The 57671-nt window shown below is 35.1% G+C and carries 54 protein-coding genes and 2 tRNA genes (2 of these 56 only partly in view); 28 read left to right on the top strand and 28 right to left on the bottom strand.

All coding sequences use genetic code 11. The features are described from left to right. Positions 1-187, top strand: the end of a protein-coding gene (locus FCN74_RS09445) for a TlpA family protein disulfide reductase (protein ID WP_138932339.1). The gene continues 401 nt to the left of window position 1, outside the view; 187 of the gene's 588 nt are visible here — the last part of the coding sequence; its start codon lies off the left edge, out of view; the stop codon is at positions 185-187. A gap of 10 nt (positions 188-197) precedes the next feature. Here FCN74_RS09445 and FCN74_RS09440 read toward each other — a convergent pair whose 3' ends face one another. Continuing rightward, positions 198-1604, bottom strand: coding sequence for a DUF4369 domain-containing protein (locus FCN74_RS09440; RefSeq protein WP_138932338.1), 1407 nt, complete (start codon positions 1602-1604; stop codon positions 198-200). Positions 1605-1734: 130 nt separating this feature from the next. Between FCN74_RS09440 and FCN74_RS09435 the strand changes: the two genes are divergently transcribed. The 6 genes from FCN74_RS09435 to FCN74_RS09410 all read left to right on the top strand — a co-directional run bounded on the left by FCN74_RS09435 (position 1735) and on the right by FCN74_RS09410 (position 9687). Next, positions 1735-3366, top strand: coding sequence for an ABC-F family ATP-binding cassette domain-containing protein (locus FCN74_RS09435; protein WP_138932337.1), 1632 nt, complete (start codon positions 1735-1737; stop codon positions 3364-3366). A gap of 107 nt (positions 3367-3473) precedes the next feature. Then, positions 3474-4379 (top strand): hypothetical protein, encoded by a 906-nt coding sequence (locus FCN74_RS09430; RefSeq protein ID WP_138932336.1) that lies wholly within the window; start codon positions 3474-3476, stop codon positions 4377-4379. A 558-nt stretch (positions 4380-4937) separates the two neighbouring features. Further along, positions 4938-5927: a ligase-associated DNA damage response exonuclease gene (locus tag FCN74_RS09425; RefSeq protein WP_138932335.1), complete on the top strand. Its 990-nt coding sequence runs from the start codon at positions 4938-4940 to the stop codon at positions 5925-5927. 171 nt (positions 5928-6098) lie between these two features. After that, entirely contained in the window at positions 6099-6413 is a 315-nt protein-coding gene (locus tag FCN74_RS09420; protein WP_138932334.1) for a GIY-YIG nuclease family protein, read from the top strand. A gap of 73 nt (positions 6414-6486) precedes the next feature. Beyond that, positions 6487-8082 (top strand): ATP-dependent DNA ligase, encoded by a 1596-nt coding sequence (locus FCN74_RS09415; protein ID WP_138932333.1) that lies wholly within the window; start codon positions 6487-6489, stop codon positions 8080-8082. A gap of 327 nt (positions 8083-8409) precedes the next feature. Beyond that, positions 8410-9687 (top strand): acetyl-CoA hydrolase/transferase family protein, encoded by a 1278-nt coding sequence (locus FCN74_RS09410; RefSeq protein ID WP_138932332.1) that lies wholly within the window; start codon positions 8410-8412, stop codon positions 9685-9687. Positions 9688-9773: 86 nt separating this feature from the next. Here FCN74_RS09410 and FCN74_RS09405 read toward each other — a convergent pair whose 3' ends face one another. Beyond that, positions 9774-11066, bottom strand: coding sequence for an aminopeptidase P family protein (locus FCN74_RS09405; RefSeq protein ID WP_138932331.1), 1293 nt, complete (start codon positions 11064-11066; stop codon positions 9774-9776). On the opposite strand from FCN74_RS09405, the gene FCN74_RS12090 reads away from it, so the two are divergent. The 4 genes from FCN74_RS12090 (at position 11065) to FCN74_RS09390 (ending at position 13567) form a co-directional block, all read left to right on the top strand. Then, positions 11065-11256 (top strand): hypothetical protein, encoded by a 192-nt coding sequence (locus FCN74_RS12090; protein ID WP_171047157.1) that lies wholly within the window; start codon positions 11065-11067, stop codon positions 11254-11256. The genes FCN74_RS09405 and FCN74_RS12090 overlap by 2 nt on opposite strands. A 75-nt stretch (positions 11257-11331) precedes the next feature. Beyond that, complete coding sequence (mce, locus tag FCN74_RS09400; RefSeq protein ID WP_138932330.1) at positions 11332-11733, top strand: methylmalonyl-CoA epimerase; 402 nt, start codon at positions 11332-11334, stop codon at positions 11731-11733. A gap of 139 nt (positions 11734-11872) precedes the next feature. Further along, positions 11873-11946: transfer RNA gene (locus FCN74_RS09395), tRNA-Ile, on the top strand. A gap of 316 nt (positions 11947-12262) precedes the next feature. Beyond that, the gene (locus tag FCN74_RS09390) at positions 12263-13567 is read left to right on the top strand and encodes a glycoside hydrolase family 2 TIM barrel-domain containing protein (protein ID WP_138932329.1); all 1305 of its coding nucleotides are present in this window, start codon (positions 12263-12265) and stop codon (positions 13565-13567) included. 151 nt (positions 13568-13718) lie between these two features. Here FCN74_RS09390 and FCN74_RS09385 read toward each other — a convergent pair whose 3' ends face one another. Together FCN74_RS09385 and FCN74_RS09380 are read right to left on the bottom strand one after the other, a co-directional pair. Beyond that, positions 13719-14504: a prohibitin family protein gene (locus tag FCN74_RS09385; protein WP_138932328.1), complete on the bottom strand. Its 786-nt coding sequence runs from the start codon at positions 14502-14504 to the stop codon at positions 13719-13721. 191 nt (positions 14505-14695) lie between these two features. Further along, on the bottom strand, positions 14696-14887 hold the full coding sequence (locus FCN74_RS09380) for a cold-shock protein (protein ID WP_125085537.1): 192 nt from the start codon (positions 14885-14887) through the stop codon (positions 14696-14698). A 179-nt stretch (positions 14888-15066) separates the two neighbouring features. Here FCN74_RS09380 and FCN74_RS09375 point away from each other — a divergent pair, with 179 nt between their 5' ends. Continuing rightward, positions 15067-15888: a M48 family metallopeptidase gene (locus tag FCN74_RS09375; protein WP_171047156.1), complete on the top strand. Its 822-nt coding sequence runs from the start codon at positions 15067-15069 to the stop codon at positions 15886-15888. A gap of 20 nt (positions 15889-15908) precedes the next feature. Next, entirely contained in the window at positions 15909-17231 is a 1323-nt protein-coding gene (locus tag FCN74_RS09370) for an MFS transporter (RefSeq protein ID WP_138932327.1), read from the top strand. 78 nt (positions 17232-17309) lie between these two features. Here FCN74_RS09370 and FCN74_RS09365 read toward each other — a convergent pair whose 3' ends face one another. The 6 genes from FCN74_RS09365 to FCN74_RS09340 form a co-directional block, all read right to left on the bottom strand. Then, on the bottom strand, positions 17310-17537 hold the full coding sequence (locus FCN74_RS09365; RefSeq protein ID WP_138932326.1) for a DUF6095 family protein: 228 nt from the start codon (positions 17535-17537) through the stop codon (positions 17310-17312). Further along, on the bottom strand, positions 17515-18342 hold the full coding sequence (gene murQ, locus FCN74_RS09360; RefSeq protein ID WP_138932325.1) for an N-acetylmuramic acid 6-phosphate etherase: 828 nt from the start codon (positions 18340-18342) through the stop codon (positions 17515-17517). The genes FCN74_RS09365 and murQ overlap by 23 nt, the downstream gene beginning before the upstream one ends. Continuing rightward, entirely contained in the window at positions 18342-19154 is an 813-nt protein-coding gene (locus tag FCN74_RS09355; RefSeq protein ID WP_138932324.1) for a DUF4249 domain-containing protein, read from the bottom strand. Before FCN74_RS09355 ends, murQ begins: the two co-directional genes overlap by 1 nt. Before the next feature lie 12 nt (positions 19155-19166). Further along, entirely contained in the window at positions 19167-21533 is a 2367-nt protein-coding gene (locus FCN74_RS09350; RefSeq protein ID WP_138932323.1) for a TonB-dependent receptor, read from the bottom strand. Between the two features lie 92 nt (positions 21534-21625). Further along, a complete protein-coding gene (locus FCN74_RS09345) occupies positions 21626-22342 on the bottom strand; it encodes an SAM-dependent methyltransferase (protein WP_138932322.1) in 717 nt (238 codons plus the stop codon). Between the two features lie 2 nt (positions 22343-22344). Then, positions 22345-23367: an SDR family oxidoreductase gene (locus FCN74_RS09340; protein WP_171047155.1), complete on the bottom strand. Its 1023-nt coding sequence runs from the start codon at positions 23365-23367 to the stop codon at positions 22345-22347. 88 nt (positions 23368-23455) lie between these two features. On the opposite strand from FCN74_RS09340, the gene tyrS reads away from it, so the two are divergent. Next, a complete protein-coding gene (tyrS, locus tag FCN74_RS09335; protein WP_138932320.1) occupies positions 23456-24733 on the top strand; it encodes a tyrosine--tRNA ligase in 1278 nt (425 codons plus the stop codon). 342 nt (positions 24734-25075) lie between these two features. On the opposite strand, the gene FCN74_RS09330 is transcribed toward tyrS, so the two are convergent. The 3 genes from FCN74_RS09330 to thiL all read right to left on the bottom strand — a co-directional run bounded on the left by FCN74_RS09330 (position 25076) and on the right by thiL (position 29688). Further along, on the bottom strand, positions 25076-26065 hold the full coding sequence (locus FCN74_RS09330) for a LuxE/PaaK family acyltransferase (RefSeq protein ID WP_138932319.1): 990 nt from the start codon (positions 26063-26065) through the stop codon (positions 25076-25078). Positions 26066-26123: 58 nt separating this feature from the next. Beyond that, positions 26124-28538 (bottom strand): lamin tail domain-containing protein, encoded by a 2415-nt coding sequence (locus tag FCN74_RS09325; protein ID WP_138932318.1) that lies wholly within the window; start codon positions 28536-28538, stop codon positions 26124-26126. Positions 28539-28638: 100 nt separating this feature from the next. Continuing rightward, positions 28639-29688, bottom strand: coding sequence for a thiamine-phosphate kinase (thiL, locus tag FCN74_RS09320; protein WP_138932419.1), 1050 nt, complete (start codon positions 29686-29688; stop codon positions 28639-28641). A gap of 42 nt (positions 29689-29730) precedes the next feature. Between thiL and FCN74_RS09315 the strand changes: the two genes are divergently transcribed. From FCN74_RS09315 to FCN74_RS09300, 4 genes are read left to right on the top strand one after another with little or no spacing between them, the layout of a single operon-like run. Beyond that, entirely contained in the window at positions 29731-31140 is a 1410-nt protein-coding gene (locus tag FCN74_RS09315) for a choice-of-anchor B family protein (RefSeq protein WP_138932317.1), read from the top strand. After that, on the top strand, positions 31137-32498 hold the full coding sequence (locus FCN74_RS09310) for a hypothetical protein (RefSeq protein WP_138932316.1): 1362 nt from the start codon (positions 31137-31139) through the stop codon (positions 32496-32498). Before FCN74_RS09315 ends, FCN74_RS09310 begins: the two co-directional genes overlap by 4 nt. Positions 32499-32502: 4 nt before the next feature. Then, positions 32503-33282 carry an MbnP family protein gene (locus FCN74_RS09305; protein WP_138932315.1) on the top strand — a complete coding sequence of 260 codons (780 nt, stop codon included), beginning with the start codon at positions 32503-32505 and terminating at the stop codon, positions 33280-33282. Between the two features lie 3 nt (positions 33283-33285). Further along, positions 33286-34356: a cytochrome-c peroxidase gene (locus FCN74_RS09300; RefSeq protein WP_138932314.1), complete on the top strand. Its 1071-nt coding sequence runs from the start codon at positions 33286-33288 to the stop codon at positions 34354-34356. Here FCN74_RS09300 and FCN74_RS09295 read toward each other — a convergent pair. The 5 genes from FCN74_RS09295 to FCN74_RS09275 all read right to left on the bottom strand — a co-directional run bounded on the left by FCN74_RS09295 (position 34353) and on the right by FCN74_RS09275 (position 38949). Continuing rightward, positions 34353-35660, bottom strand: coding sequence for an HTTM domain-containing protein (locus FCN74_RS09295; protein ID WP_138932313.1), 1308 nt, complete (start codon positions 35658-35660; stop codon positions 34353-34355). The genes FCN74_RS09300 and FCN74_RS09295 overlap by 4 nt on opposite strands. Next, positions 35657-36592, bottom strand: coding sequence for a bifunctional riboflavin kinase/FAD synthetase (locus tag FCN74_RS09290; protein WP_138932312.1), 936 nt, complete (start codon positions 36590-36592; stop codon positions 35657-35659). Before FCN74_RS09290 ends, FCN74_RS09295 begins: the two co-directional genes overlap by 4 nt. A gap of 6 nt (positions 36593-36598) precedes the next feature. Continuing rightward, a complete protein-coding gene (gene pth, locus FCN74_RS09285; RefSeq protein ID WP_138932311.1) occupies positions 36599-37165 on the bottom strand; it encodes an aminoacyl-tRNA hydrolase in 567 nt (188 codons plus the stop codon). A 147-nt stretch (positions 37166-37312) separates the two neighbouring features. Beyond that, entirely contained in the window at positions 37313-37987 is a 675-nt protein-coding gene (locus FCN74_RS09280) for a 50S ribosomal protein L25/general stress protein Ctc (RefSeq protein WP_138932310.1), read from the bottom strand. 20 nt (positions 37988-38007) lie between these two features. Next, on the bottom strand, positions 38008-38949 hold the full coding sequence (locus tag FCN74_RS09275) for a ribose-phosphate pyrophosphokinase (protein ID WP_138932309.1): 942 nt from the start codon (positions 38947-38949) through the stop codon (positions 38008-38010). Positions 38950-39078: 129 nt separating this feature from the next. On the opposite strand from FCN74_RS09275, the gene FCN74_RS09270 reads away from it, so the two are divergent. The 5 genes from FCN74_RS09270 to FCN74_RS09250 all read left to right on the top strand — a co-directional run bounded on the left by FCN74_RS09270 (position 39079) and on the right by FCN74_RS09250 (position 42321). Further along, a tRNA-Leu gene (locus FCN74_RS09270) sits at positions 39079-39160 on the top strand. Positions 39161-39446: 286 nt separating this feature from the next. Further along, entirely contained in the window at positions 39447-40004 is a 558-nt protein-coding gene (locus tag FCN74_RS09265; protein ID WP_138932308.1) for an RNA polymerase sigma factor, read from the top strand. Then, on the top strand, positions 40001-40693 hold the full coding sequence (locus FCN74_RS09260; RefSeq protein WP_138932307.1) for a hypothetical protein: 693 nt from the start codon (positions 40001-40003) through the stop codon (positions 40691-40693). The genes FCN74_RS09265 and FCN74_RS09260 overlap by 4 nt, the downstream gene beginning before the upstream one ends. A 76-nt stretch (positions 40694-40769) precedes the next feature. After that, positions 40770-41861 carry a hypothetical protein gene (locus FCN74_RS09255; RefSeq protein WP_138932306.1) on the top strand — a complete coding sequence of 364 codons (1092 nt, stop codon included), beginning with the start codon at positions 40770-40772 and terminating at the stop codon, positions 41859-41861. Between the two features lie 79 nt (positions 41862-41940). After that, on the top strand, positions 41941-42321 hold the full coding sequence (locus FCN74_RS09250; protein ID WP_138932305.1) for a GxxExxY protein: 381 nt from the start codon (positions 41941-41943) through the stop codon (positions 42319-42321). A 221-nt stretch (positions 42322-42542) separates the two neighbouring features. On the opposite strand, the gene rlmN is transcribed toward FCN74_RS09250, so the two are convergent. Together rlmN and FCN74_RS09240 are read right to left on the bottom strand one after the other, a co-directional pair. Beyond that, a complete protein-coding gene (gene rlmN, locus FCN74_RS09245) occupies positions 42543-43586 on the bottom strand; it encodes a 23S rRNA (adenine(2503)-C(2))-methyltransferase RlmN (RefSeq protein WP_246062605.1) in 1044 nt (347 codons plus the stop codon). A gap of 145 nt (positions 43587-43731) precedes the next feature. Beyond that, positions 43732-44946, bottom strand: a complete 1215-nt coding sequence (locus FCN74_RS09240; protein WP_171047154.1) for a cation:proton antiporter — start codon at positions 44944-44946, stop codon at positions 43732-43734. Between the two features lie 145 nt (positions 44947-45091). Here FCN74_RS09240 and pepE point away from each other — a divergent pair, with 145 nt between their 5' ends. The 5 genes from pepE to FCN74_RS12445 are packed head-to-tail and all read left to right on the top strand — an operon-like array spanning position 45092 to position 48676. Beyond that, positions 45092-45784 carry a dipeptidase PepE gene (gene pepE / locus FCN74_RS09235; protein WP_138932302.1) on the top strand — a complete coding sequence of 231 codons (693 nt, stop codon included), beginning with the start codon at positions 45092-45094 and terminating at the stop codon, positions 45782-45784. Beyond that, complete coding sequence (locus FCN74_RS09230) at positions 45723-46682, top strand: UbiA family prenyltransferase (protein WP_138932301.1); 960 nt, start codon at positions 45723-45725, stop codon at positions 46680-46682. The genes pepE and FCN74_RS09230 overlap by 62 nt, the downstream gene beginning before the upstream one ends. Then, positions 46679-47260, top strand: a complete 582-nt coding sequence (locus FCN74_RS09225; protein ID WP_138932300.1) for a Maf family nucleotide pyrophosphatase — start codon at positions 46679-46681, stop codon at positions 47258-47260. The genes FCN74_RS09230 and FCN74_RS09225 overlap by 4 nt, the downstream gene beginning before the upstream one ends. A 6-nt stretch (positions 47261-47266) precedes the next feature. Then, positions 47267-48166 carry a septum formation inhibitor Maf gene (locus FCN74_RS09220; RefSeq protein WP_246062601.1) on the top strand — a complete coding sequence of 300 codons (900 nt, stop codon included), beginning with the start codon at positions 47267-47269 and terminating at the stop codon, positions 48164-48166. A gap of 3 nt (positions 48167-48169) precedes the next feature. Then, the gene (locus tag FCN74_RS12445) at positions 48170-48676 is read left to right on the top strand and encodes a mechanosensitive ion channel domain-containing protein (protein ID WP_138932299.1); all 507 of its coding nucleotides are present in this window, start codon (positions 48170-48172) and stop codon (positions 48674-48676) included. Positions 48677-48684: 8 nt separating this feature from the next. On the opposite strand, the gene FCN74_RS09210 is transcribed toward FCN74_RS12445, so the two are convergent. From FCN74_RS09210 to FCN74_RS09175, 8 genes are all read right to left on the bottom strand, one after another. Beyond that, a complete protein-coding gene (locus FCN74_RS09210; RefSeq protein WP_138932298.1) occupies positions 48685-49890 on the bottom strand; it encodes an Nramp family divalent metal transporter in 1206 nt (401 codons plus the stop codon). Continuing rightward, the gene (locus FCN74_RS09205; RefSeq protein ID WP_138932297.1) at positions 49887-50975 is read right to left on the bottom strand and encodes a DUF2891 domain-containing protein; all 1089 of its coding nucleotides are present in this window, start codon (positions 50973-50975) and stop codon (positions 49887-49889) included. The genes FCN74_RS09210 and FCN74_RS09205 overlap by 4 nt, the downstream gene beginning before the upstream one ends. A 189-nt stretch (positions 50976-51164) precedes the next feature. Continuing rightward, positions 51165-52703 (bottom strand): YifB family Mg chelatase-like AAA ATPase, encoded by a 1539-nt coding sequence (locus FCN74_RS09200; protein ID WP_138932296.1) that lies wholly within the window; start codon positions 52701-52703, stop codon positions 51165-51167. Between the two features lie 102 nt (positions 52704-52805). Next, entirely contained in the window at positions 52806-53195 is a 390-nt protein-coding gene (locus tag FCN74_RS09195) for a rhodanese-like domain-containing protein (RefSeq protein ID WP_138932295.1), read from the bottom strand. A gap of 206 nt (positions 53196-53401) precedes the next feature. Then, positions 53402-53713 (bottom strand): rhodanese-like domain-containing protein, encoded by a 312-nt coding sequence (locus FCN74_RS09190; protein ID WP_138932294.1) that lies wholly within the window; start codon positions 53711-53713, stop codon positions 53402-53404. A gap of 238 nt (positions 53714-53951) precedes the next feature. Beyond that, entirely contained in the window at positions 53952-55091 is a 1140-nt protein-coding gene (gene hppD, locus FCN74_RS09185; RefSeq protein ID WP_138932293.1) for a 4-hydroxyphenylpyruvate dioxygenase, read from the bottom strand. Between the two features lie 108 nt (positions 55092-55199). Further along, positions 55200-56357, bottom strand: a complete 1158-nt coding sequence (locus tag FCN74_RS09180; RefSeq protein ID WP_138932292.1) for a homogentisate 1,2-dioxygenase — start codon at positions 56355-56357, stop codon at positions 55200-55202. 75 nt (positions 56358-56432) lie between these two features. Further along, positions 56433-57671, bottom strand: partial view of a patatin-like phospholipase family protein gene (locus FCN74_RS09175; RefSeq protein ID WP_246062600.1) — the 3' portion only. Its footprint extends 990 nt past the window's final position; only the last 1239 of its 2229 coding nucleotides appear in the window; its start codon lies off the right edge, out of view — the gene reads right to left on this strand; its stop codon occupies positions 56433-56435.

The raw sequence follows: 57671 nt of genomic DNA, 5'->3' as shown, positions 1-57671 counted from the left end.
ATTTATGGCCTCAAAACAATATGAATTACCTGTATATATTCAAAAATCTAAGTTACCCGCACCGTTAACCAATAAGGCAATCCCTAGTACTTTCCTTATTCATCCCAATGGAGAAATTTTGGCTAAAGCCACTGGTGCTGCAAAATGGAATGATAAAGAGATTCATCAAATCATAAAAAACATGTAAACACGTTGGTTTATTGAGAAGCTATAAAATCTTCGATATGTTTGTCAAATTCGATATTTGATAATATGATTTCACTTTTTTTAACAATGCAATCTTTATTGAGAAAAATGACTTTGTTGAGATAATTGCGATAAAAAGCGGCGTGATTTTCTGCTACTATCATAAATTCATTTTCAGAATTGCAATTAAAATTTTTAACAGCATCTAACCACTTATCAGGATTTTTGTAGTCTATATTGATACCAATAAATTGGATATTGGGATATTTTGTTTTAAGCTCTTTGATTTTTTTGATTCTTAATTTATGATGGCTAGGCGACTGAACAGACCACGAATAGACTACGCTTAGGTTTTTTTTCATCACATCTTCTAATTCGTGATTTTTGAAATCTTTTGATTTGATTTTGACATGCTTTAAATCGGCATCAACAATAAGTGAACTTTGAAAATTAACTAAAGCTTTGAGTCTATTTTTATCAGCTTTGGAAAAGTCAAATTTTTCTATCAGTTTAGAGGTGTGTTTTAGATGTTCAGGGGTTTGAGCATAAATAATTTCTTCTTGAATAAAACGCTGCAAAAATTGTTTCCTCAAATTTTTATGTTCAACCAAACTATCGACAAGCTGAATTCTATGATCAAGATTATTGTAGGTGTTTAAGTCATAACAGTCTTTTGAAGGATGTATTTTTTGGCATAGCTCTATTGATAGATTTTTTAAATAATTATCTAAAAAACGATGATACCCAAAAAGGTTAGATGTATTTTTATATTTAAAATCAATATTATCTCTATAACTGTAAAAATTTTCACTTATATTCCTAGCCTTTTTATGGTTATATTTATTCATTAAGAACGCGTAACGTTCTCGCATGTCATAATATTCAAAATCTATACTCTTTTGTGCAATCTTTAAAAACTCTTCACTGAGTTGGTGTTTTTCTTTTAAGCTTTTCAGTTTATGTTCTCTAGAAGTTTTGATAGAGTCTGTTTTGAATTGAAAGTCTTCTGGGGATATCTTATAATAGGACAGGATAAGTTCTGAGTTTTTTTGATTAAGCAAATAGTTTTCAATCAAAAAATTATTTTCAATACCACTTGTGCCATCATAGACCAGAGACTCGTCAAACTGGAGTGTATTTACCCTTAGTTTTAGGCTATCATGTGGTTCTAGATAAACAATTTGAGGATCATAGCCGTGTTTAAAGGTTAATAATCCGGGCTCTTTGAGGTTAAATTCATAGGAAAAATGCCCATTCTTATCTATTGGGATACTATCAATGATGCTGTCTTGTTGTAATAAAATAACGTAATCGTCCTTGGGGTTCACTATTCCTCCGCCAAAGTAAGTGAGGTCATTACGATTGTTTGAGCAAGCTAAAAATAATAGACTAATCAAGCAGACTACAACATTTCTCATATTCCATATTTAAAACAAATATAGAATGATGAATTTTAGTCTGTTGTTAACTCATCGTTAAAAGCTTATATCTTTATGATTTACTTTACACAATAGTAGAATATTCATACTTTTGCAAAAATTTTTAGCTATGCTTTCAGTCTCTAACTTATCAGTTCAATTTGGCAAACGTGTGCTTTTTGATGAAGTTAATACCACATTCACAAGTGGTAATTGTTATGGCATCATTGGTGCTAATGGTGCCGGAAAATCAACATTTCTCAAAATCATATCGGGTCAAATGGAACCGACGTCAGGTCATGTCAGCCTAGAACCCGGAAAGCGCATGTCTGTTTTAGAGCAAGATCACAGTGCTTATGATGATTTTCCCGTTTTAGAGACGGTTTTAATGGGCAATCAGCCGCTTTACAAAATCAAAAAAGAAATGGATGATATTTATGCTAAGGAAGATTTTAGTGAAGCTGATGGCGAACGCGTCGGCGTCCTACAAGTTGATTTTGAAGAAATGGATGGTTGGAATGCAGAGAGTAATGCTGCTTCACTTCTATCTAATCTTGGCATCGAACCCGAATTACATTATAATCATATCAAAGATTTAGATGGTACTCAAAAAGTTAGAGTCTTGCTCGCCAAAGCTTTATTTGGAAATCCTGATGTGTTAATTATGGATGAGCCGACCAATGATTTAGATTATGAAACCATCAGTTGGCTGGAAAATTTTTTAGCCAATTACGATAACTGTGTCATAGTCGTTTCTCACGACAGGCATTTTTTGGATGAGGTGTGTACTCATATTTCTGACATTGATTTTGGGAAAATCACCCACTACAGCGGCAACTACACGTTTTGGTATGAGTCCTCTCAACTCGCAGCAAGACAACGCGCACAACAAAACAAAAAAGCAGAAGAAAAGAAAAAAGAATTACAACAATTTATTGAACGTTTTAGTGCCAATGTGGCTAAATCTAAACAAGCGACCTCACGTAAAAAAATGATTGAAAAATTAGATATCGAAAATATTAAACCCTCCAGCAGACGATATCCTGCCATTATTTTTGAACGTGAACGCGAGGCAGGGAATCAAATTTTGAACGTAAACAATCTTAGCGCAGAAATCGATGGCGAAACCCTGTTTAGTAAAATAAACATCAATCTGGCTAAAGGCGATAAAACCTTTATCTACTCCAGAGACTCCAGAGCTACGACGGCATTTTATGAAATTATAAATGGGAAACAAGCGCAAAAGTCAGGGGATTTTGAATGGGGAATTACAACCTCTCAAAGCTATTTGCCTAACGACAATTCTGAATTTTTTGACAACAAACTGACTCTAGTCGATTGGTTAAGGCAATGGGCTAAAACCGATGAAGAACGCGAAGAAGTCTATATCAGAGGATTTTTAGGCAAAATGTTGTTTAGAGGCGACGAAGCTTTGAAAACCGCTGACGTACTTTCCGGTGGTGAAAAAGTGAGATGTATGCTCAGTCGAATGATGATGATTCGGGCCAATGTTTTAATCATTGATGAACCTACAAATCACCTGGATCTTGAATCGATTACTGCGTTCAATAATGCTCTAACTAACTACAAAGGTAACGTCATTTTTACCACTCACGACCATCAATTTGCACAAACCGTCGCTAATCGTGTCATTGAGTTAACACCTAATGGCGTAATTGATAAATACGCCACCTTTGAAGAATACATGAGTGACCCAACCGTGAAAACTCAACGCGAAAAATTGATGGCAGAAACTGCTTGATTGACTTCTATTTATACTAAAACTTACCTAAATTCTATATTTTAACCATATTTTTTATAGATATAAGTTTTATTTGTATATTGTTCAAATACATACAGCAAATAAGTATGATCAACTTTCAAAAAACACTTGATTTTTTTTATGGTGTTTTTATATCAGAAAAAAGTAAAGTACGAGCTGAACGGTTTATTTTAAACTTAGCTCTGATCAGCTTTGTTATTCACCTCATTCTCATATTTCTCAATTATTTGGGAATCACCAATTTTTTATCTGACGCTGCATTACTCAAAAACCCAATATCAGCAATTTATACCCCATTTTCATTCATTTTGATCTATGAGGTGTACATGTTGATCTTTTATTTACCTAAATCTTTCACCAATTATGTAACCAAGCAGTACGAAATTATAACCCTGATCATTGTCAGACGACTGTTTAAAGACTTAGCGGCTTTAGAAATCTCATCAAATTGGTTTACCATTAAAGAAGATTTGGTTTTTACCTACGATTTGGTTGCTTCTTTGGTCTTGTTTTTTCTCATATTTTTATTTCAAAAATATGGACGTCAAAAGTATGAGATTGAAGAAGATATGACGGATAGAGTTCAGCGATTTATTACTAAAAAGAAAATTATTGCAGTCATATTGGTTCCATTATTTATTATCATGGCCACATATACGCTTGTAGATTGGGGAATGGATATCTCCCTTAAAAATGAAGAATTACCTTCCTTTGAAAGCATTAATAATCTATTTTTTGATCACTTTTTTACCGTCTTAATTTTAGTAGATGTGTTGCTGTTGCTCTTTTCTTTTTTCTATACCGATCAGTTTCATAAAATTATCAGAAATTCAGGCTTTATTATCTCGACGATTTTAATACGTATATCCTTTGGAGTAACTGGTCTCATCAATACGGCTTTAATTGTCTCGGCGGTTCTCTTTGGATTGTTGATCATTTTGATTCACAACCGTTACGAAAAAAATCTAAGTGCCGAGCAGTTGAAAGAGTGATTTGGTCAACTTCTTAACTAGTTAATGTTGGTCGATCATTTTTCGTTTATTATTTCCGTTTACTGCAAGCAAACAATTCACTTAATTTTTTGTGGCTTATAAAAAATCCCATAAAGCGATATTAGGTATTTTATGAGATTTAATTATTTTTGATTATCAAATTATTAAATTATCAAATTTTATGCAACGCTTAAGCTTAAAACAGCACAAAAAAGTGTATTGGATAATATTAATAATTTGTTATTCCATTATTTTGCTTGAAATCCTTAAAATCTATCACAAATGGAATGTTTCTGAGGTTCTATTCTATGCTTGTCACATGGTTTTGTTTGTCCTTTGGCTCATCATTTTAAGAGATATGATTCAAAATCGATTGTTCAACAAAGCTTTCTGGATACTTTCCATGTTTATATTACCACCAATCTGTTTGCCGAGTTACCTTTGGCTAAGAGAAAAGTTGCTGAGGTGATTTTACTATGTTTCCTATAAAACTACTAAACCCTTCATAATTATTGATCAATAATTAGAATTAAAACTTTAATTCTGTATTTTTATTAAATGTCTCAACCCTTACTAGAATCCAACAACAAAGGCATATATTGCAGTCAAGCCGATGTTTACATCGATCCGTGGCGACCAGTAAAGAAAGCCATAATCACTCACGGCCACGCAGACCATTCCAGATATGGGCATAAAAAGTATATTACACATCATCTCAATATTCCAATTATCAAACACCGATTGGGAAAAATCAATGTCAGTGGAGTAGAGTGGAAGGAAAATTTTACAATCAATAATGTCAAGTTTAGTCTACATCCTGCGGGTCATATCATTGGGAGTTCACAAGTTCGTGTAGAATACAATGGCGAAGTTTGGGTCGTCTCTGGCGACTATAAAACTGAGGATGACGGGATTTCTGGGACTTTTCAACCCATAAAGTGCCACAGCTTTATTACGGAATGTACGTTTGGTTTGCCGGTGTTTAAATGGCAACCTCAAAAAGAGGTTTTCGATGAAATGAACAATTGGTGGAAAGACAATCAAGATAACAATATGACATCAGTTGTCATGGTGTATTCTCTGGGTAAAGCTCAAAGGGTTTTGAACTATTTAAACTCCGATATTGGAACAATATACACTCACGGCGCTATAGAAAATATGACCGATGTTTTAAGAAAAAACTACGACTTTCCCGAAACGATTAAAATTACGAGGGAGACAAAAAAGATCGACTTGAAAGGTAATATTGTGATAGCTCCACCAAGCGCTCACGGCACAACTTGGATGCGTAAAATGGTACCTTATGTGACTGCTTCTGCAAGCGGCTGGATGAGTACAAGAGGCGCCCGACGTCGCCGCGCTATCGATAGAGGATTTGTGCTTAGTGATCATGCCGATTGGGATGGATTAATTTCGGCAATTAAAGCGACAGAATGCGAAAAAGTAATTTGTACTCATGGCTATACCAATATTTTTTCAAGATATTTAAAAACCCTCGGCTACGACGCCAGAACAGAACAAACGCAATATGAAGAAGATGAAGATTGAGACTCTAACACCCAAGGCGGTGACTTCGATACATTTGGCTAACGCCAAACACTCAGTCACCTCGGTTAGGAATAAAATTATAATTATGAATCAAAAAAAAATTCTGGTGGCTGAGTGATTTTTTCGGAATGATGAATTATATCGAAGCCACCATTTCAAAAGTAAAGCAAAATGGCTAAAGGTTATATGTCCATATTAGAATGTTATGATGGTACTTACTATATAGGAAGTACTAAGCATTTAGAAAGAAGAATAAGTCAACACCAGGATGGAAAAGGGGCAAATTATACAGCTAAAAGATTGCCGGTGCTCTTGTTGTATTATGAAGAATACGATAGAATAGACAAGGCATTCTACAGAGAAAAACAAATTCAAGGATGGAGTAGAAAAAAGAAAGAAGCTTTGATGAATGGTGCAACAAACTTATTGCCAAAACTCGCAAAAAAAGTATTTATTAAGAAGAATAAAAACAATAACAAAAAATAAATGCCATGAAATAATGAGACTAAAATCAAAGCCACAATTATGATAAATTAATAACTAAAACCATAACCTAATCTTGAAACAATTCGCTCAACTCATACAGCAAATCGACAGCACCAATAAAACCAAGACCAAAGTCAGTGCTTTAAAAACTTACTTTGACCAAGCTAATGACAAAGACAAAGTATGGACCATTGCGATTTTATCCCACCGAAGACCGCCTCGACCCGTTAACAGTAGACAAATTAGAGAATATGCCGGCGAATTGTCTAAAATTCCATCCTGGCTATTTGAAGAATCTTACCACATCGTTGGAGATTTAGCCGAAACTATAGCTCTGATTTTACCGCCAAACAAGGGTGAAAGTGATAAACCCCTGCACGCCTATTTGGAGAATATCTTAAAACTTAAATCAAAATCTGACGAAAAGAAAAAAGCCTATCTGTTTGAGCACTGGGAAAAACTCAATTACTACGAGCGTTTTGTATTTACCAAATTGATGACTGGCGGGTTTCGCATTGGCGTAAGTCAAAAATTAATGACCAGAGCCTTAGCTCAATCTACAGGAATTGACCAAGATGTTTTAGCGTATAAACTCATGGGCAATTGGAAACCTCAAAACACCACCTTTCAATCTTTGATTTTAGAAGAAAATCCTGAAGACTATCTTTCAAAACCTTATCCTTTTTATTTGGCATACGCTGTTGAGGATGAGTTGGAAGATTTAGGTCAACCTGAAGATTTTTTGTTTGAGCATAAATGGGACGGCATCCGTGCTCAACTCATTTGTCGACAAAATGAAATTTTTATTTGGTCGCGTGGTGAGGAATTGGTCACTGACAAATATCCGGAATTAGAAACTTTTAAAGATTACTTACCGGACGGTACGGTGCTAGACGGCGAAATTTTAGCTTTTCCCAATAACGACATTGGAGACTTTAAAGATTTACAAAAACGCATTGGGCGGAAAAATGTCACCAAAGCCTTGTTGAAAAAAATCCCGGTAATTTTTAAAGCTTATGACATTCTGGAGTGGCAAACACAAGATATTCGTTCGACATCCTTTAAACAACGGCGCCAAATACTGGATAAACTCTTTCAAAACCTTACCGATTCAATTACACCGTTTCATCTTTCAGAAACCATGCAATTTCAAAACTGGGAAGCTGTCGAAGAAGAGCGTCAAAAAGCGCGAGAGATTCGCTCCGAAGGTTTGATGATTAAGCGTGCTGATTCAACTTATGGCGTTGGAAGAAAAAAAGGGGACTGGTGGAAATATAAATCTGATCCTTATTCTATTGATGCTGTATTGACTTATGCCATGCGCGGTCACGGCAGGCGAAGTAATCTGTTTACAGACTATACATTTGCACTTTGGAACGACGACAAAACAGAGCTAGTTACTTTTGCAAAAGCCTACTCAGGACTTACTGATAAGGAGTTTAAGGAAGTTGATCGATGGATAAAAAAGCACACAACCGATCGTTTTGGGCCGGTAAGACAAGTCGAAGCCCAGCACGTATTTGAAATCGCTTTTGAAGGTATCGCCCAGTCTAATCGTCATAAAAGTGGCATAGCAACCAGATTCCCAAGAATAATCAGGTGGCGAAAAGACAAAACCATCAAAGACGCCAACACTTTAGAAGATCTCAAAAAATTAATCCCAAAATAAGCATTATAAAGATTTGGGGCTTCGAGCAAGCCTGCCTATCGGCAGGCAGGGCTATCCACTATATTTTTTTGGCTTAAATTAAGTATCACAAGCGCTAACAAGATCTTTTTTTTAAAAAAGCTTTGTTAGCGCAGCTCTACTAAAAACTTAACCCAAAAAAGATGCCGTTCCTATCCCTAAGCCAATATTGAAGTTCGTTTTACTATAATAAAATAATATACAACTATTTGATCTCAATACACTTTTTAAACAATTATAAGATTGCTGATAGGTGTCATATTTTAAGTAAGCCTTTCTCAATACATTTGGCAACCAAATTATAAAAATATGTCCATCAAATATTGTTCTGCAGAAGAAGCAGTCAACCTTGTGAAATCTGGTCAACGTGTGTTTTTTCAGGGTGCAGCCATGACACCACAAGTCATTATTGATAGCTTATGTGATCGCTACAAAGAGCTTGAAGATGTTGAAATTGTACAAATGCATACCGAAGGAAATGCTAAATACTCTCAAGAGCCTTATCAAGAAGCATTTAAAATCAATTCTTGTTTTGTAGCGGGTAATGTCAGACGAGCTGTAAATGCTTCAAAAGGAGATTATATCCCAATTTTTTTAAGCGAAGTCGACCAGCTTTTTAAGCGTAATATTTTGCCTTTAGATGTCGCTTTTATTCACGTTTCGCCACCAGATAAACACGGCTATTGCTCTTTGGGAACTTCTATAGATGTTACCATCACAGCCATGGAAAAGGCAAAACTAGTAGTGGCTCAAATTAATCCACAAGTTCCTCGTTCTCATGGTGACGGTATTATTCATATCAGCCATATAGATGCCGCAGTGCAAGTCAATGAACCTATTTTTGGTCACGATGTGGTTACACCAAATGAGATTGAATCGAGTATTGGCAAAAATATTGCAGAACTTGTTGAAGATGGTGCAACTTTACAGATGGGTATTGGTGCAATCCCCAATGCTGTTTTGAACAATTTGAATAACCATAAAAATTTAGGAATACATACAGAGATGTTCTCAGATGGTATTTTGCCCTTGGTAAAAAACGATGTTATAACCGGTGAAAACAAACGTGTGAAGCCTGGTAAGATTGTCACTTGTTTTGCTATGGGCTCTCAAAAATTATATGATTTTATTGACGATAATCCTTTTGTGCATTTTAAGGAAGCAAATTATACAAATGATACTGCTATTATAAGGTTAAATCCAAAAGTAACTGCAATCAATTCGGCTATTGAAATAGATATCACAGGACAGATTTGCGCTGATACAATTGGAAAATATCAATTTTCGGGTGTTGGTGGCCAAATGGATTTTATCAGAGGTGCTGCTTTATCTGAAGGTGGTAAAGCCATAATAGCAATGCCATCTGTAACAAAAAAAGGCGTTTCTAAAATTGTTCCTTTTTTAAATCAAGGTGCTGGTGTAACCACAACACGTGCACACGTTCATTATGTCGCTACAGAATATGGCGTTGTCGATTTATTTGGAAAAAACCTCAAACAAAGAGCTCAAGCTTTAACGTCAATCGCACATCCCGATCACAGGGAAGCACTTGATAGAGCTGCTTATGAACGCTTTGGTGAATTTTGATTTTGTGAGTTGATAATACGAAAGTGTCAAAATATATATTTTGACACTTTCATGCTTTTAACTTAACACTTTCAAACTAGTTGTGACTAAGCGCTCATTATGTCTTCAATCTCTTCAATTTCAATAGGAATGTTACGCATTAAATTAAAGGGTTCGCCCTGTTCCTGAATGACAACATCATCTTCCAATCTCACGCCAATGCCTTCATCGGGTAAATAAATACCAGGCTCGACGGTAAAGACTTGATTGGCTTGCATTGGTTCGTGCAATAAGCCGTAGTCGTGTGTGTCTAAGCCGATATGGTGTGAAGTACCATGCATAAAATATTTTTTATAAGCCGGCCAATCGGGGTCTTCATTTTGCACATCGGCTTTGTCTAGCAATTTTAGATCTATGAGTTCAGAAGTCATCATCTTGCCAACTTCAATATGATATTCTTCCCATAGTGTTCCGGGGACTAAGAGTTTTGTCGCTTCTTTCTTGACTTTATTAACGGCATTGTAAATTTGTTTTTGTCGGTCGGTAAATCGCCCTGAAACTGGAATGGTTCTTGACATATCGCTACAATAATTGGCATACTCGGCGCCGACATCAAACAAGATAAGTTCCCCGTCTTTGCATTGTGCTTTGTTTTCGATATAGTGTAAAACGGTAGCGTTTTTACCACTGGCAATAATTGGTGTATAGGCGAATCCTCTAGACCGGTTGCGAATAAATTCATGCAGAATCTCAGCTTCGAGTTCAAACTCCCAAACATCAGGTTTAGTGTATTTTAAAATTCTTCTGAAAGCTTTTTCGGTAATGTCACATGCTTTTTGCATGGTTTCTAATTCTAATTGGTGCTTTACAGAACGTAGGCGTTGTAATATAGGATTGCTTTTAGCGACTTGATGTGCGGGATAGTTTTTTTTGAGCCATGTGTTAAAACGGTCTTCGCGTGTTTTGGTATCGTGATTGGCGCGGTAATGTTCGTTAGTATTGATATATACCGTATCGGCTTGTGACATGAGTTCATGAAAAATCTTATGAAAATCTTTAAGCCAATAGACAGTTTTAATACCTGAAGTTTTTAAAGCCTTGTCTTTATCGAGTTTTTCACCTTCCCAAACTGCGATGTGTGCATTAGTTTCTTTTAAAAAAAGTATTTCTCTGTGTTTTTCTTTTGGCGCATCTGGAAAAAGCACTAAAATACTTTCCTCTTGATCCACACCGCTGAGATAGTAAATGTTTCTATCCTGTTGAAAAGGAATCGTGCTATCTGCACCAATAGGATAAATGTCGTTTGAGTTGAAAACCGCTAAGGCATTAGGTTTCATTTTTGCGGTAAAGTTTTTTCTATTTTCTATAAATAAGGAATTGTCTATAGGTTGATATCTCATGAAATTAAGTTTTGCTCAAAAGTACGAATTTGGTTACGTTTCTTATAAAGTTAACTACAAAAATAATGATAAAGCGGTGCTAGGAATTGCGACAGCGGTAGTAGCGATAGCCCGTAACATAAGCGGCTTAAACAAAGTCACAACAAAAAAGCGACCAACAGGAAGCTCTTTTTGGAAGTTGACTTTGTAAGCCGGTTATGGCGGACTAAAGCGGATAACGCGGCGGTCGCCAAATGAATATTTTTTATCTTTGAAAATAAAAATTATGAGAAAAATTGAGCATTTAGGGATTGCAGTGAAAGATTTGGAGGCTGCCACTCAGACTTACAAGGCGTTGTTAGGAAAATCTGCATACCAAACTGAACGTGTTGAAAGTGAAGGTGTTGAAACGGTTTTTTTTAAAACGGGGGAAAGTAAAATTGAGCTTTTGGGAGCGACTCGAGAGGATTCTCCAATAGCAAAATATATTAAAAAACGTGGAGAAGGGATACATCATATCGCTTTTGATGTTGAGGATATTGATGCTGAAATTAAACGATTGAAAGGTGAAGGTTTTCGATTAATTAGCGATGAACCTAAACTGGGTGCTGATAATAAGCGTATAGCTTTTTTACATCCAAAGTCATCCCACGGCGTTCTAGTTGAGCTTTGTCAGGAGGCTAGCTAGGTTAACCTTGAATTGCTTTTGAAGACGTATGATTTTAAGGTTTTTTTGTTGAGTTAGCTTTAGACTAATTTTCAAAAACTCCTTGCAGATTTCAATATTTACTTTACTTTTGCATACTTATATTTTTGAAATTAAAACCGGTCCCATAGCTCAGCTGGTTAGAGCACCTGACTCATAATCAGGGGGTCCATGGTTCGAGCCCATGTGGGACCACATACAAAACCGTTTCATTAAACTGGAGCGGTTTTTTATTTGAAAAAGATTTATTGATAAGGGGCGAGAAGTTTATCCCGAAAGTGATTTTCAAGTCTTTGAAAAAGACGTAGTAAAATCTTATTCGGGAAGCCCATGTGGGACCACATACAAAACCGTTTCATTAAACTGGAGCGGTTTTTTTATTTTGAAACTTTCAAATTGTAAGGGCGAGAAGTTTATTTAGCTCCGATAGTTATCAGAGCAGTAGAGACCATATGTATGGAAAAATATATTATGGCAGTCTTTTTTTAATCTAAATTTCTATTATTGCACAATGAACTTTTTAATTGCTCAAAACCGATACACCACTTTTGTTATTTTATTTATTCTTGTAAATACTTTAAGTTGCAACAATAAAATGCCTAAAGAACCTGAAATCACAAAATCTGAAATTCGCTTAACCAATGAAGGCTATCGTATATTCTTAAATGATGAACCTTTTTATGTAGATGGTGCAGGTGTTGGAAAAGGTGATTTAGAAACTTTAGCCAGTCATGGTGCAAATTCTTTCAGAACCTGGAGCACTCAAAATGCCAAGGAAATCTTAGATAAAGCGCAAAAATTAGATTTAAAGGTCATGATGGGAATTTGGGTGGGATTGGAACGCCAAGGTTTTGATTATAACGATCAAAAAGCTGTAAAAACACAGTTAGACAGAATACGTCAAGAAGTTTTAGCCTATAAAGATCATCCGGCATTGATGAGTTGGGCAATAGGTAATGAGCTCAACTTATCCTCAAAAAACCCTAAAGTTTGGGATGCTGTAAATGAGATTTCTGAAATGATTCATGAGTTGGATCCTAATCATCTAACTACGACACCTTTGGCAGGAATAGACAAAAAGTATGTTGATTTAATTGCTAAAAGGGCTCCAGATTTAGACTTTTTAAGCGTGCAGTTATATGCCGGTATTGAAAATCTTCCCGAACTTATAGAACAATCTAATTATCAAGGCGGTTTAATGGTTACAGAATGGGGCGCTACAGGTTACTGGGAAGTTGATAAAACAAGTTGGGGAGCTCCTATCGAAAACAACAGCAGCGTTAAAGCAGATTTATACAAAAACCGATACATCAAGTTTATTAAAACTAATAAGCAGATTATGGGCTCTTATGTTTTTTTATGGGGTCAGAAACAAGAACGCACACCTACTTGGTTTGGAATGCTCATGGCAGATGGCAATGAAACCGAGTCAGTTGATGTTATGCATTATTTATGGACTGGCAAATGGCCAGAAAATAGATCACCACGTTTGATTGATTTTACTTTAGAAGGTAAACGTGCTATCGATAATATTAAACTAAAGAAAAATAAAACCTATACTACCAAAGTGAGTGTAAAAGACCCTGATGGTGATAAATTAAACTACAGATGGGAAATTATGAGGGAAAGCCAATCGCAAAAATCAGGTGGAGATAAAGAAAAAATACCCGAAACCATCGATGGGTATTTTTCTACAGATAACCATACCACTACATTTAAAGCTCCATCAGATTCAGGGGCTTACAGACTATTCATTTATGTTGAAGATGGGCATCAACATACGGCCCATGCTAATATACCTTTTTTGGTAGAGTAATAAGAAATATTAATTTACTACTATAAATATAACTCTCGTGAATTAAATAGCGGATATTTTGTATTGTCTGTTTTTAAATTTTACACCGATTTTAGCACAATTGAAATCCATCTAGACAGAGCTTTTCCGAAAGGGAAATCTTTTGAAATATTTACTCCTTGGTCATAGTTTCCACACCAGAAATTAAATACGGTGTTTTACCATCGGTTATAATGACTTTGCTGTTATTAGATCTTGCCAATTCTCTAAAGGCATCTATGCTTCTGATTTTTATGATTGCTGGAGTTAATCCTTCTGCTAAAATTTTTTGAGAATCTCTTGTGCCTTCAGCTTCTATGATTTTACGTTGAGCTTCTAAACGTTCAGTCTGAAGCACGAATTCCATTCGCATAGCATCTTGCTCTGCCTGAAGTTTTTGCTCGATAGACCTTGAAAGACCTGCTGGCAGTTGGATGCTTTTTAACAAAACTGCTTCTATGACAATGCCTTGTTTTCTTAAATTGCTATCCATCCTCACTTTGATTTCTTCTTCAATATCTGCACGCCTTCCTGAATGCATATCCTTAGCAAAAAACCTAGAACATACATCAGCGGCAGCAGAACGAAAAACATTTGTAATTACAGAGCGATAGTTGGAGCCAATTTCTTTTAGAATGCTTGGCACCTTATCTTTTTCTAAGTGATATAGTATAGAGATTTCAGAGGAGACACTTAGGCCTTCTTTACTAGGTAAACTCAACAATAATTCTAAATTATTGGTTTGGATTGATTCTTTAACGACTTTTGTTGTAAATGGATTGAACCACAGCGCCCCTTGAGTGGTGACTTTATCTTCTAAGTTGCCAAATTTTTGCTTCATGGCAGCTTCTCCTGGCCTTACAACGGCACAGCTCATTGTAAGTACAGCAATGCATAATAAATAAATTACTTTTTTCATGATGTTGGATTTTAAGTTTAGTATAACCAAATCAAATATAAAGCTAAACATGCATAAGTAAGATTTATGTTTAGTTATAAATATCTTAATTTTATTTTTTCATCTTACACTAAATAGAATTAGAGCCATAAAAAAAACGCTGTTCACATTGAACAGCGTTTGTAAGAAAAACAATAAATAATCTGTATTATTTAGAGAATACGAACGTTTGTAGCGTTCATACCTTTTCTGCCTTCTTCTTCAGTGTACTCAACTTGATCGCCTTCTTCAAGGGTTTCTCCATTAAGACCTGTAACGTGGACAAATATGTCCTTTCCGGTTTCGTCGTTAGTAATGAATCCATAACCTTTTGACTCATTAAAAAATTTAACTGTACCTTCCATAAAATAAATAAATAATTAATTAATAAAGTACAAACATACAATTAAATTTATCATCATTGAATTTTTTGGTGTTAATAAATTATTTTTTAATGGTTTAGGCGATTTAAAACTATATGGTGAATCAATTAAAATTAGAATTATATTGAGAAAATTCCTACTTTTGAAGCAAATAATGGATCATGAAAATCAAGACGATTTCTTTAATTACATTTGTGGTGTTAATGTTGGTCAACTGCAACACAAATCCTTTTACAGGAAAGAAAACCATGGCTTTTGTATCTAATGAAAAGCTAATACCAATGTCATTTCAACAATACAATCAAGTCTTAAGTGAAAGTAAAGTTTTAGAAGACACAAGTGAAGCTAAAATGTTAAGACGAGTTGGTAATAAAATAAAAGTTGCCGCCGAGAGATGGCTTGATGCCAATGGTTATCAAGGCTATACTAAAGATTATGAATGGGAATTTAAGCTTATTGAAGATGATATTGTCAATGCATGGGCCATGCCTGGTGGTAAAGTGGCATTTTATACCGGGATTTTGCCCATTGCAGAAAATGAAAGAGGCGTTGCGACCATTATGGGTCATGAAATTGCGCATGCCCTAGCAAATCACGGTCAACAACGTATGAGTGCAAGTATGTTACAGCAGGCTGGTGCCGTAGCAGGAACCATTGCATTAAGTGAGCAAGAACCAGAAGTGCAACAAGGATTTATGGCTGCTTACGGCGCTGGTTCTCAAGTGTTAGGAATGTTGCCATTTAGCCGTAAACACGAAACTGAAGCTGACAAGATAGGTCTCACTTTAATGGCAATAGCAGGATACGACCCAACAGATGCCTACAAACTTTGGGAACGCATGGGCAATGCCGGAAATGGTGAACAACCACCTGAGTTTTTGAGTACACATCCATCCCACGATACACGAATTAGTAACCTTAAAGACTGGGCACCCGATGCTATTGAAACCGCAAAAAAGTTTGGTGTTAATACCTTTAAATAAATTTAAAATTACAATTTATCATGAAGCCAATTTTATCAAAAGGTCATCCAAAATTGCTTCATGCCTGGGCGTTTTATGATTGGGCTAATTCGGTTTACAGCCTAGTTATTTCATCAGCTATCTTTCCTATTTATTACGGCGCTTTAACTTTAGTAAAAGATGATAAGGGAAAGGTTATAAATGATCAAGTACAATTTTTAGGTTTTTCTTTTAATAATGATGCCCTTATCAGTTACACAACGGCTTTGGCTTTTTTAGTGATAGTTGTTTTAAGTCCGATATTAAGTGGTATAGCAGACAATTTAGGAAATAAAAAGCGTTTTATGCAATTCTTTTGCTATCTCGGCGGAGTGTCTTGTATAGGTTTATATTTTTTTGAACTAGAATATTTAAGCATTGGACTCTTGTTTTACTTTTTAGGTTTAGTAGGCTTTTGGGGCAGTTTGGTGTTTTACAACTCCTATTTGCCTGATATTGCGCATAAACATCAACAAGATAAAGTCAGTGCTAAGGGCTTTTCCTTAGGCTATATTGGTAGCGTAATTCTATTGGTATTATGCTTAGGGATGATACTCAACTATGAAATGTTAGGTTTTGAAAGCGAAAGTTTACCAACGCGATTATCATTTGTTTTAACTGGACTTTGGTGGATTGGGTTTAGCCAATATAGTTTTTACTATTTACCACAGGTTAAAAATGAAGACTCGAAACCATTAAAGCAAATCATTTACGGTGGCTACAAAGAGTTGAGACAAGTGTATAGAAAAATTAAATCTGCAGATCGATTTCAAGATTTCCTAACGGCTTTTTTCTTGTATAGCATTGCAGTACAAACTATTATGCTTATTGCGACGTATTTTGGCGTTAAAGAAATACAATGGCCAAAGGGCGATGCCACAACTGGACTAATTACTAGTATTTTATTGATTCAACTAGTGGCGATTGCTGGAGCTTATTTTGCAGCAAAGTTGACTAATTTTTATGTTAATGAACGTGTCCTCATAGGCATCAATCTTGTTTGGGTGGGCGTATGTATTTATGCATTTTTTATCAAAACACCTCTACAATTTTATATTGCAGCCTTTTTTGTGGGGTTAGTTATGGGGGCGATTCAAAGTTTGTCGCGCTCTACGTTTTCCAAATATATTCCCGAATCTGAAACCGATACGACTTCATTTTTTAGCTTTTACGATGTGACTGAAAAAATTGGGATCGTTATTGGTATGGCTATTTACGGACTCATCGCCCAATTGACGGGTAATGTGCGTTATGCAATTTTGGTATTGTTGGTTTGTTTTGTCCTCGGTATCTATAAATTAGTGAGGATTTTAAACCAGAATTAAAAAAATAATTTCTCTTTGATTTTAAACTATCAAATGCTGCATTTTTTTTGACCAATAGTAAATTTACAGTAAATTAATCTAATCAAACACCGCCTTCACAATTGTCATGATGCCTTTGAAAATACAAAACATGGCACCGAAAAAGAGGAGAAACCCGACAATCACAACGGGTATAAAATAGCCGTGGTCCGTATTGTTAAACGCAGAATACAAGACTGATGGTCCTAAAAATGAAAGCGGTAATGCTGCTGCTAAATATTTAATGCCTTTTTTAAGCAACTCTTTATTGGTGTGTTTTCTGTCCATGGGCTATGGCTTGTCTGACGCTTTGGTGTTGTTCTAACAGGGTTTTGGCCGTTTCTTTGTCTACATCAATGGCATCACAAATCATTTCGATACCGCGATTGACGAGTTTGTGATTACTTAACTGCATATCCACCATTTTGTGGCCTTTAACACGACCAAGCTTAATCATTAGAGTAGTAGATATCATATTTAAAATCATTTTTTGAGCGGTTCCGGCTTTCATCCGTGAGCTGCCTGTGACCACTTCAGGGCCAACCACGACTTCTATCGGAAAATCAACAGCTTTGGCTAAAGGGCTTCCAGGGTTGCAAGTAATGCAGCCTGTCGGGATGTTGTGAGATTTACAATCTCTTACAGCGCCTAAAACGTAGGGTGTGGTACCCGAAGCCGCGATGCCAATCACGATATCGCCATTATGGATATTATAAGCTTTTAAATCTTGCCAACCTAATTCAGTGTTGTCTTCAGCAAACTCTACAGCTTTTCTAATGGCTTGATCGCCACCGGCAATTAAGCCTATGACCACATCATCACTTACGCCAAAAGTCGGCGGACATTCACTGGCATCTAGAATCCCTAAACGACCACTGGTGCCGGCGCCAATGTAAAACAATCGCCCACCTTTAGAGACCTGTTTGACTACTTGTTGCGTTAAAGCTTCAATTTGTGGTAAAGCTTGCGTTACAGCAGTAGCTACTGTCTGATCTTCTTTATTAATGATTTTAATCAATTCTGAAATAGATTTTTGCTCTAAATCGTCATGATGAGAATTTTGCTCTGTTATTTTTTTGAAATTTTCAGTCACTATTGAACGGTATAAATAAGTTGGTCAGACTCTGATAAACTAAAATACCCAAACGGGTAATGATCGGGATTGGTTTCATTGATAATGTTGCCTCTCACGGTGGCTGGTTGCGTTTGGAATGGTCCGCCGGCGTCTCCGGTTTGACTCAATAATATAAACATATATTCGTAAAATTGTTTAGACATTCCAAAATTTTGGATAATGACCTCATTTCCGGGTTCGAGCTCTTCTTCTTGATAGAGGGCAAAAATGGTATTACCATCAAAGAATTCATCATCAAATATTTCTGTGGTTGGAAATTGTACAAAATTTACAACAAAACTAAATAAATAAAAATTTTCTTCTCCAGCAGGGTCAGTGTAATAAGCCTTGAGTTCTATTTCATCACCACCAAAGCCAGCATCACTTCTTTGGGTCACAGAGTCAATTTCTGCTACAGGAATAAAGGTTTCTTCTGCAGTATAAATTTCACCATCAACTTCGACTTTTAATCGGTACTTTTTCATTAATTCTGCATTAAAATCTGAAACTTTATAGAATCCCGCACTATCGTGGATAAATTCAAAAACTTGTCCATTATCTTCTTTAGTAACTGTGACCACAGCGTCTTCTATAGTCGTTAGGCTATCTTCAAAAAAGCCACGTGTTTTGGTAATTCTGATTTGCTGATTATTGCCTGAAAACCCTTTTTGTTTAAATAAAGAGGCTTCAATAACCAGCCGCTCTTCTGCTTCATTTAAATCTACATTTATGACATCTTCGCATCCTAAAGTGACTATAGTTAATAATAATAAGACATAGCATTTTTTCATTTCGAATCCGCTTTAAAAACTAATATTGTAACTTACAGACGGTACAATTCCAAATATAGAAAATCTTACAGCTTCATTTTGACCTGTGTTTCTATTTTCCTCAAAACTAATTGACGCTGCATTTCTTCGATTGTAAATATTATAAATCCCAAAATTCCAATAACCTTTCCATTTTTTTTCTCTTTTAGCTTTAGGTCTGTAGGTTGCTGATACATCTAAACGGTGAAAAATTGGTAAACGGTCATTGTTTCGCCCTTCATAAATCGGAACAGTTAGGCCTTGAAAGTTAAATTGGCCCACGGGAAAATTTACAGGTTGTCCAGTTCGTAAATTAAAATTAAGATTGAATGTCCATTGTTTGTTTAGTTTATAATTACCAAGCACCGTTAAATCATGTGTTTTATCGTAGTTGGCTAAATACCATTTACCGTTGTTAATTCCAGGTTCATTAGAAAATCTCCCTGGTGTGCGCTGTTCAGCACGCGATAGCGTATAGGCAATCCAGCCATTAAGACGACCTCTATTTTTTTTGAGCATCAGTTCTAGTCCATAACTTCTGGCTTCACCATTCAGCGTTTCTTGTTCGATGGCATCTGCAGCAATTAAATCTGCACCATCTATAAAATCGAGCTTGTTATCTACTGTCTTGTAAAAGGCTTCTATGGAAAGGTCAAACTTGTTTTGCTCAAAGCTTTTAAAATAGCCAACGGCAAATTGGTCGAGGAGTTGTGGTTCTATGAATGGACCACTAGGAGCCCAAACATCAAGCGGTGTTGGAGAATTAGTGTTAGTGATAAGATGTAAATATTGTGCCATTCTATTATAGCTGGCTTTTAGAGAAGTGTTGTTGTCAAGGGCGTAAGCCAAGGCAATTCGCGGTTCAAGATTGTGAAATGTTTTAATCACATCAGATCGGCTATCTGTTCTTGTGCCAATAGGTTCTGCTCTTTGATAAATACCAAATTGTTGGTTATATAATAAAGGTAAATTGTTGTCATAGATATTTAATTCATCTTGTCCAAGTCGAAAAAAACTGCTCCAGCGCAGTCCGTATTCTGCAGAAAAGTTATCTGAAAATTGATGTTCTGCAGACAAAAATAAAGCAGGTTCAATAGCATATTTTTTAGTAAGTTGATCTTCTGTAATTCCTGAATTGTCTCCTGTTGGTTTTATCTTTCCGGGATTTACTACATAGTAAAAACTGTTTAGACCATAATTCAACTGAAATTCATCTGATAAATAGTGGTTGAAATCATATTTTAAATTTAGATTTTGGATTCCACTTCTAAAATTAAATCCAACAATATCTAAATCTAACTCATAAATGTATTCTCCACCAATGATAGACATATTGCTAAATAACTGGTCGTTAAATACATGATTCCATCTAAGATTGATAAAACTATTACCATATATGTTGTCAAAGCTACCGTCTAGGGAAAAGAAATCACGACCAAAATATCCTGAAAGCATTAATTTATTTTTATCATTAAATATATAATTGCCCTTTGCTGTAAAATCGTAAAAATAAGCGGCATTGGGATTGTCTATAGCTTTAAGAAACAAATGTGCATAAGTTGATCGTCCACTCACTAAAAATGAGCTTTTGTTTTTTTGAATTGGTCCCTCTAGTAAAAGTTTGCTAGAAATTACGCCAACACCGGCTTCGCCTTGAAACTCTTTATAGTTACCATCTTTTTGCTTTATGTCCAGAACTGAAGATACACGACCACCGTATTCTGCGGGAATTCCACCTTTATATAATTTTAAATCTTTTACAGCTTCCGGATTAAAGATTGAAAATAAACCGAAAAGGTGAGACGAATTAAATATAACGGCTTCATCTAGTAAGATTAAATTTTGATCTGCACTACCACCTCGTACATTAAACCCAGAAGAACCTTCTCCAGCGTTTGTAACTCCGGGAAACTGGACAATTGACCTTAAGACATCAGCTTCTCCAAAAACAACTGGTATCTGTTTGATAGTTGATTGCTTTAAGCGATTAATACTCATTTCTGGTTTACGAATATTTTGCTGTTCAAAATTGTCTCTTATAGTGATTTCCTCTAATTGTTCTGAAGCTGGAGTGAGGAAAAAGTTTTTTTTGATATTTCCGTTAAGTTTGATTGTATCTTTTAATGTTTCAAAACCAAGATAGCTTATTGTAAATGTATATTGACCTTTTGGAAGAGTCAATGAATAAAAACCATAGGCATTACTTACGGTTCCCGTTTGAAGTTCTTCAACTATTATATTTACCCCAAGTAGGGTTTCATTGTTTTCTATATCTTTTATTTTGCCACTAACGCTGAACTTTTCTTGCGATAGGCATTTTAAGCTAAAAGCAATTAGCAATAAAAACCAGATAATTTTCATGCTTGATATAAATTGAAAAAATCATAAATTTATAAGCAAACAAATATAATAGTCTGCCCGGTCTGGTAATTCAATTTAAGTATAATAAAATCTTAAAACTCAGGCTGAAAAATAAAAATAGCGGGGCGTTTATGCCAATCGGGGTTTTCATTTTGCCATGCACTGACGCTTTTTGTCAAAATAAATTCTGTATTCAAGGTTAAATCGACAGCTACACAGAGTTGTGTATGAGGTTTAAGTGTTTTTAAAAAAGTTTCAAAAAGTTGACCGTTACGGTAAGGGGTTTCTATAAAAATTTGTGATTGATTGTTGGTCTCAGCATGTTTTTCCAACTGTTTAATTCGTTTTTTACACTCACTTTTATCAATAGGTAAATACCCATTAAAGGCAAAATTTTGACCATTTAATCCACTTGCCATTAATGCTAAAATAATTGAAGACGGTCCAACTAAGGGCACGACCTTTATGCTTTGAAGATGTGCAAGGTTTACGACTTTTGATCCTGGATCTGCTACGCCTGGACATCCGGCATCGGTCATCAAACCAATATCAAGTCCATCTTCACAAGGTTTTAAAAACTCAGGGATTTCGATGTCTTGGGTAAATTTGTTTAGGAGGTTGATATTCAATTTATCTTGGCTTTTTGACGGGACAATTTTCTTGATAAACCTACGTGCAACCTTTTCATTTTCGACGATGTAATGGTTAATATCTGTGATTTTCTTTCTGATAGAAAGCGGTAAAACTTCTAGTGGTGGTTGGTCTCCTAAACGGGTAGGTATTAAATAAAGTTGCCCCTTTTGACTCATATTTAAATTGTCTTTTTTAGTTTTTTGTAATCTTCAAATATAAGATTTATAGATTTGTCTAAGGAAGTATATTGTAAACCTAAATCTTGAACAGATTTTTTATTACTAAAAATTCGTTTTGAATTGATTTGTCTTATGGTATTTAAAGTGATTTGGTTTTTTTGAGACTTAAATAAGCTTAAAATGTTTTGGAAAACCCAGAGTATGTACAAAGCAAGCTTATTTATTTTATATTGAGGTGGTTTACGCTGAAAAGTATTTGCTATTGTAATCATCACTTTTTTAAAACTTGTATTTTCTCCAACTAATATATAACGTTGGTTTATAATGTCAGATTGCATGAGTTTTATCATCGCAAGGATGACATCGTCCACAAAAACAAAACCTGTTTGTTTTGGCGGGTAAAATTTAAAGTTGTTCAAAACCTTATTAAAAATCATTCCACTCCCTGAGTCAAAAAAACCTGACCCCAGAATTAGTCCCGGATTTACAATAACAACATTTAGCCCTTCTTGAGAAGCTCGCCAAACTTCCATTTCTGCACCAAATTTGGTAATGCTATAACGACTTTTTGAATGCTCAGAATCTCTCGGTGCCTTTTCATCTATGACATGTGTATCTTGATATTGGCCTAAAGCAGCGATAGAGCTAACATGACAAAATTTAACAACATGATGGTATAGAGCTAGATTGACCATATTGGCGGTTCCCTCTATATTTACTTTTCTCATTGTGTTGTAATCTTGAGGTGAATTGCCAACCCACGCAGCACAATGGTATACATTTGTAATATCATCAAAAGCCTTATCAAGCTCAGGAATATTTAAAATGTCAGCTTTAGTCCACTCTATTCGGCTAATATTAGTTTGACACTCTTTAGGTAATATAGTCTTTAGAAAATTTAAAGTATATTTTTTTTTATGTTCAGAGCGGTATAATGCTCTGATGTTTTTCTCGTGTTCTAAACATAAGGTTTTGAGTAAATGTGTTCCTAAAAAACCTGTAGCCCCAGAAATTAAAATCATGCGGTAAATATAAACAAATGCACAAAAGATAAGTTTTAGAAAATAATATCTTTGCCAAACTTTAATAGAATTATTCAATAGACTTAACATGGTAAAAGATTTTATACAAGAATTGCAATGGCGAGGTATGATACACGATATGATGCCTGGGACTCAAGACTGTTTAAATAAAGGTATAACTTCAGCTTATATAGGCTTTGATCCTACAGCAGATTCCCTTCACATAGGAAATCTTGTACAGATTATGATTTTAGTACATTTTCAAAGATGTGGGCATAAACCTGTAGCGCTTGTCGGTGGCGCAACAGGTATGGTTGGTGATCCATCTGGAAAATCTGCAGAGAGAAATCTTTTAGATGAAGAAACCCTTCAGCATAATTTGGCCGCTGTAAAATCTCAGCTTGAAAAGTTTCTAGATTTTGAAGGAGATAATGCAGCTGAAGTGGTTAATAATTACGACTGGTTTAAAGGGTTTAATTTTTTAGAATTTATTAGAGATATTGGTAAGCATATTACGGTGAATTATATGATGGCTAAAGATTCTGTAAAATCCAGATTGGATAGTGGTTTGTCTTTTACAGAGTTTTCATACCAGTTGGTTCAAGGGTACGATTTTTATCACCTTTGGAAACACAAAAACGTAAAATTACAACTCGGTGGTTCAGACCAGTGGGGAAATATTGTTACCGGTACTGAATTGATTAGACGTAAAGGACAAGGAGAAGCTTTTGCGCTTACAACACCTTTGATTACAAAAGCCGACGGGTCTAAATTTGGGAAATCTGAAGGAGGTAATGTCTGGTTGGATGCTGAAAAAACATCAGCATTTAAGTTTTATCAATACTGGATCAATGCGACCGATGAAGATGTTGAAAAGTACATCAAGATATTTAGTCTTCGTGGGAAAGATGAAATCTCAGATCTAATAGAAAAACACAAAGAAGCGCCTCACTTAAGGCTATTACAACGAACCCTGGCAGAAGAAATTACCAAACGTGTCCACTCTAAAAAAGATTTGGAAACTGCTCAAAAAGCAACCAATATACTTTTTGGTAAGAGCACTTTTGAAGATATTAAAAACCTGGATGAAAAAACTTTTAATGAAGTTTTTGATGGAGTTCCAAAATCAACAATATCTAAAGCTAAGCTGAGCAGTGGTCTCAATATTGTCGATGCCATTGTAGCAGAATCAGAGTTTTTGAAATCTAACGGCGAAGCTATAAGAAATTTAAAGCAAAATGCTATTGCCGTCAATAAAGAAAAAGTTCAGAAGGATTACATGATTTCTGAAAAAGACCTTATTAATGACCAATACGTCTTAATTAATAAAGGTAAAAAGTATACTTACGTGATTAAGTTTGAATAGCTGTAACGAGTGACTAAAATAACAAAACCCCGACTCAAAAGAATCGGGGTCTCGCATTAACTAACCAATCTATTATGAAAAACTTCATCTCTAGATTATAAATACGAGCAGAAACCTGAATTATTACATTCATTAACAAACTTTAACATCCCAAGCTGGTTAGTACTTTAATTGCGAGCTTAAATAAATTGATAAATAAATTGATTTTAAATAACAAAGCCCCGAATAATATCGGGGCTTTGCATTAACTAACCAATCTATTATGAAAAACTTCATCCTAGACTGCAAATATAATTTTTAATGTTTTACAATTATCGGACTTAACCATATTTAACTTTTAAATTAATTCAAGGTTAATAAATTGCAACCTCTGATATCACTGTGATCAAATCTGCCTAAAATTTTTAGTGTATTATCATTTGTTTTCTGCCCAAGATCTTGTGTCGCAATGAAGGAACAAGAATTCATATTACAAAGATCTATTACATTAATGCCACCTGTTTTATTATATTTTGAAAATAGCATCAAAGGATCCTCGGGATCCCTTATTAAAATTTTCATGGTATCAGGTAAATCAAAGATTCCTGCACCTTTCGAATAAGCCTGCGAAAGTAATTCGGTCATGCCGTATTCGCTGTGAATTGACCGAACACCAAAACCTTTTTTGAGTCTGTCGTGTAAATCTTCCCTTATCATTTCTTTTCGTCTTCCTTTCATGCCTCCGGTTTCCATTACAATGGTGTGATTGAGATTAAGCTTGTATTTTTCAATAAAGTCAAGCAGTCCAAATGAAACACCAATCAAGAGTGTCTTTTGAGATTTATTTTCAAGTGAAATCAATTTCCGATAAAGTTTTTCATGGTTATTCAAATAAAAACCACTTTCAGAATTATTACTTTTTTTGATGAAATGATCTACCATGTAAACCAAAGAGGATCCATCGCGTTCAAGATAGGAGGGAAGCAGAGCCAAAATACAATAATCTTCTACCGGGCCATAAAATTTCTCGAATATCCTTGTAGAATTATCTTCATATAGTCTAAGGTCGGTTATGTGATGTTTGCTCGTCTGGCTGCCGGTTGTTCCGCTACTTGTGAAGGATTTTTGGACAGGCTTCTGGCTTGATAAAATTTTATGGCTTTTGAAAAATTCTATAGGAAGAAAAGGGATAGCTTCTGGTTCATTGACATTTTGTGGTGATTTTTTAAGAAGTTCACAAAACTGTCTGTAGACAGAACAATTCTCATATTGATAGCTAAATACTTCTAGACTTAATTCGTTGAAAGTCTTATCATCCAATGATTTGAGTATTTTGCTATTCAGTGATTTCATAACAGAAAAAAGCCCCTCAATAGAGGAGCTTTTACAAAGATATTAATCTATTTGCTAATTATTGAACAATGAGCTTTTTTGTTAAGCTGCTATTGTTTTCAGTAATTTTTACCAGGTATATGCCTTTCTGAAGTCCTGAAACGCTTATCTGTACAGAAGAACTGGCGTTTTGACTCAATACTTTCTTACCTAATATATTGTACATCTCAATATTAAAATCCGTATTGTTTTTTACTGAAATAGTTACCATTCCATTATTTACCGGATTTGGGAATATTTCGATGTCATCTATATTGAAGTTTTCTGTAGATAAAGTTGGATCGTCATTTTCCTGATTTGGAGAAAACAAAGCACCATTGTTACCTGCAATTGCAGAGTGATCTGTGAAATCACCAGTGAAATCGGGACTACGACCAACAGATTGATTTGATGCTCCTGCATATGTCACAGAGACTACAATATTTCCTGCTGCATTTTTAACGATAACATCATCACCGCCGTTATTAAGTCCAAGGCCACCTTCAGAGGCTACTTGTACCATGCCTGGTACACCTGTTGGTGTCCCACCTCCAAATACAGTCATGAAAGTGTTTGAAGCTATTATTGTACCAGCAGGAAAAGTATGTCTTAAGCCAAACCCGTCTTCGATGGTAAAACCAGAAAGGTCGATGTCAGAAGAACCAACGTTGTAAAATTCTACAAATTCATCTTCAGAACCATCTCTGGTACCGTCTCCGTTAGCGTCACCTGTAATATCTGGTGCAGGATCTGCATGAATTTCGTTGATTACAAGATCATTTGTGGTAGGGTCACAAGCCGCAGAAGGTATTGTGCCGGATATTGTAGTCCCATCACAGTCACCACCATTTATCGTTAAGTCCCATGCATCACCTTCAGTTAAGCCAGTCAGGAATATAACGCCATCAGCAACACTGGCAGGATTATCACCTGCGACTGTAGCATTGGTAGATGTTAAAGATGTTATAGAGCTTTCAACTCCCGTATATGGAATTTCTACAGTAACTGTGTCATTATTGTCACCGGCTGTGTTAGTTGAGCAATTGAAAGATTCTTCTCCTAAGGTCAAATCACAAACAGCACAATTTGATGTTGGTCTTGGTCCTAATGTTGGGCAAGCTCCAAATGCATCTAGACTTACATTTGATAGTTCCCAGTCAGAATATCCATCTGCGCCATCATCAAAATACTGAATACCAATAAACACATCTGAACCGTTTGCCATTGAAAGGTCTACTCCTACAGCACCCGCATCAGTGATGGTTTGGGCTGTTGTCCATGTTGTAGAAGATGGGCAGCCAGAATAATTATCAGTATATGCAACAACGAGATCTGTCGTTCCAAAATTTTCTGAAGCATCAAAGCTTAATTCCAGGTCTGATACACTATTCATATCTAATGGACCAAAGATCAACCAGGTCTCAACAAGTTCCTGGCAGCCACCACCACAAAATCCGTTGGCACTGTAAGTACCGTTATTTTCTTCCCAGATTCCGTTGTTGGAAAAACCTGAGTTTGGAGTTACTGCTACCAATTCAAATAATTCTGAATCTGTACTTAAATCAAAACATGTATTTGGTGTAGGATCGCACTCGGCAGCTGGAACTGAACCTGAGAAAGTTGTCCCGTCACAGTCACCACCATTTAATGTTATATCCCAATTGTCACCTTCAGACAGGCCTGATATAGTTATTGTACCGTCTTCTGTAAGCGCAGGATCATCTCCTCCAAGAGTTCCACCCGAAGAAGTAGAAATATTGACTATTGTACCATTTGATCCAAAATAGGGAATGCTAATAGTTACAGCATCATTATTATCGCCAATTGTGTTTGTTGCACAACTGTAAGATGCATTATCAAAGGTAACACCACAGGGTGAGCCAGAAAATGAAAAAGTACTTAATGGGAAAACCGAAGTACAAGACGCGTTGTCTGTACAATTATCAACAGCATCAGGACCACTAAAAGACCAGTTGTTTTCAACAAAAGTAGATCCGTCAGGACCGGTACTATCCAGTCTGTAGGCCCAACCATCGGCATATTCCCATGATTGACCACTGCCATCTACATTAATGTCTCCAAATGTATCTACAACACCTCCGTTGAAGAAAAGCTCTATAGCATCGTCACCATTTATTCCTGCAAAACCGTCAACATAGTCTGCTGAAATACCAAAATAAGTATTGAATTGTGTATCGTCGGTTGTGATGTAAATAAATTGACCAGCTGTCGCAGAGCCTGCGAAAGTCAGCTCTTCTCCATCTGTGCCACCTCCGTTGTTGGCACTTCCAATACCATACAAGCTGAGATCCTGAATATCATTGATAGCGTAAACCTCAATGGCTTTTGGTGTTCCACCGCTTAAAGGCCCATCAAATACTCCTGTAATGATTAGGTCTTGCGCTACTGATCCAAAACCAATCAGCAAGCAAGCCAAAATGTAAATTTTCTTCATACTTAATTTTATTTAAAGTTTTCACAAAAGTATAAATTCTAAATGTATATTATAAATAAAATAAATGATTTAACCTTATGGTAATATGGTCTGTAAGGGTCTACTCCTGCTCAGGTATTGAAGACCAGCCTCTTGCGACCAGAGGTATTTGTTGCTCGGCTCTTGTGATAATGTGTTTACCTACATCTTCAGAGGTCATATGGCCAATGACAGAAAGATTTGGATTGGCTTTTATTTTGGGAAAGTCATCTTGTTTAATGGTAAAAAGTAACTCGTAGTCTTCACCGCCACTCAGGGCTATTGTTGTACTGTCAAGTTCAAACTCTTCGCAGCTTGAAATGACCATGGGATCCAATGGAATTTTTTCTTCAAACAATTTTACACCGACCTTAGACGAATTGCACAAATGCAAGATTTCAGAAGATAAGCCGTCGCTAATATCTATCATGCTGGTTGGTTTTACTTCCAGCTTTTCAAGGAGTTCAGGAATATCTTTCCTTGCCTCGGGTTTTAATTGACGTTCAATGATGTAAGCGTATGGTGATAGGTCCGGTTGATTATTTGGATTAACCTTAAAAACTTCATTTTCTCTTTTTAAAACCTGTAATCCCATATATGCAGCACCAAGATCTCCGGAAACCACCAGTAATTCATTTGGCTTTGCACCGCTTCTCTTTACTATATTTTCTTCTTCTGCAACCCCTATAGCTGTAACTGATATTTGCAGACCTTTGACCGATGAGGTCGTATCACCTCCAACCAAATCTACATTGTAGATCTCGCAGGCTTTTTGAATTCCGGCATAAATTTCTTCTAGTGCTTCGACAGTAAAACGATTTGAGCAAGCTATAGAAACCGTAATCTGGGTAGCTTCAGCATTCATGGCATAGATATCTGATAAATTGACAATTACTGCTTTGTATCCTAAATGTTTTAAAGGCATATAAGCCAGATCAAAATGGACACCTTCTACCAACAAATCGGTACTAATTAATGTATTGTCTTGATGTCTAACCACAGCAGCATCATCTCCTATGCTAAGTTTTGTTGAGGCTTGCGTTATGTTAAAATTTGTGGTTAGATGGTCAATTAATTTGAATTCGCCTAATTCTGTGAGTTTTGTTTTACTATTTTTGGGATTATCTTGCATTAAATCAATTTTTTGCAAAATTACAAGTTTTAAAGTTCTTAGATGAAGAATATACTGTTTTACATTAGTTTTGTTTCTTTTTTGGGTTATGGTCAAACACCTTGTGATAATGGCCTAGCTGGGTCATTTCCATGTAATGTTTACAACCTTCAATCTCATATTGATTTAAACACTTTAAATGCCGGGTCTGGCAATGATTCTTGGGGCTGGACAGATCCATTAGATGGTAAAGAATACGCGATTATGGGTTTGAATAATGGGACTGCATTTATTGATGTCAGTCAACCGACATCTCCTATATATCTCGGTAAACTACCTACCCACACCACAAATAGTCAGTGGCGTGATATTAAAGTATTCGGAAACTATGCATTCATTGTAAGTGAAGCAAGTGGTCACGGAATGCAGGTTTTTGACCTTACTAAACTTAGAAATGTAACAAATCCACCAATCAACTTTTCAGATGATGCTCACTACGATGGGTTTGGCAATGCACATAATATTGTCATCAACGAATCTCAGCCTTACGCCTATGCCGTGGGTACCCAGACTTTTAGTGGTGGGCCTCACGTGGTTGATATTTCAGATCCGCTGAATCCTGTTTTTGCTGGAGGTTATGCGAGTGATTTTTATACTCACGATGCTCAAGTGGTAACTTATAATGGTCCTGATCCAGATTACCAAGGTGAAGAAATTTATATTGGCAGCAATGAAGATGAAGTTGTAATTCTCAATGTTACTGATAAGACTAATATTAGTAATATTTCTACAATTTCTTACACAAATATTGGTTATACACACCAAGCATGGTTGACAGAAAATCAGCAATATTTATTACTTGGTGATGAAACTGATGAACTCAGTTTTGGATTTGATACACGCACCATTATTTTTGATTTATCTGATTTAGATTTACCGTCTGTACATTTTGACTACACAGGAAGCACAAGTGCTATTGATCACAATGGCTATGTCAAAAACGGATTATTTTACCTAGCAAGTTATACTGCTGGCTTACGCGTTATAGATGTGTCGGATATTAGCAATCAAAACCTAAACGAAATTGGCTTTTTTGACACTTTTCCTAATAATGATAATATTGGATTTAGTGGATTGTGGAGTGTTTATCCTTTTTTTGAGAGTGGAAATCTGGTCTTAAGTGATATTAATACAGGGTTTTATCTGGTTAGAAATTCGTCACTTTCAACAGAAATATTTGATCAAGCAGATGATATTAAAATATACCCCAACCCAGTCAGGACTTATGTAAATATATCGACAAGCAATGAAACCATACAAACCCTTAAAATATTAAGTCACTTAGGTCAATTGGTTTATGAAAAAAGTCAAATAAATAATCCTAATTATAGTATTGATGTTTCTGGTTTATCAAGAGGCTTGTATCTCATGAAAATAAATGATAAAATCAGTAAAAAATTGATAGTAGAATGAAAAGGATAATCCCGATACTATTTTTAATTTTCACCATATCTTCATGTAGTGAAGATGATACTGCTATTAATACAGAAGAGCCTGTATTTGAATTTGAAAACGAATTACAATCTTTAGTCACACTAGGTGGAAGTGAAGAAGATGATGCGCTATCTGTTGTGCAAACTATGGATGGTAATATTGCTGTTTTGGGTTTTACCCAAAGTAATGATGGAGATGTTACAGGAAAAACAACAACAGATAGTGACTATTGGCTACTAAAACTAGATTTAGAGCTCAATATTATATGGCAAAAAACCTTTGGAGGTAGCAGTGATGATAGAGGTCAAAAGGTTGTATCAACGACAGATGGTGGATTTTTAATCACAGGCTTTACAAGAAGTAATGACGGGGATGTCACAGAAAACTTTGGTTTTCACGATTTTTGGGCTTTAAAACTTGATGCGACAGGTAATATCATTTGGGAGAAAAGTTTTGGATTTTCTGGAAATGATCGTGCTTTTAGTGCTATCCAAACTTCAGATGGGGGTTATTTTTTAAGTGGTTTTCTAGATGTGAGTTCGAGTGGTGGAGCTGGAAATGATAACGGTAATGCTGAGCGTTCAGGATTTCCCTTTACTAGACATGGTGTTGGTGAATTTTGGGGCATCAAACTTGACCCTAATGGTCAAACCCAATGGCGTCGTTACTTTGGTGGAAGCAATAATGACCGATCTTATGATGTTGTCGAAGGACATGATGGCAATATCATCATGATAGGCAGTTCTGAGAGTAATGACTTTGATATTACAAATCCGCTTGGAAGCTATGACATCTGGGTAGTAAAAATAGATTTAGAAGGAAATCTGATTTGGCAAAAAAATTTTGGTGGAAGTAGTATTGAAATCGGCTACAGCATCACTAAAACTTTTGACGGAAATTATATTTTAACAGGCGATACCAGAAGTAACGATACAGATATTAGTAACTTTAAAGGGAATACAGATTATTGGACTTTTAAATTTACTGACGATGGTCAGATGCTTTGGGAAAATACTTATGGCGGAAGTGATTTTGAATCTGCAAGAGATGTGATAGAATTACAATCTAGCCAGATTTTAGTCAGTGGAAGTTCAAAGAGCAATGACAATCAAATTTCAGAAAATTATGGGCAAAATGATGTTTGGTTAGCTTTAATAGATGACAGGGGAAATCTGGAAAGTGAGTTGAGTGTTGGAGGCTCAAATTTAGACTTTGCTCAAGAGGCTGTTCAATTGCAAAATGGAGAAGTCATTGTCGTTGGAAGTAGCCAAAGCAAAGATGACCTTATCACTGAGAATAAAGGTGACAAGGACATTTTAATTATAAAAATAAAATAATACAATGATGAAACTTAGAATTTATATTACAGCTTTATGCATAGCTTTTTTAATAGCATGCAGTTCTGACAATGCTACAGACGTAGTAGATGATTCTCAAATTGAAGTTGGAGATTTAAAAATAAACTTTACCAACACGGTAGGCGATGAGCCACTGAATTTAAACACTCAAACTTATGTGAAAAACGGAGGTGAAACTTATAAAGTCAATGAGCTTAAATATATCATTAGCAATATTGTGTTGACCGATACAGAAGGAAATCAATTTGTTTATCCTCAAGCTGATAGCTATTTTTTGATCAATGAAGAAGTAGCTCAGTCAAAAACGATAACATTAGACAGTATAGATGCCAATAATTATACTTCAATTACTTTTGGATTTGGTGTTGATCAAACTAATTATCCGCTTAATGGCGTGGATAATTTTGTGCCCGAAGCAGAGGAAAGTGAGATGCTTTGGTCTTGGTCTGCCGGATATAAGTTTTTGAAATTTGAAGGGACTTATTCTACTGATGAGATAACCGATCAACCCTTTCTATATCATATAGGAAGTCATGGGCAAAATTTAGACAATTACCGTGAAATCAGTTTAAATTTCATGCAACCTTTGGCTTTGAGCGCATCTAATACACCCGAACTAAATATTGGTTTTGATGTTCAAAAGATTTTTAATTCAGATTTTCAGTTATTGCTATCCGATAAGGATGATATTCAAATCGATCCTGTGAATGCCCCTAAAATTGTTGATAATATCACTAATGCCTTTGAAATTATTTTAAATTAAAATATGAAATACTCAGTTTTCATATTATTAATTATCTTTTTGAGCGCTTGCCAAAATGAGGGACTTGATGAGTCCTATCAAAACCTTAATGATGAAAACTCGGATAACGAAAATATTTTTTTAGATTTAGAACTACCATCCAACTTTCCCGAGCCCACTTATGAAATTGAAAATAACAGACCTACTCAAGCTGGCTTTGAGTTAGGGAAAAAATTATTTTACGATGGTAAATTATCATCTACTGGTGTGATTTCTTGTGGGTTTTGTCATATTCAAGATTTTGCTTTTACCCATCACACGCATGTTGTAAGTCATGGCGTGAATGGTGCTTTAGGTACACGTAACGCACCGTCACTGCAAAATATGATTTTTATGGAAGATTTTAATTGGGACGGTAGCGTCTCTCATCTTGATGCTCAACCTATTGTGCCGATTACTACTGAATTTGAGATGAATGAAAGCATTACCAATGTGTTGACAAAACTCCAAAATGATGAGGAATATGTACAACTGTTTAATGCAGCATTTGAAAACGATACGATCGACACCCAAAATATGTTGAGAGCCATTTCTCAATTTGTAATGATGATGGTGTCTGCAGATTCAAAATACGATAAAGTCGTGCGTAATGAAGGTAGCCATTTTAATGAAATGGAAGAAGCAGGCAAAGCTGTTTTTGATCAAAAATGTGCGGGTTGTCATTCAGGAAGCCTCTTTACAGACCAAAGCTATCGCAATAATGGTTTGCCTATCGACCCACAATACGATGATGAAGGTCGAATGCGAGTCACTGGAGAAGAAGCAGATAAATACAAATTTAAAGTCCCAAGCTTGAGAAATATTGCGGTGACCTTTCCTTATATGCATGATGGGCGATATCAAACCTTAAGAGACGTACTCGACCATTATGATTCTGGTGTGGTTCAAACTCAAAATTTAGACAGTGTATTTATACAGGAAAATGGGCAATTAGGGATACCGCTTACAGAAATTGAAAAAGATGAAATTATTGCTTATCTCAACACCTTAACTGATGATAATTTTCTGTTAGACGACAGATTTTCAGAGTTTTAATCTTTGTGAAGCAAAACCCAATCATTGTGAAAAAAGTAATCCCATTTGGCTTGAGCCATGTTTTGTTTTGGATCAATTAATGGTTTGTACGGTTTACCATTTACACTCACTCTAGATCTGACATAAATTTCAATGTCATCGCCCTTACTTTGATATTCCTCTTTTAATCGTTGACAAAATTGCCAAACCCCGTCAGGTTTAGCCAACATACGTTGTTGCTTTTTGGTGAGGTAATCCTTTTTTTGGACATAAAATGTTTTGTTATTATCAGGGTTGACAATTTTTATCAATGTCGAAGAGGATTTTGTTCTTAGCATCATTCGCCAACTCATACGATGGCCTTCTTCTGTCCACAATACATCGCCTTCAATGAACCAATGCCTTAAGGGTAATGCAAACTGAATACACAACCAAATGATAATAAACCCAGTCAGACTTTTATGATAATTAGGGGCAACAACATCTGCTTTATCATAAAATGGTTTTGATTTTAAAAATTTACGATTGATAAATTCTTTCGGATAAAAAAACAAGGTAAAAGCCAAAGACATATACGGAAATATCCCAATATGAAAGATGAAGCTATTGAATAAGTGAAAGAAAACACTGATAAAAAACGCAAGGTTTCTAGTTTTCTTCCACAGTAATGCAGGCACGATGAGTAAATCGAAAAGGATACCAAAATAAGCAATTGAATAGTGAATCCAGGATTGCTGTAGTAATTCACCAACTAAATAAAAATGGGATTTGCCTTGCATAAGAAGTTTAGGCACGGTGGCATCTAGCCAATCTGGGTATATTTTGGCCACAGAGGCATAAGTGTAAACTATCCATAATTGAGCGATAATAAAAATAATTACCCAATTAGGCATGTGATGACATTTGAGTTTTGGATTTAGTTTTACATCAACCGATTTGTACCGATGAGCCGGAACTATGCTCATGAAAATAAGTAGTAAAATCAGTAAGTAATAGTGGTTATTATATGAGGTTTTTTGCATTAAATAGACCGCTGTCCACATTACTGTATAAAGAATAATATTAAGCCTATATTTATACCCAATCATAACAAATAATCCCGTCAAACCCATAATGATATAGTAGGCATACATCCAATCGCCAGGCAAAGGTTGCAAAAAGTCAAAACCAATAAAACTAAAGGTAAATTCAGGTTCAATAAGCGTACGTTTTATCCAACCTGTAGCAATCGCACCCCAAGCTTCAGCCGCAATCAAAAACCCAAAAATGATTCTAAATAAAATCAAAGGTGAATTGTCTACGCGCTTAAATAATATATTTTTCATCTGAGGGTTTTGATAAAATCTTTAGAATATTTTTCATCCTTTTGCATTGCAGATTTTAAAGCCTCTAAAGAATCAAATTTTCTTTCGTTTCTGAGGCGTTTTAATAATTGTATTTGAATTGTTTTATCATATAAGTTTCCACTAAAATCAAAGAAGTAAGTTTCAACAGATTTGCGATTATTGTTTGCAATCGTCGGATTGTGACCTATATTCATCATACCGTAATGCAATGCTGAATCGATATAAGCACTGACAACATAAACACCTTCTTTAGGAATAATTTTATAGTCTTCTTTGACTTGTAAATTTGCAGTAGGATAGCCTAAAGATTTTCCAAGCTGTTTACCTTTTACTACTTTTCCTGTCAGCACAAAAGGTTTTGATAAATAGGTATTGGCTAAATGAATTTGACCTTCAGTAATAGCTGATCTGATTTTTGTAGAACTTATGGCGACATCATCAATATCTTGTTTCGAAATTTCTTCAACTTCAAAATTATAAGTTTTTGCAAAACGTTTTAGATCTTCAATATTGGCCGTACGATTTCGACCAAACCTGTGATCGTAACCAACAATAACAACGGCAGCATTAAGATAATCAACCAGGTATTGTTTGACATACTCTTGGGCTTTTAATCTTGAAAATGTTTTGGTAAAAGGCTCAATGACCAGATGGTCCAGTCCAGTCTGGGACAATAAATTTATGCGTTCATCTATGGTATTAATAAGCTTTAGATCTTGTTTTTGTTGCAATACCATTCTAGGGTGCGGAAAAAAGGTCAATAAGGCAGAGTCTAGTTTTTTAGATTTGGCCACTTCGTTTAAGCGGTAAATAATTTTGCGATGCCCTAAATGTACACCATCAAATGTGCCAATCGTCACTACGGTTTGACGCTTGGATTTAAAACTAGATGCAGGTTTAAAAGTTTTCACAATAAATTATTTTCCATTAAAATCATTCATGGTATTATGAATGCCGGCAAGCCCAAAACTTATAATTGCTTTAGTGGCTTTATCTAAGCGTTCGTCCAAAGATTTTTTCTGTTCTTCATCCCAATGACCTAAAACATAATCAACCTGCTGGCCTTTTGGAAACTGACTTCCAACCCCAAACCTAAATCTGGGGTATTGGTTGGTGCTTAAAACTTCTTGAATATGCTTTAAACCATTATGTCCACCATGACTGCCTTTGCTTTTGATTCTTAAAGTTCCAAAGTCTAGATTGATATCATCTGTGACCACGAGAAGGTTGTTAAGTTCAATTTTTTCTTGCTGAAGCCAATACCTCACAGTTTTGCCGCTAAGGTTCATGTATGTATTCGGTTTAACTAATATAAAAGTTCGTCCTTTTTGTTTTAAAGTGCAAATGTCTGCAAGTTTTTCTGTTGTAAAACTAAGTTCATCTTGTTTTGCTAAGGCATCTAAAATTTCAAAACCTATATTGTGTCTTGTGTTTTGGTATTTTAGTCCTGGATTTCCTAAACCAACAATCAAAAATTTCTTCATTACTTACAAAACGTATTAATATTCAAATTTAATTTAAAAAATAGAATAGCTAAAAAACTAAACCACAAATTCTGTGGATTTGATATAAAATAAAAGCTGTCTTAAATCAATTTAAGACAGCTTTCAAAATTTATTAAAAGAAATGATCTATTCTTCTTTTTTGTCTTCTCCTTCAGCTTGGTTATCACCATCGCCTTCTGTAGCTTCACCTTCTTCACCTTCACCTTCTTCACCTTCACCTTCTTCGTCTTCCTCAGTGTCAGGTTCTAAGAGTTCAAGGTTTCTAGGTGTTCTTACTTGACAAATCACCGTGCTATCAGGGTGAAGGATTGTATAATCATCACTCTTTACAGAAGCAGCATCCAATTTATCACCAATCTTAAGTGGAGTAACGTTTGCTACAATATAATCTGGTAAATCCTTGGCAAGGCCACGAACCTCCATCCTTCTTAGGTTAAATCTTAAAACACCACCATTTTTAACACCTTTTGGTGTACCTTCAGCATGGATTGGTATTTCCATAGTAATTTCCTGATCGTCTTCAAACTTATAGAAATCCATGTGAAGGATTTCATCTGTAACAGGATGAAATTGAATATCCTGTAAAACAGCATTGGCTTTTTTGCCGTCTAGCACTAAATTGACAGTGTGAACATCTGCTGTGTAAACTAAATCTTTGAAGGCAATGCTTGGTGCTGAAAAATGCGTGACATCATTCCCTCCGTATAATACGCAAGGAATCTCTCCAGCATTACGTAAGGCTTTTGTCGCTTTTTTGCCTACGCTTTCTCTTTTAGATCCATTGATCGTAATTGATTTCATAGTTGTTTAATTGAATTGATTTACATTAAAAATTTTGAACTTATTGATTCATTGTGGTGAACTGCTTTCATGACATCTGCAAATAGAGCCGCTGAACTTACCACTTTTATTTTTGCACTCTGTTGTCTTAAGGGGATACTATCTGTAACAATGAGTTCTTCTAGCTTTGAATTTTCTAGTTTTTCATAAGCATTACCGGATAAAACAGGGTGCGTACATACTGCCCTCACACTTTTTGCTCCGCGCTCTATCATCAAATTGGCTGCATGGGTTAATGTTCCAGCTGTATCTACTAGATCGTCAACCAAAACCACATTTTTCCCTGTCACATCTCCAATCAATTCCATATGAGAAATAACATTAGCCTTGGCTCTTTGCTTATAACAGATAACAACGTCAGATTCTAAAAATTTAGAATAGGCATAAGCTCTTTTTGAACCACCCATATCTGGTGAAGCTACTGTGAGATTATCGAGTTGGAGTCCTTTTAAGTAAGGTAAAAATATAGTTGAAGCATAAAGATGATCGACTGGTTTTTCAAAAAAGCCTTGAATTTGATCAGCGTGTAAGTCCATGGTAATGATGCGAGTTGCTCCAGCGGTTTCAAGCATTTTAGCAATCATTTTTGCAGCTATAGGGACACGTGGTTTATCTTTACGATCTTGTCTAGCCCAACCAAAATAGGGCATAACAGCTGTGATATGTCTAGCAGATGAACGCTTAGCCGCATCCAGCATCAACAACATTTCCATTAAATTATCACTATTAGGATTTGTGGATCCAATAATAAAAACCCGCGTTCCTCTTACAGATTCTTCGAAAGATGGCTGAAATTCCCCATCACTAAAATTAAGCCGATTAATTTTGCCTAAAGGGATTCCATAAGAATGTGCTATGGCTTGCGCTAGGGCTTCACTTTGTGAACACGGAAAAATTTTAGCAACTTTTTCTATTTCAGACATCTTAAATAATACTTACCAAGTTATTTATGGTTTGCAAAAGTAAAAAATAATTTCAAGCTTTTGCGGTTTCTTTTGCTTAATTTCTAATGCTAATATCTCATTTTTTTTCTATTTTTGCAGTCCAAATTTGCTCAAGTGGCGGAACTGGTAGACGCGCTGGATTCAAAATCCAGTTTCTTCGGAAGTGCGGGTTCGATTCCCGCCTTGAGTACTTTTTATTCCCAAGAATAATTTTTTATACTTGGGAATATTTTTTTGTTGTCAAATGAAATTTAATCTAATTTTTGAGTAACTAAATTTTTGAATATTTGGATTGTTTGGTTCGAAAATATATCAATTTGGTGTACAGTAATGGGTTCCCCCGAAGCTTCGGGGGAATTTTTAATCTATGGAAAAGCTGGTTTCAATTAGAAACCAGCTTTTTTTATAAAAATTTACTTACACCAGACCACCCTTTTTAAGTATCTTACGTCTTTATAAGAAAGACCCTATTTTTTTTGAAAGTTGTTAATCTACATGCCGAACATGATAAGCTTATTAAAAAAGCGCAAAAACAAGATCGCGTTTCTCAATTTCGCTTATACGAAAAACATGCGCCAAAAATGCTTGGGGTGATCCGCTATTATATTAAAGATTTACAACATGCGGAAGATATCTTACAAAATGCCTTTTGTAAAGCTTTTATCAATCTAAAAAGTTATCAATTTAAAGGCAGTTTTGAAGGTTGGTTAAGGCGAATTGTTGTGCGTCAAAGTATTGATTTTTTAAGGCAGCAAAAGAAAATGATGATTCCTACAGAGGATTTTTCGTATTACAAAACCGCTGAAAATCCATTAGATGAGGTCAGTGACATCTCGCATATCCAAAAAGCTATTGACCAACTACCTGCGGGTTACAAAACTGTGTTTTGCCTATATGTTTTAGAAGAATTTAAGCACAAAGATATTGCTGAGTTGCTAAATATTGATATTGGGACATCAAAATCTCAGCTCTATAAAGCCCGTAAAATGTTGAAAGATGAATTAAAGAAAGACCAATTAAAATCGTTGAAATGAAAATTTCTCAAACCGAACATAAAATTAAAAAAGAGTTAGCTCAAAGAAAATTGACACCAAGTCAAAACCTTTGGGATAATATTGAACAGAAATTAGACAAAACGTCAAAACCTAAAAAGCAAAAGTTTTGGTTGAAATATGCCAGTATTGCAGCTGTCTTGTGCATTGGGTTTTTGGTTTATCAGGGATTAAAATCAGATAGAACTAATTCAACTCAGATGGTTTTAGAGTCTAAACCTATCATTGATAACAATATAGAATTAGAATTTAAGACCTCAACAATTAATTATGTGGCCTCAACTCCTGAAATACAAAACAAAACTATTTCAAATGTCAAAACCCGAATTGTTGAAAACAATGCAACCGTCAAAAACACGATAGTTAATGAAGAAAAACCCTCTATTGACACTGAGGTTGAAAACTTGTTAAGTCAAGCTCAAAATGCTTTGGCTAAAGCTAAAAAAGAAAAACAGTTACGCAAAGAAGTCAATGCCCTTCTGGCTAAAGCTATGAAACAAACACAAGATATAGAGCAAAAACAAATATTGCAAAACATGCAAGCCACAATACTTTTAGCTGAAGTTGAAGCCGAAATTGAATTACAAAAACCCAAAAATCTCAAAGATAAAATTTGGGAAGCACTGGTGTCAAACTTAAATGATATCAAAGAAGTCGTCGCTCTAAATTAAAATTTAAACAACTGAAAAACAGATTTTTATAAAAACTGAATAGCCAAATTTATGTCTCATTTTAAAATTAAAACCTATGAAAACCATTAAAAAATTACCTATCTTATTATTATTTAGTCTGTTTTGTTATAGTAATTATGCACAAGATACGACTCAAGTCAAACTTGACGATAAAGCCAAAATGGAGTTGGCAAAATTGGAAAAGAAACTCCAGGAGATTGAAACTGAGGAAAAGAACAAGCTCAAGAAAATAATTTCAGAATTAAATGCTCAGCAAGCCAAAGATTCCTTGTACAGCTCTAAAGATTTTGAGACTATAAAATTAGAAAATGCAGAACGCATTGCCCAGAATATTAAAAACAGACAAGCCATTGTTCAGAATCAAATTGACTTTTTAAAGCGAAATGGATACCTATCTGATGAAGTTTCAATAGATAATAATGATAAAGAAGATAATAGAATAGAAAGTATAGAAATATCCAAAGGACGTATAGATTTTTCATGGAAAGATGAAGATGATAAGAAATACCGCAACCGCACCCAAAGCGATCTTATTTTTGCTTTTGGTTTAAATAATGCTATACCGAGTAATGGTGGAATAAACGACTCACCTTTTAAAGTTGGCGGCAGTCGATTTTTTGAAATCGGTTACTTATGGTCATCGCCTTTAGATAAAAAGAACTTTTTTCGACTGGATTACGGATTTTCATTTCAGTTTAATGGACTAAAGCCTGAAGACGATTTGATCTTTTTTGAAGATGGCGAACAGACCGTTCTCGATAATTTTGAAAGAGATGGTCAGGTGATTAATTTAGATAAGAATAAGTTCAGACAGGATAATCTCATCTTTCCGGTTCATCTCCAGATCAATACGAAAAAAAGTAGTAATGGAGATTATTATACCAGAAGTGGGTTTAATTTAGGTTTTGGGGGATTTGTAGGATTGAACCTCAATAATATTCAAAAGCTGAAATATGACTTTAACGGAGATGACGAGAAAGATAAATTCAAAGACGACTACAATACCAACAATTTTCTATACGGTTTAAGTGCTTATGCAGGATTTGGAGATGTTAATTTGTATTTCACCTACAGCTTGAATCCAATTTTTGAAAATAACCCGGTTGATATCAATAATGTTCAATTGGGTTTAAGGTTTGCGTTTTAAGTTTTTTTATTTAAGAAATATGCACCGCAGAGTCGCAGAGATCGCAAGGTTATTTTTTATAATTTTATTTTAATATTTAATCGTACACGAAAATAATATATCTTCAAAAGTCATTGGTGCAGCAATCGAGGTTCACAAGCAACTCTGGCCTGGTTTGTTAGAGAAGACATACGAAGCATGTCTTTTATATGAATTAGAAGAACAAGGTTTAGAGGTAAAAAGACAAATGGCTTTACCCATAGTTTACAAAAAAGTAAAGCTCAATGCCGGTTATAGAATTGATCTACTTATTGAAAATAAAGTGATTGTGGAAATAAAAAGTGTTGAGGCTTTAGTTGATATTCACACAGCACAACTTCTGACATATCTAATATTAAAAGATTTAAAATTAGGATTACTTATAAATTTTAATGAAGTCCTATTAAAAAATGGGATTCGAAGAATTGTAAATAACTTGTGAAAGAAAATCACTCAGTATTCTCTGCTCTCTGCGATAAAAATCAGATACAGTGATTAAAATTTTATGACTGTTAATTAAACCGCAGAGACTTAAAGAGCACAAATTTTTATAATTGAGATCTATAATTTTTTATAATTGAGATTTATAATTAATAGAATTTAAAAATAATTAGAAAGTAGAGTATTTAAACATAGCGAACTTTCCGACTTTGCGGTGAGAATTTATTTTTTATTAGCCAGCTGACCACAGGCCGCATCAATATCCTTTCCTCGGGAATGCCTTAGAGTCACCGTCACACCGTGAGCTTCAAGTGTAGTTACATACTTGGCCACGGCTTTGTCGTTGGCTTGAATAAAGTTATCTTCGTCTATTGGATTGTATTCTATCAGGTTAACTTTGCATGGAATGGCTTGACAAAATTCTACCAAAGCTTCAATATCAGCCTCTGTATCGTTAATGCCTTTCCAAACTATATATTCGTAGGTCACTTGTTTTTTGGTTTTGGCATACCAATATTCTAAAGATTCTTTTAAAGCATCTAGGCTAAATTTGGCATTAAAGGGCATAATTTGCGTGCGCACTTCATCTCTGGCAGAATGCAGAGACACAGCCAAGTTGAATTTCACTTGATCATCAGCCAGCATTTTAATCATTTTTGGAACACCTGAAGTTGAAACGGTGATGCGTTTGGGAGACATGTTTAAGCCGTCTTCTGAAGTAATTTTTTCAATAGATTTCAAGACATTTTTGTAATTCATCAGCGGTTCGCCCATACCCATATAGACAATATTACTCAATGGTCGATTATTGTAATAGCGGCTTTGTTCGTCAATTGCGACCACTTGGTCGTAAATTTCGTCTGGATTAAGATTTCTGAGACGTTTGAGTTTTGCGGTTGCACAAAATTTGCAGTCTAAGCTACAACCCACTTGAGAAGACACACAAGCCGTGGTGCGGTTTTCTGTAGGAATCATCACGCTTTCTACCACAAAGCCATCGTGGAGTTTTACAGCGTTTTTTATCGTTCCATCTTGACTGCGTTGTTGGGTATCGACTTTGATGTTATTGATGACAAAATTAGCCTCAAGCATGGCTCGGGTGTCTTTAGAAATATTTGTCATATCTTCAAAATCGTAGCAGGCTTTATTCCATAACCATTCGTAAACCTGATTGCCTCTGAAAGCTTTATCGCCATTAGACACAAAGAATTCTCGTAATTGGTCTTTGCTTAAAGCGCGTATGTCTTTTTTGTCTGTCGTTTTCACATTGCAAAGGTAGGGAATGCGTGTTGTATTGGAAAATTTATTGATAAATGCAAGATTTAAATCAAATATTCCAAAATGATTAATTGAAAATAGCATAGCTATTTTTCGCAAAGTCGCGGAGTCGTAAAGACTTTTTTAATTAATATTAACTCGGTAACAACTTTTCTACCAATTTCCCAATACTTAAACCTTGCACTAAAATGGCAAAAATCACAATGATAAAAGTGATTTGAACGATGATGTTTCCGTAAGTTGAATCAGATAGACTAAAAGCCAAAGCCAGAGAAATACCGCCTCGCAAACCGCCCCAAGTTAATATAGCTGAAGTTTTAAAAGTTGAATATTCTTTGTGTCTCAAAAAACTATAGGGTAAAAACACGGAGAAAAAACGTGAAAATAAAACCAACATGATAGCGATAAGCCCTAAAATAATGACGGTATTGTCGAAAGTAATAAGATGCAATGACAAGCCAATTAAAACAAACAAGACCCCATTGAGAATTTCATCCAAAATTTCCCAAAAGTTATTGAGTTGAGAGGTATAAATTTTATGTTTGTGATGATTAATATCTAATTTGTTTCCAATAATCAAACCCGCGACCACCATAGCTAATGGTCCTGAAATATGCAAGAGTGAAGCCACCGCATAACCGCTCACGACTATGGCAATACTCATCATAACAGCCAGATGCGGGTTGTCTTGAGTAGCTTTGATGCTGTAATATCCTATAAAACCAATCAACGCGCCAAAGACTAAACCACCAATGGCTTCTTCAAGAAATAACAAGCCAACTTCCTGCCCAACTTCAGCATTAATTTCGGGATGTTTGAGTTGAGCAATGAGTAACATCGCAGAAAATACCACTACGCCTACACCATCATTAAAGAGCGATTCGCCTTCTATTTTCATCTTCAGGCTTTTTGAAATATCGTATTTTTTTAAAATCGCCAGAACAGCGATAGGATCAGTTGGGGAGATGAGCGCTCCAAAAACTGAAGCATAAGTAAAAGCAAAATCAATCCCCAAAAGTTGAGCAGTAAAATACACAAGACTTCCGACTAAACTGGTCGATATCAAAACGCCAAGACTAGCAAATAGTAATACTGACCAACGCTCATGTTTTAAATCTTTGATATTGACATGCAAAGCTCCGGCAAACAACAAAAAAATCAACAGCGAATCCATAATTAATTTGTCGAAATTTGAATGGATAACCAAATCACAAAAAAATCGGTAGACTTCAGGAAAAATATCTTGAATAGAAATCAAAATGAATACGCTAATTAGACTCATCATCATTAGCGCGATAGTGTTGGGAAGCTTTAAAAATTTATAATTGATAAAGCTAAATAAAGACACTAAGGCTATGATAATACTAAAAGACTAAAACATAAGATTTTCAATTGTTGATCAATACTATAGACTTAATTTTATATTTTCGACAAATTTTGTCTTAATAGTCAATTTATAAATTACTAAATTACAATATTTGAATAAAAACTAAATGAATTGCATAATTGCCAGCACATCAACCATTCATGGAAGTGGGTATTTAAAGTATTTAAAATCTGTATTAACATCATATTTTAAAGGGGTCAATCATATTTTATTTATCCCTTATGCCAGACCGTCCGGATTAACTCACGATGAATATACCGCCAAAGCCAAAGAAGGGCTGAGTTTTTTAAAGGTTGAAGTCAAAGGCTTACATGAATTTGAAGACCCCAAGCAAGCCATACAATCATCAGAAGCCATTTTTGTTGGTGGCGGTAATACTTTTTTGCTGGTAAAAACCCTTCAAGATTTCGGTTTGATGAGTGTTTTAAAAGATAAAATCTTGTCAGGAACCCCTTATTTAGGTACAAGCGCCGGCAGTAATATTTGCGGGCCTAATATGCAGACCACCAATGATATGCCCATTGTGAGGCCTGAATCGTTTGAAACTTTGGGTATATTACCATTTAATATCAATGCGCATTATATTGAGCCAGACCCCAACTCTAAACATAAGGGCGAAACACGTCGTACACGTATCAAAGAGTTTCAGGTGTTTAATGATATTAATGTGATTGGTTTAAAAGAAGGCAGTTGGCTTGAAGTGCGAGGCGAAACTATTCAACTTAAAGGCCAATTGGATGCGATTTGGTTTGAGCCAAGCAATACACCAAAAATTATCAAGTCAGAAAATTATATATGAAATAATGATAGCTTGGTTAAACCTTTTGCGATGGCCCAACTTGCTGCTCATCTTTATTACGCATATCTTATTTAGATTGTCTTTTTTAGATCATTTTGAATTGGGTTTTCGTCTTAACCCATTAGAATTTTTTTTATTGAGCTTTAGTATTATAAGCATCGCTGCAGCTGGGAATATTATCAATGATATTTTTGATATTAAAACTGATTTTGTCAATAAACGAAGTAGAAGGCCAATTGCTTTAAATCAAATCAATTTTTCAAAAGCTTATTCAGCTTACTTTATACTCAATATCATCGCTATTACCTTGAGCTTTTACATTAGTTTTAGACTTGAACTTTGGTCACTATTAATTGTAGAATTTGCTGTAATTTTAGTTTTGTATTATTATTCTAGATATTTTAAAGCTATACCAATTTTAGGTAATGTTTTAGTCAGTTTATTGGTGAGCTTATCATTTGTTTTAGTGTTGTATTTTGATATGGATCATAATTTACTTTTCAGTTATAAAATATTTAAATGGATTTTGTTCTACAGTGTTCTTGCTTTTTGGTCAAATCTTAATCGTGAATGGATCAAAGACACTTCAGATATCAAAGGCGACTATGCGCAAAATATTTCAACCTTACCAATTTTGATCGGAAAATCGAGAATGAATACACTGATTTTCTTTTCTACACTCTTGCTCATTGTGGCTTTATTTTTTATAGTCAAAGTTTTATTGAAAGCAGAGTTGATCTTTAGTTTATACTTTATATTTGGAATATGTATTCCTTTATCTATAGTGCTCTATAAAATTTGGAAATTTGAAAACCACGTCAATTACAAAGTCTTAAGCTCAATTTATAAATTAACCATGTTGATAGGTGTGTTTAGCTTAATTTTATTTAAAATATGAAGGAGTTAGAAAAATACAACATTATTTTGGCGTCAGGATCTCCCAGGCGTCAACAGTTTTTGAAAGATTTGGATATTCCATTTGAAATAAAACTCAAATCTGTTGACGAAGATTTTCCCAATCATTTGAATAAAGAAGAAATTCCGGAATATCTGGCGAAACTCAAAGCTGATGCCTATGACGATTTAAATGAAAATGATATTATCATCACCGGTGATACCATTGTTTGGCATAAGGGTAGAGCTTTAAATAAAGCTGAACATGAAAACGAAGCCTATGAAATGATTTCGTCTCTACAAAATTCCTGGCATCAAGTCATCAGTGCATTTTGTATAAAATCTAAAGACAAGATAATTGTAAAAAGTGATTTTACGGATGTATTTTTTGAAGAACTAGAAGAAGATGATATTTGGTATTACATTAGAAATTATAAACCTTACGATAAAGCGGGTGCTTATGGCATTCAGGAATGGATTGGGCAGATCGGTATTTCAAAAATAAAAGGCTCTTATTTTAATGTCATGGGACTGCCTACACATTTGTTTTATAAAACTTTAAAAGCATTTATTAAAAAATAAATCGATATGAAACCCTTAATGAAGTTAACAATATTTGTTATTAACATATTATTGTGGTCTTGCCAAACCAATTCAAATCCTCAAAACAACACAGATTCAAAATCTGAAAAAGACTATTCTTATTTAGATTTAAGCGATCAATTCAAAAATCATTGGTTTGATGGAAAAGCAGAAGTCGCCAGTTATGATTTAACACAAATGCGCTATGGTGAAGCCCGTGAAGGTTCGGCGGTGTTGATTTTTGTAAAAGAACCCTTTTTACCCAAAACCCAAGTCAAAGCCAACAACGCCTCTGCTAAAACTGTGGATGTGATGAAATTGAATTACACTAAAAAATTCAATACCGGAATTTATCCTTACAGCATCATGCAAAGCGTATTTTCGCCTTTGACCACACAACCTCACGCTTTAAAAGTTACGGCCACAATCCAAGAATGGTGTGGTCAAACTTACATGCAGTTGAACAATCGAAATCAATTTGATATAAAACTGCATTCTTACTTTGAAGGTGAGGCTGATCAAGATTTTAAAATCGATAAAAATCTTTTAGAAAACGAGCTCTGGACAAAATTAAGGGTAAATCCTAAAAATATTCCTACAGGTCAACTTAAAGTGATTCCAGACTTTTCGTATTTTAGACTGCAACATAAAGACGTCAAAGCATATGATGCTCAAATTAATCAAGTTACAAACAAAGACACGTTATTGACTATTTTGGAATATCAACATATAAAAAGAACATTAAAGGTTTATCAAAACTCAAAATTTCCTTACATCATTTTAAAATGGCAAGAGATTGAGAACGATACGACAGAAGCTATTTTAAATAAATCAATGCGCATTGATTATTGGACTAAAAATGCCAATCAATATCAATTTTTAAGAGATAGTTTGAATTTAAAGTAAAGTATGAAAACATTTTTTAATCAACACCAAACTGAAATCATCCTTACGATAGTTATTGTTGTAAGCTTAATTGTAATTCGCTTTATTTTTAAAAAGGCAGCTGTCGGTATAGCGAAAAGAAGAGACATTAATGTGCAGAGAACAACGCTTATAGTTCGTTATATCAATACCTTAGTTACATTCGTTGTGCTATTTGCCATACTATTAATTTGGGGTATTCAGCCTAATCAAGTCGCTTTGGTGTTTTCATCTGTATTTGCCATCATTGGCATAGGATTGTTTGCGATATGGTCAATTTTGAGTAATGTAACTGCAGGTGTCATATTATATTTTTATTATCCTTTTAAAATTGGGGATAAAATTAAAATTTTAGATAAGGATTTTCCACTTGAAGCCACAATAGAGGATATCAAAGCTTTTCAGATTCATTTGCGAACAGATGAAGGCGATTTAGTTACATATCCTAATAATTTGATTTTACAAAAATCCATTTCAATGAAGGATAATTGATATACCAATTAAAATACTATTTTATATAAGGATGATAGCGAAAGACCAACACTTAGAATGATAATTAGTAATTGTAATACTGAGTTTAAAATAGATTTTGAATGATTTATTTTTTGAGCCAATCCAAAAATTATCAACACTAAAATAGGCAAGACTATAGCATTTGAGATTTGAGCGATTGTAATAACTTGAATAGGGTTGAAATCTAAAGCAGCAACTATACAACCAATCAACAACACGGCATAACTTAGTCGCTTAAAAGCGTAACTCTCTAAAGAATAATTATAGTTAAATAAAGCATTTATGACATAAGCTGCAGCCAAAGGCGCTGTGACCGCAGAAGTAAGGCCGGCAGCAATATAACCTATTCCCAAAAGATAACTTGCAAAAGCGCCATATATTGGCTTTAAAGCTAAACCTAGTGAAGAGATATCATTGACCTCAGATTGAACATTGGCCGAAGTAATGATAATACAAATTGAGACTAAAACACCGAGACTGACAGCTACATAGGTGTCAACTCTCATCTTGAAGACATCTTCAGTCTTGTGCCACCTTTGTTTAGCGAGTGATGCGTGTAAAAATAAATTATAGGGAACAACGGTTGTTCCAATCAATGCCGATACCATCAAAACATCATTTGTAGAAAAGGATGCAGAAAGCATACCATCAAAAATGATTTGAAAATCTTCTGTGGTTATAACTGCTGTAATAACAAAAGAAAGACTAAGCAAACCGACCAAAACCATCAAAGTCTTCTCAAGATAGCGGTAAGATTTTAAATGCAAAATAATAAAAGCAATAACACTTATGATAAGTATGGCGTAGTTAATTTTTATACCAAGAATATGAATAAACAAATCATTTTGTTGCATAATTTGAAGTCCAATATTGATACCACTTAAATTTCCAGCTTCATAAGCAATATTACCAAATACAATGGCTAAAAATATCAAAATGAAGATAGCAAATTTTAGATTTTTTTGGCCTTTAAAATAGTGTCTAATAAGTTCAATTAAATCTTTTTGAAAAGTTATGGCTAATCTTGCAGAAAGCTCTTGTAAAACTATCGTCATAAATAACGATACAAACATCACACTTATTAAAGCATAGCCATGATTCATGCCTGCCAAAGTGCATACACTCACTGTTCCAGGACCTATAAAAGCACCAGCTATTAGCGTTGCTGGTCCTATTTCTCTTAAAAACTTCATTTAGCGAGATAAGCATAAACAGCAAATGAGGCCAACCAATGCCCACCTTCATAACTGTCACCGATTAAATTGGGATAAGCTGCATTAAAATGTTTAGCAGCGATGGGTTTAAGATGGCTAAAACCTTCGACTTTGGATAATTTAAAAAGATTCCATGCACGACTGAAGTTTAACCCATCCAGATGGACTAATTTTCCATCACTTCTGTCGCTTACTTTTGCGACCTCAAGCTTAAAATTATCAGATTTAAGCTGAGGTAAAAACTGTTTGATCCAGGTCTTGTAAGTGTCTTGACCTAAAATTTTTTTCATCAACACAGCTTCTTCAAGACAAGGGGATAAAAAATCATACCCGCTGGGTTCCCATGATAAAGGACAATATTGATCATTCTCATAAAATCTTATCGCCGCCTGTTTGATTTGGTTTTGAAAATCTGTCTTATTTAGGCTTTCGGCATATTCATACATTAGATTCAGGGCAAAAGCAGTATTGGTATGTTCGCCAACCCTTATGGGATAAATGAGTTTTGGAATGAATATTTTAAATTTTTGCTCTAACTCATCAGTCAAAGGTTTGAGGTTTTGATATAAATCTTTACCTAATGGGTCGTCCCATTTATAAAGCGATTGACTGAGTTTAAACAACCAAGCCCAACCATACATGCGCTCGTAACCACGGTTTATGTCTTTTTGAAAATACTCAACTTCTTTAGCGATATTTTCTTGTTTTAAATTAGATTTTAAAATATTTTTGATGCTATCGGCTTGTTTTAAATCAGGATAGAGTTTAAGTAATTCAACCATTGACCAGTGTCCGTGAACAGCTGAGTGCCAATCAAAACAGCCATAAAAAGCCGGATGCAATTGACGTGGCCTTTTTAAATCTGTAGAGTCCCCAATGACTTGTCCCAATTTATTAGGGAATTCTTGAGTTGAACACTTTAAAGGAAGTTCGATTAATTTTGAAGCAACTTCAAAATTTACTTTCACTTTTTGAATTTGTTGTTTGACTATGTCTTCATTTTTTTGGCTGGATTGACATGCCCAAAGGGAAAATACTGTTAATAAGACGTATATATTTTTCATATATTGAAATTGTGATGTAAAATTAAGCAATATAAAAGAAAAGATAGTTCATAACAGAATTCAAAGAAATTGGTTAAATACTAGAATTCATTGAGGTGATTAAGCTAAATTTCTTCAATAAAATTGCATTTACTAGCCATTATTGAATACCTACTCACTAAAAACTAGCATCTATCGACTTGAAGTTTATTAACCTAACCACCCATCACGGTCAAGGCTTCGGTACTGAATTGCTTCACTGATATGACTACTAGTAATGTTGTCTTGATTTTCTATATCGGCTATGGTTCTAGCAACTTTTAATATTCTGTCGTAGGCTCTTGCAGACAGGTTTAGTTTTTCCATAGCTGTTTTGAGTAAAGTTTTTGAACTTTCATCCAATTCACAAAACATCCGGATTTGTTTGACATCCATCTGGGCGTTATAGTGAATGTGTTCGATATCTTTAAAACGTTCGGCTTGTTTTTCGCGGGCTTCGGTTACTCTAGCTCTAATTTCGGCACTGGATTCACCTTTTCGCTCTTCGCTGAGTTTATCAAAAGGCACTGGCGTGACTTCAATGTGTATGTCAATACGGTCGAGTAGTGGACCACTAATTTTGCTGAGGTAGCGTTGCATTTCTGCTGGTGATGAGGTAACAGGTGCGTCGGGATCGTTAAAATAACCGCCAGGACTCGGGTTCATACTGGCGACTAACATAAAACTTGATGGATATGTTACCGTAAATTTAGCCCTGGAAATCGTGACTTCGCGATCTTCAAGCGGTTGACGCATGACTTCTAATACCGAACGCTTAAATTCTGGTAATTCATCTAAAAATAAAACGCCATTATGCGATAACGAGATTTCACCAGGTTGCGGATAGGCACCACCACCAACTAAAGCCACATCGCTTATCGTGTGATGTGGACTTCGAAACGGTCTGTTGGCCATCAAACCAGTTTCTTCTTTTACATTACCAATAACAGAGTGAATTTTAGTCGTCTCAAGAGCTTCATGAAGGGTCATTGGTGGGAGAATGCTTGGTAAGCGTTTGGCCAACATGGTTTTACCCGAACCCGGCGGCCCAATCATAATAATGTTATGGCCACCTGCCGCAGCAATTTCCATGCAACGTTTTATAGACTCTTGACCTTTGACTTCAGAAAAGTCAAATTTAGGATGTTCGAGATTTTTATAAAATTCCTCTCGCGTATTAATAATGGTTTGTTCAAGTGTTTGCCCTTTGTCAAAAAAATCAATAACTTCTGTGATATTCTCAACACCATAAACCTCAAGACCATCGACAATAGAAGCTTCTTTAGCATTTTGTTTGGGCAAAATAAAACCTTTAAAACCATCTTCTAAAGCTTTTATAGCTATCGGTAATGCTCCTTTGATTGGCTGTAAACTTCCATCGAGGGACAATTCGCCCATAATGATATACTCACTGATATTTGGTGCTTTGATTTGAGATGAGGCGGTAAGAATACCGAGGGCTAAAGTCAAATCATAGGCCGACCCTTCTTTGCGTAAGTCTGCAGGTGCCATGTTGATGGTAATTTTTTTGCCAGGTAATTTGTAGCCATTATTTTTAAGCGCAGCCTGAATCCGAAAACTACTTTCTTTGATGGCATTATCAGGCAAACCAACTAAATGGTATCCAATACCAGAATCAACGTTGACTTCGACAGTGATATTCGTCGCTTCAACACCAAAAACGGCACTGCCATAGACTTTGATGAGCATAATTGAAATCTGCTTTTATAATAAATAATATGTTGTCAAGATAAAAGTAACAAATTATTATATAGCATTAAAAGCTTGATGTAGTATTTATTAAAAATTGAATTAATTTTTAATTTTATTCCCTTCTTTCTTCCACTGTGTAATTCCTCCTTTTAAGTCATAGATTTTTTTAAACCCTTTTTCAGCTAAAATATCTGCACATTTAGCACTTCGCCTCCCTGACCGGCAATAAACGATAACTGGTTTATCTTTCTGAAGTCCTTTAAGCTTTTGATCAAAATTGTCGTCAAATACAATATTTTCAGCGCCTTCAATATAATTTTCGTTAAACTCTTTTACAGTTCTCACGTCAACCAATTGAACCTCTTCATTTTTAAGCAAAGTTTTCATCTCTTCACCACCTATCATTGTGATATTAGTGTATTTTGCTTTCTCTTTACAGCCAATGCTAAGTAATAAAATTAAAATCAGAATAAATTTAAAATGCTTCATATTGCTATAGTTTTCCTGTTGCTTTGTTTATTTTATAATTCAAATATCAACCATTTATAGCTAAAATTTATGCAAAAGCCATTATGTTTTTGACACTTCACCACTCAAAGCGAATTTATCAGTTTGTTTTGCAACATAAAGCATCTCATAACTTTCAACTTTTAACTACCAAAACCAACAACCAACAACCAACAACCCTCTACTATCTACTCCTCAACTTCTCCGTGCCATTCGGTAATGCCACCCTCAAGGTTGGATACGTCAGAAAACCCCATTTGTTCCATAATATTACAAGCCATAGCACTTCTTCCGCCTGCTTTACAATATAAATAATAAGCTTTTGTTTTGTCGAGTTTTTCAACTTCTTCTACAAACTGCTGGGCATCCTTTACGTCAATCAGTTTTGAGTTAGGAATACGTTGTTCTTCATACTCTTCTGGTGTTCTCACATCGAGAATGACAGAGTTTTGGTCATTTTTTAGGGCTTTTTCCCAAGATTTGTTATCGAGATTTTTCATTGTTTATAGTTTATGAGGTGTTACATTGAGTTTAGCTGAATGATTAATGGGTTGCATTTTATTTAACCGCAAATGGCGCAGAGTTAACGCAATGTTCGCAAAGCTAATACTAGTCTTTAATATTTTTAAACCTCTGGTTTTTAGAATAAATTTTAATTTTCTAATCGATATTATCAAAACTTCAAATTACCATATTTTCAAATCATCAAATTTTCAAATTAACACATCATCAAATTAACTATAAGGTTCCTCTCAGGTCTTGTTCGCGTTCTATGGCTTCAAAAAGAGCTTTAAAGTTACCTTTTCCAAAAGATTTTGCCCCTTTACGTTGAATAATTTCAAAAAACATCGTTGGTCTATCCAATACGGGTTTAGTGAAAATTTGTAACAAATAGCCTTCATCATCTCTATCTATCAAGATACCGAGTTCTTTTAAAGGTTCTAAATCTTCGTCGATTTCGCCTACGCGATCTAATACGGTTTCATAATAAGTTTCGGGCACATACAAAAATTCCACACCCCGATCTCTTAAATCGGTTACGGTTTCTATAATATTGTCAGTAGCTACAGCAATATGCTGGACACCGGCGCCATTATAAAAATCAATATATTCTTCAATTTGAGATTTCTTTTTGCCATGAGCCGGTTCGTTGATAGGAAATTTAATTCGGCCATTGCCATTGCTCATCACTTTGCTCATTAATGCCGTATATTCTGTTGAAATGTCTTTATCATCAAAGGATACCAGTTGTGCAAACCCCATGACATTAGCATAAAATTCACACCACTTATTCATTTCATTCCAACCCACATTTCCAACCATATGGTCGATGTATTTGATTCCCGTTGGTTTTGTGGTGTAAGGTTTGTCCCAATCTTTATATCCCGGTAAAAATGGTCCGTGATAATCTTTGCGTTCTATAAATAGATGAACGGTCTCGCCATAAGTATGAATTCCCGATATGACGGCTTTTCCATTTCTGTCTTCTATAGTATAGGGTTCTACGTAAGATTCAGCACCTCTCTTAGTGGTTTCTTGATAGCTTTTTGTAGCGTCATCGACCCAAAGGGCGATGTATTTTACACCGTCGCCATGTTTGTTAATATGAGCATTAATATCGCCTCCAGGTTCGAGTGGGCTGGTTAATACTAGTCTGATTTTGTCTTGTTGCAATACATAAGATACGGTGTTTTTCTTTCCGGTTTCTAGTCCCGCGTAGGCAATGGGTTTAAAACCCCAAGCTGTTTGGTAATAATAAGCGGCTTGCTTGGCATTACCGACATAGAGTTCAACAAAATCGGTTCCTAATATGGGTAAAAAATCTTCGGCTTCAGGATTTTCTACGGGTAAATTTAAGCTGGTTGTATCGGTTTTCATTTTTCTGAGTTTAAAGTTTTCAAGTTTCAAGGGTTTTAGTTTTGAAATTATGGTTTATAATGAATTTTCAATCTTCAAAATTTCAAATTATCATTTCTTCCAATTAAATCACTCTAACCAAGATTTGTAATATTTTCCATCAGACAGTTTCATGCCATCTTCTGTAATTTGTAGTGGTTTAAAGGTGTCAACCATCACAGCGAGTTCTTCAGTTTCGGTTTTGCCAATACTACGCTCAGCAGCTCCTGGATGAGGTCCGTGTGGGATACCAGCCGGGTGTAGAGAAATGTGACCACGGTCAATATCGTTTCGGCTCATAAAATCGCCATCAACGTAGTATAAGACTTCATCACTATCTATATTGGAATGATTGTAAGGGGCTGGAATACTCTCTGGATGATAGTCGTATTTTCTTGGGCAAAATGAACAGACGACAAAGGCATCAGTCTCAAAAGTTTGATGCACTGGTGGTGGTTGGTGTATGCGTCCTGTTATCGGTTCAAAATCATGAATGGAAAAGGCGTAAGGAAAATTATAACCATCGTAACCTACCACATCAAAAGGATGTGTAGCATAAACCATCTCAAACAAATCATTTTGCTTTTTGATTTTGATGATAAATTCACCTTTTTTATCGTGGGTTTCTAAATCTTGGGGAGCTCTGAGGTCACGTTCACAAAAGGGCGAATGTTCTAGGAGTTGCCCAAAGTAGTTGCGATAGCGTTTAGGCGTGTAAATCGGTCTTGTAGATTCTACAATGAACAATCGGTTGTTTTTATTGTCAAATTCAATTTTGTAAATCATCCCTCGTGGAATCATCAGGTAGTCTCCGTATTTAAAATCTAAATTCCCCAGATGTGTTCGTAGTTTCCCGCTTCCTTCGTGAATAAAAAGGAGTTCATCAGCATCGGCATTTTTATAAAAATAATCTTTAGTTGAATTTTGTGGTGCAGCAAGTGTAATATTTACATCGCTATTGTGCATGATGATTTTTCTGCTCTCCAGATAATCGGCTTCTGGTTTGACTTCAAAGCCTTTTAATCTTAAAGATTCTAGATTGTTTTTTACCGCAATTTTTGGAGCAATTGACTTTTGAGATTTTATCTCCTTAACCTGTGTTGGGCGATGCACATGATAAGAATTGGTGGACATGCCATCAAAACCTATGGTGCCAAACAGTTGTTCGTAATACAAACCACCATCAGGTTTCTTAAAAATGGTATGGCGTTTATGTGGTATTTTACCAAGTTTATGATAAAAAGGCATATTTTTTAGAATTTATTCAAATATCGTGAATAAAGATAAATTAAAAAAGACAAAAACCTTAAAATCATAGAAGTGCTAAAACCAATACCCTAAGCTAAAAAACCAATGCGATTCGCCTGTTTCTGGCGAGTAGGAGTATTTGATATCTATGGGGCCAAAAATAGTTTTACAGCCATAACCAAGAGCGTAACCGCTAAAATCAGGAGAACTAAACCATTCTCCTGTAGATAAAATATCATCTTGAACATTGGCATAATTTGCACTTAAAATAATATGATTTTGAGTGTAAAAGTTATAATCAATCTCTATCATCCATTTGATGTAGCTATTGGCAGATAAGCTAAAGAAATCATAACCATAAAATGGCCTAAAGTTGTTAATGGTTTTATTACCATAACCGCCGAGAAAAAAATTAAGACTACTGACTTCTTCTTCTCCGATTCTAAAACCTAATTCCGAAGAAAATCGCGTGGTGACTTTATTTATAGGTGTGGTGACATAACCAACTCGTCCTTTAGCAATCGAAAATTCATTTATACCACCATTGTTTAAATCGTTAAAATAAAGGTGAAAATCTCCACTAAAAAACACCCCTTTGGTAGGGAAAAATTTATCATCTAAACTGTCATAATCTAAGTAACCATAAGTGCTCAATAGGTTAGAGTCTTGAATGACTGTTTCTTCCTCAGTATTAGTCAAGTCGTTATCTATAGTCGCTGTAGAAGCATTAATATCATTTTGCTCAAGACCCAGACCAAATCGAAAATCTTTGAAAAGATAAGTCTCAGCAAAGAGTTGATTTGTAAAATCATCAACATCAAGCCTGATTTGATTAACATCAAAATCTCCAATATCAGAATTGTCCTGAACAAAATCAAAATCGACATTGTCTTCAAAGTGATTGAATCTTGATTTTAAACCGATACTCCAATATTTTCCTTTGTCAATAAAATATTCAAAATTGTAACGAATATTGTCTCCTAGTATAAGGTCTAAACTTGCAACATCGTTAGTAAGAAAAAGACTTTTTCTCGTATAATTTATTAATAATCCACTTTTGTATAAGTCATCGTAATGGGCAGCAAGTTTTAAAAAGGTTTTACTTTGATTTTCTTCAATTTCGACAACCAAATTTTGTTTGTTGTTTTGTGATTTGATCCCGTAGGTAACACGGTTAAAATTTCCTGTAGCAGACAAATTATTTAATCCGTTGTTTAGATTTTCGTATGCAATTTTTTGATTAGATTCAATTTTTAGTTTTCCTCGTATATAATTCCTTGGGTATGTTTTATTTCCTTTGATTTCAATTCCATC

It is taken from the genome of Mesohalobacter halotolerans, from assembly GCF_006120725.1.
Lineage (GTDB): Bacteria > Bacteroidota > Bacteroidia > Flavobacteriales > Flavobacteriaceae > Psychroflexus > Psychroflexus halotolerans.
The sequence above is the reverse complement of the archived record's forward strand: the minus strand, read 5'-3'. Positions and strand labels throughout refer to the sequence as shown.

What these genes read in the sequence shown, in the direction of transcription:
- FCN74_RS09440 (WP_138932338.1), bottom strand. Translation starts at nt 1,604, where the DNA reads ATGAGAAATGTTGTAGTCTGCTTGATTAGTCTATTATTTTTAGCTTGC.
- FCN74_RS09435 (WP_138932337.1), top strand. Translation starts at nt 1,735, where the DNA reads ATGCTTTCAGTCTCTAACTTATCAGTTCAATTTGGCAAACGTGTGCTT.
- FCN74_RS09430 (WP_138932336.1), top strand. Translation starts at nt 3,474, where the DNA reads ATGATCAACTTTCAAAAAACACTTGATTTTTTTTATGGTGTTTTTATA.
- FCN74_RS09425 (WP_138932335.1), top strand. Translation starts at nt 4,938, where the DNA reads ATGTCTCAACCCTTACTAGAATCCAACAACAAAGGCATATATTGCAGT.
- FCN74_RS09420 (WP_138932334.1), top strand. Translation starts at nt 6,099, where the DNA reads ATGGCTAAAGGTTATATGTCCATATTAGAATGTTATGATGGTACTTAC.
- FCN74_RS09410 (WP_138932332.1), top strand. Translation starts at nt 8,410, where the DNA reads ATGTCCATCAAATATTGTTCTGCAGAAGAAGCAGTCAACCTTGTGAAA.
- FCN74_RS12090 (WP_171047157.1), top strand. Translation starts at nt 11,065, where the DNA reads ATGAAATTAAGTTTTGCTCAAAAGTACGAATTTGGTTACGTTTCTTAT.
- FCN74_RS09405 (WP_138932331.1), bottom strand. Translation starts at nt 11,066, where the DNA reads ATGAGATATCAACCTATAGACAATTCCTTATTTATAGAAAATAGAAAA.
- mce (WP_138932330.1), top strand. Translation starts at nt 11,332, where the DNA reads ATGAGAAAAATTGAGCATTTAGGGATTGCAGTGAAAGATTTGGAGGCT.
- FCN74_RS09390 (WP_138932329.1), top strand. Translation starts at nt 12,263, where the DNA reads ATGAACTTTTTAATTGCTCAAAACCGATACACCACTTTTGTTATTTTA.
- FCN74_RS09385 (WP_138932328.1), bottom strand. Translation starts at nt 14,504, where the DNA reads ATGAAAAAAGTAATTTATTTATTATGCATTGCTGTACTTACAATGAGC.
- FCN74_RS09380 (WP_125085537.1), bottom strand. Translation starts at nt 14,887, where the DNA reads ATGGAAGGTACAGTTAAATTTTTTAATGAGTCAAAAGGTTATGGATTC.
- FCN74_RS09375 (WP_171047156.1), top strand. Translation starts at nt 15,067, where the DNA reads ATGAAAATCAAGACGATTTCTTTAATTACATTTGTGGTGTTAATGTTG.
- FCN74_RS09370 (WP_138932327.1), top strand. Translation starts at nt 15,909, where the DNA reads ATGAAGCCAATTTTATCAAAAGGTCATCCAAAATTGCTTCATGCCTGG.
- FCN74_RS09365 (WP_138932326.1), bottom strand. Translation starts at nt 17,537, where the DNA reads ATGGACAGAAAACACACCAATAAAGAGTTGCTTAAAAAAGGCATTAAA.
- FCN74_RS09355 (WP_138932324.1), bottom strand. Translation starts at nt 19,154, where the DNA reads ATGAAAAAATGCTATGTCTTATTATTATTAACTATAGTCACTTTAGGA.
- FCN74_RS09350 (WP_138932323.1), bottom strand. Translation starts at nt 21,533, where the DNA reads ATGAAAATTATCTGGTTTTTATTGCTAATTGCTTTTAGCTTAAAATGC.
- FCN74_RS09345 (WP_138932322.1), bottom strand. Translation starts at nt 22,342, where the DNA reads ATGAGTCAAAAGGGGCAACTTTATTTAATACCTACCCGTTTAGGAGAC.
- FCN74_RS09340 (WP_171047155.1), bottom strand. Translation starts at nt 23,367, where the DNA reads ATGATTTTAATTTCTGGGGCTACAGGTTTTTTAGGAACACATTTACTC.
- tyrS (WP_138932320.1), top strand. Translation starts at nt 23,456, where the DNA reads ATGGTAAAAGATTTTATACAAGAATTGCAATGGCGAGGTATGATACAC.
- FCN74_RS09330 (WP_138932319.1), bottom strand. Translation starts at nt 26,065, where the DNA reads ATGAAATCACTGAATAGCAAAATACTCAAATCATTGGATGATAAGACT.
- FCN74_RS09325 (WP_138932318.1), bottom strand. Translation starts at nt 28,538, where the DNA reads ATGAAGAAAATTTACATTTTGGCTTGCTTGCTGATTGGTTTTGGATCA.
- thiL (WP_138932419.1), bottom strand. Translation starts at nt 29,688, where the DNA reads ATGCAAGATAATCCCAAAAATAGTAAAACAAAACTCACAGAATTAGGC.
- FCN74_RS09315 (WP_138932317.1), top strand. Translation starts at nt 29,731, where the DNA reads ATGAAGAATATACTGTTTTACATTAGTTTTGTTTCTTTTTTGGGTTAT.
- FCN74_RS09310 (WP_138932316.1), top strand. Translation starts at nt 31,137, where the DNA reads ATGAAAAGGATAATCCCGATACTATTTTTAATTTTCACCATATCTTCA.
- FCN74_RS09305 (WP_138932315.1), top strand. Translation starts at nt 32,503, where the DNA reads ATGATGAAACTTAGAATTTATATTACAGCTTTATGCATAGCTTTTTTA.
- FCN74_RS09300 (WP_138932314.1), top strand. Translation starts at nt 33,286, where the DNA reads ATGAAATACTCAGTTTTCATATTATTAATTATCTTTTTGAGCGCTTGC.
- FCN74_RS09295 (WP_138932313.1), bottom strand. Translation starts at nt 35,660, where the DNA reads ATGAAAAATATATTATTTAAGCGCGTAGACAATTCACCTTTGATTTTA.
- pth (WP_138932311.1), bottom strand. Translation starts at nt 37,165, where the DNA reads ATGAAGAAATTTTTGATTGTTGGTTTAGGAAATCCAGGACTAAAATAC.
- FCN74_RS09280 (WP_138932310.1), bottom strand. Translation starts at nt 37,987, where the DNA reads ATGAAATCAATTACGATCAATGGATCTAAAAGAGAAAGCGTAGGCAAA.
- FCN74_RS09275 (WP_138932309.1), bottom strand. Translation starts at nt 38,949, where the DNA reads ATGTCTGAAATAGAAAAAGTTGCTAAAATTTTTCCGTGTTCACAAAGT.
- FCN74_RS09260 (WP_138932307.1), top strand. Translation starts at nt 40,001, where the DNA reads ATGAAAATTTCTCAAACCGAACATAAAATTAAAAAAGAGTTAGCTCAA.
- FCN74_RS09255 (WP_138932306.1), top strand. Translation starts at nt 40,770, where the DNA reads ATGAAAACCATTAAAAAATTACCTATCTTATTATTATTTAGTCTGTTT.
- pepE (WP_138932302.1), top strand. Translation starts at nt 45,092, where the DNA reads ATGAATTGCATAATTGCCAGCACATCAACCATTCATGGAAGTGGGTAT.
- FCN74_RS09230 (WP_138932301.1), top strand. Translation starts at nt 45,723, where the DNA reads ATGCGATTTGGTTTGAGCCAAGCAATACACCAAAAATTATCAAGTCAG.
- FCN74_RS09225 (WP_138932300.1), top strand. Translation starts at nt 46,679, where the DNA reads ATGAAGGAGTTAGAAAAATACAACATTATTTTGGCGTCAGGATCTCCC.
- FCN74_RS09220 (WP_246062601.1), top strand. Translation starts at nt 47,267, where the DNA reads ATGAAACCCTTAATGAAGTTAACAATATTTGTTATTAACATATTATTG.
- FCN74_RS12445 (WP_138932299.1), top strand. Translation starts at nt 48,170, where the DNA reads ATGAAAACATTTTTTAATCAACACCAAACTGAAATCATCCTTACGATA.
- FCN74_RS09210 (WP_138932298.1), bottom strand. Translation starts at nt 49,890, where the DNA reads ATGAAGTTTTTAAGAGAAATAGGACCAGCAACGCTAATAGCTGGTGCT.
- FCN74_RS09205 (WP_138932297.1), bottom strand. Translation starts at nt 50,975, where the DNA reads ATGAAAAATATATACGTCTTATTAACAGTATTTTCCCTTTGGGCATGT.
- FCN74_RS09200 (WP_138932296.1), bottom strand. Translation starts at nt 52,703, where the DNA reads ATGCTCATCAAAGTCTATGGCAGTGCCGTTTTTGGTGTTGAAGCGACG.
- FCN74_RS09195 (WP_138932295.1), bottom strand. Translation starts at nt 53,195, where the DNA reads ATGAAGCATTTTAAATTTATTCTGATTTTAATTTTATTACTTAGCATT.
- FCN74_RS09190 (WP_138932294.1), bottom strand. Translation starts at nt 53,713, where the DNA reads ATGAAAAATCTCGATAACAAATCTTGGGAAAAAGCCCTAAAAAATGAC.
- hppD (WP_138932293.1), bottom strand. Translation starts at nt 55,091, where the DNA reads ATGAAAACCGATACAACCAGCTTAAATTTACCCGTAGAAAATCCTGAA.
- FCN74_RS09180 (WP_138932292.1), bottom strand. Translation starts at nt 56,357, where the DNA reads ATGCCTTTTTATCATAAACTTGGTAAAATACCACATAAACGCCATACC.